This is a genomic window from Pseudomonas sp. NFR02, from assembly GCF_900119375.1.
In the GTDB taxonomy this organism is placed as follows: Bacteria; Pseudomonadota; Gammaproteobacteria; order Pseudomonadales; family Pseudomonadaceae; genus Aquipseudomonas; species Aquipseudomonas paracarnis.
Map to the genome: position 1 here is coordinate 224,842 of NZ_FPJJ01000008.1, position 57,671 is coordinate 282,512.

Consider the following 57,671-nt stretch of genomic DNA (forward strand, 5'->3'; position numbering starts at 1 on the left):
AAATTCTTTCGCCCAGTAACCGATTGCCGGGGATTCGCGAAATCTTCGATGTGTGCTCGCTGCCGCTGATATTCGATGCCGATACCGGCGGCAAGGCCGAACATTTCGCGATTCATATCAAGATGCTGGAGCGCGCGGGCGTCTCGGCGGTGGTGATCGAAGACAAGTGCGGCCTGAAGAAGAATTCACTCTTGGGCATTGAGGTCGACCAGGCGCAGGAGTCCATCGAGGCCTTTTGCGCCAAACTCCAGGCCGGCTGTGCGAGTCGCACCGGCTCAGGGCTGATGATGATTGCCCGGTGTGAAAGCTTGATTCTGAATCGCGGCATGGAAGAGGCGATGGCGCGGTGCCTGGCGTATGTCGAGGCGGGGGCGGATGGCATCATGATCCACAGCCGCAAGCAGGATGGCCTGGAAATTCTGGAATTCGCCCGGCAGTTTCGCCTGCAGCGGCCCAGGGTACCGCTGATTTGTGTGCCGACCAGCTATGTTCACCTGAAGTTCGAGGTGCTGGAGCGAGCAGGTTTCAACGCGGTGATTTATGCCAATCACATGTTGCGCAGTGCCTACCTGGCCATGCGCGATACTGCCGTCGGCATACTCGCCAATGGCAGGACGCTGGAACTGGAGCCACGTTGCCTGGGCATCGACGAGATACTCGACCTGGTGCCCGGTACGCGCTAGAGACATGCGCGGGTCTGTGGGCAAATGCTGTGCGGGCTTGCTCGCGAAAGCGGTGGGTCAGTCGCTGCATCTGTAACTGCACCGCCGCTATCGCAGGCAAGCCAGCTCCCACATGACCGGTGTACTCGATCCAATGTGGGAGCTGGCTTGCCTGCGATAACGGCCTACCTGTTGGTGCAAAACTCAGAGTGAAATCCCCATTTAAGGGCAAAAAAAGGCAGTTATTTATACTTATTGCACCATTTAATTTCACAAAGGCGACATTTTGCCCTGTCGCGGTGCGAAACGAATTGATAAAGTCCGGCTCAATCTCCGTTTAACAACAATCAATTTGCCGAGACTGTTCATGACCGAATCCGTCGATTCCTTCCTTGCCCGCCTCAAGAAACGCGACCCGGACCAACCGGAATTCCACCAGGCTGTAGAAGAAGTCCTGCGCAGCCTGTGGTCCTTTCTTGAAGCCAACCCGCACTATCTGACCTCGGGCATCCTAGAGCGCATCTGCGAGCCGGAGCGCGCGATCACGTTCCGGGTGTCGTGGGTGGATGACCACGGCAAGGTCCAGGTCAATCGCGGTTTCCGTATCCAGATGAACAGCGCCATTGGGCCCTACAAAGGTGGCTTGCGCTTCCACCCTTCGGTCAACCTGGGTGTGCTGAAATTCCTCGCCTTCGAACAGACCTTCAAGAACTCCCTGACCTCGCTGCCCATGGGCGGCGGCAAAGGCGGCTCGGACTTCGACCCCAAGGGCAAGAGCGACGCCGAAGTGATGCGCTTCTGCCAGGCGTTCATGAGCGAGCTGTACCGCCATATCGGTGCGGACGTGGACGTACCGGCCGGTGATATCGGTGTGGGCGCACGGGAAATCGGCTTCCTGTTCGGCCAGTACAAACGCCTGAGTAACCAATTCACCTCAGTGCTGACCGGCAAGGGCATGACCTACGGCGGCAGCTTGATCCGTCCGGAAGCCACCGGTTTCGGCTGTGTGTATTTCGCCGAGGAAATGCTCAAGCGCCAAGGCCAGCGCGTCGAAGGCAAGCGTGTGGCCGTGTCCGGCTCCGGTAACGTGGCGCAGTACGCGGCGCGCAAGGTCATGGACCTGGGCGGCAAGGTGATTTCCCTGTCGGACTCCGAAGGCACACTGTACGCCGAAAGCGGGTTGACCGAAGAACAATGGTCGGCCCTGCTGGAACTGAAAAACGTACAGCGCGGGCGTATCAGTGAGCTGGCCACACGTTTCGGCCTGGAGTTCCGCAAAGGCCAGGCGCCTTGGGAACTAGCGTGCGATATCGCGCTGCCTTGCGCCACCCAGAACGAACTCGATGCCGACGCTGCGCGTACCTTGCTGCGCAACGGCTGCCTCTGCGTGGCCGAAGGCGCGAACATGCCGACCACGTTGGAGGCTGTGGATATCTTCATCGACGCGGGCATCCTGTTTGCGCCGGGCAAGGCGTCCAACGCAGGGGGCGTGGCGGTGAGCGGCCTGGAAATGTCGCAGAACGCCATGCGCCTGCTGTGGACCGCCGGGGAGGTGGACAGCAAGCTGCACAACATCATGCAGTCGATCCACCATGCCTGCGTGCATTACGGTGAAGAAAACGGCCGTATCAACTACGTCAAGGGCGCCAACATCGCAGGCTTCGTGAAAGTGGCTGACGCGATGCTGGCCCAAGGCATCGTTTAAATCTCGGGTTCGACGCGTAACACTTCGATCAACTGATCGCCGACGGGGCGCTGCCACAGCACCTCGTCGCCCACCTGGGCGCCCAACAAAGCACGGCCCAGGGGCGAGCCCCAGTTGATCAAGCCTGCGTTGGCATCGGCCTGGTCTTCACCGACCAACTGGATGCGCTGCTGTTCGTCCTGCTCGTTGGCGAACGTGACCCAACTGCCGATCTGCACCTTGTCGGTGGACGTGGCCGGCGCGACTACCTGGGCACTCTGCACTCGTTGGTTGAAGTAGCGCAGGTCCCGCTCAAGATCCGCCTGGCGCTGTTTATCGGCCTGCTCACCCTTGGCGGCTTCGTCGCTGTGCTCCCCTTGCAACTGTGCCACCCTGGCCTGCAATTGCGCCAACCCTTGCGCGGTCAGGCGGTTAGGTTGCGCGCTGACCTGGCGCTCCACCGGCTGATCAGCCTGGTCCGCCGCGTTATCTTCATTTACAAAAGCTCGGCTCATGGCGTTCTCCTTCCTATGGAAGTTGGGCCACGTTCGCTGCCTGATCGTTCCCACCGGCGCTGATCGTTCCCACGCTCCGCGTGGGAATGCATCCTGTGACGCTCCGCGTCACGACCTCGCGAGCGGACGCGGAGCGTCCAGGGCGGCATTCCCACGCGGAGCGTGGGAACGATCAGCGTGAGCGATAGGCTTTGGCGGCGTCACGATCTTTTTCCTGCTGCCAATCGCGCTCGCGGTCGTCCCTGCGGTTTTCCTCGTAATCGCGCAGTTCCTGGCTCTCGCGCATGGCCTTGCACTGACGAAACCCATCTTCCCAACCTTCGGCGTATGGCCGGTCTTTCAGATAGCGCGGCACATTCTTGCGAAACGCCCCGGTAATCACCCCAGCGGCCTGGCGACCGCTGCTGCAACCGTCGTCGAAGCCATCGGCGAAGGCGGGTGGGTAACCTTTGGCCAGCAATTCCTGATGGGTTGACTGGCAACCCGACAACCCCACCACCGCGCACAGCATGACCGCATACCGCCACATGGCGTACTCCCTGGCCGTTTTACGGCTGATAAGGGAAGTCTAGAAGGGGATTTGTTGGGGCGGTGTGAAAGGCAGGTCAGAAAGTTGTGGGCCGAGTATAAAACCTGTGGGAGCTGGCTTGCCTGCGATGGCGGTGCGTCAGTCACTTAAACCTTGGCTGATATACCGTATATCGCGAGCAAACCCGCACTCATTAATCAGTAGTGGTACCACTTCAGCTCAAGCATCACTTCATTCACTGGCGTGGACAGGTGGCTGTACTCACGCTGGGCACTCAGGCGCAGGCCCAGGTTGCGCGACAGTTCCCATTGCTGGTTGAGGCTGATGCTGCGCCGCACTTCGCCATTGGTGAAGAAATCCCCCTTGGCTTCCAGGCTCAGATTGCCCAACGGGTTTTTCCACAGCACGCCGGTGTTGAACCCTGCCGCCGGGGAGATGGCTTCGCTGAAGTCGTTGTTGTGCTCCACGCGCACGGTGCCGAGGGCGAAGCCGAGCATGTCGTCGGAGAGTTGCCAGGTGCCACCGGCGCCGCCGTTGACGTGGGCGACCAGGGTTTCGTCGTCGTGTTTGCCCGGCACCCGCTCCAGGCCGCCGGTGACTTGCCACGACCAAGGTTGCAGCAGCGCATTGCGTGGCGTCAGCGAGCGGATGGTGGCCAGGTCCAGTTGCTGGAGCTGCCAGTGATTGCCCTCGTACTGGCGCAATTTCATTTGCAGGATTTCGATCTGCGCGCCCAAGGGGAAGCCTTCGGCATTGTCGTTGAGGTCGTGGTAGGCCATGCGCAGGCCGTATTCACCGAAGGCTTTGTCGCCACGGGTGCCGATGCCGGCTTGCCAGGTGCGCGATTCGTGGCCGTTTTCCGGCAGGCCAGGCGGGGTGATTTTCAGGTCTGGTGCCGGGTTCTGGTTGATCGCGCGCAGCAGTTCGAAGCTGCGCTGGGAGCGTGTCGCGTCGCGCTCCAGGCCATTGGCGCGGTAGCGGCCCAGGCGGTAAGCAGCATCCACGATCAGTGCCTGGCGCTCGCGGGGCAGTGCTTTGAATGCCGGTTCCTGCAGTTGCTTTTGGTCGTCGCTGATTTTCAGCACCCACTGTTGCTCATCGCTATCGAGTGGCTTGGCGCGTTCCAGCAGTTCACGTTCACGGGAGGGGCGATAGTCGATCTTCTCCACCAGCCCTGCATCTTTTACCGCTTTGACCGTGTCGGTAGGGATCGCGGTGAGTGGGAATTGCTCAGTCAAACGCAGGCCAGGGCGGGCCACTTGCAGCAGTTCGAGCAGACGATAGGAGCAGTTTTCGTCGAAGAAGAAGTAATCGAACTGGATCTGCTTGAGCTCCCACACGTGCTCGACCATACGCTTGGTCTCGACCTCGGTGAGGTTCAGGCGGTATTCCCACAAATCGCGGTTTTCGAGGCTGCGGTATTCGGAGAGTTTCTCCTGATAGGGCACCAGGGCGAACAGGCCCGGATAACCGCCCATCAAGCCCTTCCAGGCATAGAGGATGCTGTTGTCGGAGCCTTCGATATAGGCACCGAAGTTGATCGCATAGCTGAGCAGCGCGGTGTTGTTGCTTTGCACGTCGGCCTGGTCGATGCGCAGCAGGGTGTGGCCGAACATCGACGATGGGCTGTTGAGGTAGGCCGCCGGGAAGATCATCACCGCACTATGGGGCGCGACGTCCTTGAACCACTGAGTGAACTCTTTGCACTCTAGGGCGGGCAGGTCGTTCAGTTGCAACTGCGCCTTGAGCCAGCGGGTGCGTGCGGGGTAGACGCATTGGGCGTGCTTTTCACCCAGGCTGGCCGGTGCATACAGCGCATCAACGGTGGCCTTGAGTTCGGCGTCCGGATGGTGTGCGCCATCGGGAGCGATGAAGAATTTCTTGTCGCTGACATAGCTGCGCCAGCCACTGATCTTGCCGGCTTCGTAGTGCCCCAGCGACAGCCAGAACGGATCATTGGCCAGTTGCTGCAAACGTTGATCGTCGAGGTGCGGTGCCGCATGCAGCGGGGCGCAGGCGAAGAAAGCCAGGCAAGCGAGGCGTTTGAGCATGGGGGCTACTTAAGTCGGACGGAAAAAAAGACCCAAGGTGGGCGGGTCGAAAAAATAAAACCCGCGCCTCGAAAGGCGCGGGCAGGTCGAGCTTAAGCCTGGGTTGCGTATTTCGCCAGACGGGCATCGCTTTTCAGTACAGCAATGGTGTTGTTGTGCACGTCGTCAGCGGTCACGTCAGCCTTGCTGAAGATCTGCTGGAAGTGCTCGTGGGTCACGGCCGCGAAGTGATCGCGATCTTCCGGCGCAACACCCAGTACCACCGCGTAGGTGGTCAGCGCTTCGCCGTTGCCTTTGGCCATGTCTTCGGACAGCTCGTTCATCATGCCATTCATGGCAATCCAGGACTTGCCGCCGTAGGTCAGGGCGCTGTTGGTGCTGCAACCGTTGGTGCCCGAGGTCATGCCGAAGGTGGCGTTACCCGAAGTACCGTTGGTGGTGGAGGCGAGGAAGTGGGCCGGAGTACCGCGCTGGCCTTCGAACAACATGTTGCCCCAACCGCAGTTCGGGCCACCTGGTGCTTCTGCCATTGCATTGAGGGAGACGACGGTGAAGAGAGTACCAAGAAGGATCCGTTTCATAGCTTTGTTCTCTTTGTGTGCAAACCAATGGACAAGGGTTCAGGTGCTCAACGCACCCTAGGGGCCAGTTATTAGTCCAACCCGCGCAGTTTGGAGTTTAGGCACGTTCCCAGGGTTCCGTGTTTTTTTATAAACATTCAGTGACGGGTGATTTTTTTGCAGGACGCGTGCGGTGGCTATGCTTTCCCGAAAGCGCGCCTTGCCAGAGCGCTCAACCGGGAGCCAGAATGCCCCATCTGCCCCGCCTGATGTAAGGAAGCCCGATGCCTGATCCTGTTGCTGCCAGCTTGCGTCTAGCGCCCGAAGCGCTGACTCGCCCTTTCTCCGCTGAACAGTTCAGCTTCTCGACCACCAATGATTTGGAGCCCTTTCGCGGTGTGCTTGGCCAGGAACGTGCGGTTGAAGCCTTGCAGTTCGGCGTGGCCATGCCACGCCCCGGTTACAACGTGTTTGTCATGGGCGAGCCGGGCACCGGCCGCTTTTCGTTCGTCAAACGCTACCTGAAAGCCGAAGGCAAGCGCCTGCAAACCCCGGCGGACTGGGTTTATGTGAATAATTTCGATGAGCCCCGCGAGCCCCGCGCCCTGGAATTGCCAGGTGGCGCCGCCGCGGCGTTTATTGCCGATATCAACGGCCTGGTCGATAACCTGGTCGCCACCTTCCCGGCGGTGTTCGAGCACCCAACTTATCAACAGCGTAAAAGCGCCATCGACCGGGCGTTCAACCAGCGCTACGACAAAGCGCTGGACGTGATCGAGCGCCTGGCCCTGGAAAAAGACGTGGCGCTGTACCGCGACAGCTCCAATATCGCCTTTACGCCGATGCTCGACGGCAAGGCGCTGGACGAAGCCGAGTTTTCGCAACTGCCGGAAGCCGATCGCGAGCGCTTCCACACCGATATCTCCGAGCTGGAAGAGCGCCTCAACGAAGAGCTGGCCAGCCTGCCGCAGTGGAAGCGTGAGTCCAACAACCAGCTGCGCCAGTTCAACGAAGAAACCATCACCCTGGCGCTGCAGCCTTTGCTGGCGCCGTTGTCGGAAAAATACGCAGAAAACGCCGGCGTCTGTGGCTACCTGCAGGCCATGCAGGTTTACCTGCTCAAAACCGTGGTGGAGCAATTGGTGGACGACGCCAAGACCGACGCCCAGGCGCGCAAGCTACTTGAGGAACAATACTGCCCGAGCCTGGTGGTGGGCCACTCGGTCAACGGTGGCGCGCCGGTGGTGTTTGAACCGCACCCGACCTACGACAACCTGTTCGGCCGTATCGAATACAGCACCGACCAGGGTGCGCTCTACACCACCTATCGCCAGTTGCGTCCAGGTGCGTTGCACCGCGCCAACGGCGGTTTCCTGATCCTGGAAGCCGAAAAAATGCTCAGCGAGCCCTTTGTGTGGGATGCGCTCAAGCGCTCCCTGCAATCGCGCAAACTGAAGATGGAATCGCCCCTGGGCGAACTCGGCCGCCTGGCCACCGTGACCCTCAACCCGCAGATGATTCCCTTGCAGGTCAAGGTGATCATCATCGGCTCGCGCCAGTTGTATTACGCCTTGCAGGACGCCGACCCGGACTTCCAGGAGATGTTCCGCGTACTGGTGGACTTCGACGAAGACATCCCCATGGTCGACGAGAGCCTGGAGCAGTTCGCCCAGTTGCTCAAAACCCGTACTTCGGAAGAGGGTATGGCGCCGCTGACCTCGGATGCGGTCGCGCGCCTGGCGACTTACAGCGCACGCCTGGCCGAACATCAGGGCCGTTTGTCGGCGCGTATTGGCGACCTGTTCCAGCTGGTGAGCGAGGCGGACTTTATTCGCCACCTGGCCGGCGACGAAATGACCGATGCCGGGCATATCGAGCGCGCCCTCAAGGCCAAGGCCACGCGCACCGGCCGCGTGTCGGCGCGGATTCTCGACGACATGCTCGCCGGCGTCATCCTCATCGACACCGCCGGCGCCGCTGTGGGCAAGTGCAACGGCTTGACGGTGCTGGAGGTCGGCGACTCGGCATTCGGAGTGCCGGCGCGGATTTCCGCCACGGTGTACCCAGGTGGTAGCGGTATTGTCGACATCGAGCGCGAAGTTAACCTCGGCCAGCCGATTCATTCCAAGGGCGTGATGATCCTCACCGGTTACCTGGGCAGCCGCTATGCCCAGGAATTCCCGTTGGCCATCTCCGCCAGTATTGCCCTGGAGCAGTCCTACGGGTATGTGGACGGCGACAGTGCGTCCTTGGGCGAGGCATGCACCTTGATCTCGGCTCTGTCGAAGACGCCGCTCAAGCAATGTTTTGCCATCACCGGCTCGATCAACCAGTTTGGTGAAGTGCAGGCGGTGGGCGGGGTCAACGAGAAGATCGAAGGCTTCTTCCGCCTCTGCGAAGCCCGTGGGTTGACTGGTGAGCAGGGGGCGATCATCCCTCAAGCCAACGTGGCCACGCTGATGCTCGACGAGAAGGTGTTGCAGGCCGTGCGTGCCGGGCAATTTCACATCTATGCGGTGCGCCAGGCGGATGAGGCCTTGAGCCTGCTGGTGGGCGAGGATGCCGGTGAGCCGGACGCCGAGGGGCAGTTCCCGGAAGGCACCGTGAATGCGCGGGTGGTGGAACGCTTGAGGGCGATTGCCGAGATGATCAGTGAGGAAGATTTGAAGGAGGCGGAAAAGGAGCTGGCGCAGCAGGCGTTGGCGGAAGCCAAGCCGACCTGATTGCTGTCATCACTCGGTCAAGGTGGGAGCTGGCTTGCCTGCGATAGCGGTGTATCAGCCAACTGGGGGGTTGGCTGTGAGTCTGTCATCGCAGGCAAGCCAGCTCCCACACTGGTCCGTGGTGTTTTGGGGCGCGTTTAGCGTGCCACAAAATTGACTCCATTCTCGGGGACCAACGCCCGTTGGTCCCTACAACCTTGGTTTGTGGTGTTTTTCTTCTATTCTCAGACTCAGGGATATCCACAGGAGTCGCAGGATAGAAACAGCCTCGCCGTGCGCTGGGGCTGAACACCGATCTACCGAGGGGCGCCGCCATGTCGCGCAACCTTTGCCTTACTCGCCAGTGCCTGGGCCTGGTCACCCGTATCGAATGCTCCATTCGCCCTCTCGCCGGGGATAACGGGATGTGGACGCTGTTGTTTGCCGCCGGCATGTCGGGCGAGCAGCCTTCCACTGTCAAATCCCAGGGCCCGTTCCATGGGCCCTTCGTGGCAGAACGCATGCTGGGCACCATCGTTGATAGCCTGACCTTGCACGGCTACGAGCAAATGGACGAGCCGCAGATCTGGTGCCTGCACCTGCAGGCTCATCTGCGCCAACTCAATGGCGGCCAGGAGCGGCTAGCCCTCTGAGGATCGTTCCCACGCTCCGCGTGGTAACGCCGCCCCGGACGCTCCGCGTCCACCCAGGGCTATTTGCTCTCAGGCTTGTCCAGCTTGACCTCAAAGCCGTACTGCACGGTGCTGAGGTCGGTGCGCTGGTAACTTTCCAGCGTGGTCGGCTGGCCGTAGAAGTAATGCACGTCAAACATCGCCGTGCCGTATTCCTCGGCGCGGTGGCTGACGCCGAGGATCTCCTTGAGGTAATTGCCGCTGGCATCCTTGGCGTAGAAGCGCCAGCTGTCGGTGGGGAAGTCCTTCTGGTCGACGATCAGCGCGTTGTCCTTGAGCGACAGGCCCTTGGGCAGCTTGGCGGCGTCAATCGTGGCCTTCTCGATGGTGGCCAGAAACAACGGTACCGAGCCCACCACAAACGCCGGTGTTTCCGGGAACAGGTTGAGGTCGTAGGTGAGCGTGCCGCTGACGGCGTTCAGCTCGAAAGCCTCGGTCGGCAGCTCGATAGGCTCGCCGCGCTCGCCCTTGGCGTCGGCGGTGAAGAAGGTGATAGGCGCGTCACTGTTGTTGCGCTCGGCACCGACCAGGTCGTCATTGAAGGTGAACGGGTGGTCGAACACGATTTTTGCGGCACTGGCGTCTTCGGTCGATTGGCTGATGGTGACGCTGTTTTTCAGTTGGTCCTCGGTCATCGAGGCATCCTTGAGCCAACTGGCGGCGCCGTCGTCATACACCGTGACCGGCATTGGCAGGGGCTGTACGGTGTTTTGCAGGCTGTTCCTGTCAAAGCGCATCACCGGCAGGTCCAGGTCTTTACGGGTGACCGTGGCCTTGGAGAAATCCAGCACATTCACCTGCAGGTTATCGACCAGCCCGTTGAAATACACCTTGGCGTAATGGCTGGTCTGCTGGCGCTCGAAGGCTTTTTGCGCGTCGGTGAGCTGTTTATCGAAGGCATCGGACCACGCGGTCTGTTTTTGCATCTCGGCCAGTTGTTTTTCATAGAACGCCACTTGCGCGGCACTCTCGTTGATCGAGCCTGAGCGGGTCAGAAACTGCCCGGTGCTGTCCCGTGCCTGCACCAGCAGTGGGTTGGGTGACGCATCGCCCACTTCGGCGGCCAGGGGCTGGCTGTTGGTCAGTTCGATCTCGGCGTAGTTTTTTTCCAGCGTCAGCAGGTTGAGGGTGATATTGCCGTCGGTGCGTTTATGGCCCACGTCTTGTTTGGTCAGGTCAAACGTCAGCACCTTGCCCGGGGTGATCACCTCCACCGCGCCCTTGAGGCTGATGGGTTGTGGCTGGCTCTTGTTTTCCGTCTCGATCCCTTCAATAAACGGGTAGGTCACCGTCAGGTCGTCGGGGTTGGTCAGGTTGGAACTGCTGGGGCTCAGTTGGATGCCGGGGTCGGTTTCTGACCATTCCGGCTGGAAGGGAATGACTTTATTGTTGCTCAGGGTGACCGACTGCCATTCCAGGCCATGGGGGAACGGGAATTGGTCCGGGGCGTTGAAGTTGAACGGGAAGACCGGCTGCAAATCCGTCAGGTAGTCGGAGTGTGAGGTTTTGCGCAGCACGAACAGGCCATTGATGTAGGTGTCCACCAGCGCTTGGGGCGTAGGGTAATGCTTGAGCAGGGCCAGGCTGTCTTCGCCGTATTCGGCTTCGATGGGCTTGCTGGCGAGCTTGGCGCGTGCACGTTCCAGCAACAGCAGCGAGCCGCCCAGGTCCGCAATGGCATCGCGCAGCTGGGGGTCCTGGATGGTGTCCAGGGACTGTTCGAACTTCGTGGTTTTCTCTTCGAGGGTCGCCTGCTTCTGCTCTTCTTTGGGGGAGCAGCCGCTGGCCATCAGCAACGCCGCGCACAGGCCGAAAGTGGCCAAAGGGGATCGCACATCCATCATCTGAGTTTTCCTGTCCGACATCATCGAGCCGAGTGAATGGCCTCGACACTAGCAGAAAAATTCTCTTACAGATGCCACTTGGGTCAGTTTTCTCGCGGTGACAGGGGCCGGGTGGCGGCTGGTATACTCGGCGCCATTTTTAGCCAAGCTGTGTGAGATTCAATGGAACGCTTTATCGAAAATACAATGTACGCCTCGCGTTGGCTGCTGGCGCCGATCTACCTGGGGCTGTCCCTGGGCTTGCTGGTCCTGGCGCTGAAATTCTTCCAGGAAATCATTCACGTGATTCCCAACATCTTCACCATGTTGGAAGCCGAAGTGATCCTGCTGCTGCTGTCGTTGATCGACATGGCCCTGGTGGGCGGCTTGCTGGTAATGGTGATGATTTCCGGCTACGAGAACTTCGTCTCGCAGCTGGATATCGACGAGAACAAAGAAAAGCTCAACTGGCTGGGCACCATGGACTCTTCGTCGCTGAAGATGAAAGTGGCGGCCTCCATCGTGGCGATTTCCTCCATCCACCTGCTGCGGATCTTCATGGACGCCAAGAACGTCGATCCACAGCACCTGATGTGGTACGTGATCATCCACATGACGTTCGTGGTCTCAGCGTTCGCCATGGGCTACCTGGACAAACTCACCAAGCACTGATGCTCCGCGCCGGCCTTATTGCTCCACGAAGTAATAAGGCTGGCGGTTGACCGCCATTTGCTTGATCACCGTAACCGGCTTTTTCAGCCGGTCGGTGTGGTCCGTCAACGCAACGTTGCCGGGCTTGGCGCTGAGGAAGGTACGCAGTTCGGCTTCGGTGTTCAGGATCGGCAAGTAGGCCTGCAGGTAGAACACGCTGGCGCCGTCGATGCGCTCGTTGGGTTGATACATCGCTACCGTCCTGCCTTCGTCTTGCAGGGCCTGGATCTGACTCATCACTGGTACGAATGAATGGCGCACATCGGCTTTGGGTGCAAACCAGAACGCTGCGCTCAGGTAGCAGGCGATGGCCAGGGCGAAAACCCCACCGATAATGCGCCGATGAAAACGGTACAGCCCCGGCTTATGGTCCTTGGCCCACTCCAGCAACACCCGCGCATATTCGGCGGCCAGCACCGCAGCGGCTGGCGTCAGCGCCATCAAGTACACCGTGCGTTTGCTGGAAGCCAAGGTCAGCAGAGTGAACTGCGCCACCAGCCACACACTGAAAAACAACCGATAGCGGTTACGCACCAGGCTTTTGCGGAAGTGCCACAGGCCCAGGTACACCAGGATGTTCCAGGGCAGGAAGGCCTCGGGCAGTTTCGCGAGGTAATAGTAGAAAGGTTCGTAATGCCCGGCCTCGACGAACGAACCACTGAAGCGCCCGACGCTATTGGTCCATAACACCTCACCCACCGCCTGCATCCCACCGCGCTGAAACAGAAACCCCAGCCAGATCAGCAACGGCACCAACGCCAACAAGGTGAACAGCGCCGGCTTGAGCCAATCGCCCAGCCGCAGGCGTTTATCCATCAGGCTGGTGCTGAACAAGTACACAAAAATCACAATGCCCGGCATCGCCAGGCCCAACACGCCCTTGCTCAACGTGGCGATGACCATCCCGGCGGTAAACAACGCCCAGGCCCAGGTACTCGAACCTTCGCGCTCGGGCCGTACCGCCTGGTAAAACCCCAGCAGGGCCGCGGTGACACCGAGGCTGAGCAACGAATCCTCACCCACACCCCGCACATTGCCCCAGTAACTGGCCATGGTCGCCAGGATCAACGCGGCACTGAACGCCAGCGCCTGCGGCCGCCCGAACCGACGCAACATCCCGTACAACAGCATCACACTGAACAACCCGGCAAACGCCGACGCCAGGCGCACCGCCCCGGTGCTGGCGCCAAACAAACGAATCGCCCCGGCATCCAGCCATAGGCTCAGGGGCGGTTTTTCCAAGAAGGGTTCACGAAACAGGCGCGGCACCACCCAGTCATTGTCCAGGTGCATCGCCATGGCGATCCCGGACACCCTGGCTTCGGTAGAGCCTTGCAGCTCGTGGTTGCCGAGGGCAAAGAAGAACAACAGAGCAGCAAGCAAGAGCAGCAGGGGAGCGGGGCGCGTCATGGAGTCTGGCTACCGAGGCATGAGACCGATCGGGCGACCGGTCATGGGTAGTCAGGGAGTATACGAGCGCGATTCTTAACCTTTGGTGAACGGCCTTGTGGTTTTTCTCCGGCGCGTCAAGGCAGTTTCAAGCTGGGCACTGCCGCTTTGCCTTGTTCGGTCAGCACCGGCTCCAACTGCTCCCAGGTGAAGGCCAAGTCGTTGTCGCAACCGTCACCATTGGCCGGTGTCGAGAGTTGCAGGCCCTGAGTGTTGAAGCTCAGGTGAAAGTTGGAGTAATCGGTAATCGCCGGGCAGCCCTCGTCGGTAGTGGTTTGCTTGGCCAGCCAAGCGCTGAAGGCGGCCGGCAGCTTCAAATGGCCGGAATAGGCGTCATGCCATTGCTGATGGCCGCCGAGCCAAGTCCATGGGTCCACACTCTCGCCGGTTTGCAGGTTCCAGGAGTGCAGGCCCCAACTGATGCCCATGGCGCCTTGGCCTGCGGCCCAGCGGTAGAACCGCACGGTGAGAAATTGCGATGACCAATAGGCGGGCTCAACCTCGATCTCACTGGTATAGACCGAACCGTTTCGACCCAGGTATTCACGCCGCTCATAAAAATAGTCGGTTAGATCTTCGTCATTGACGGCCAGGGCGGCGAGTTGCTGATTGATCTTCTGCACCGCCGGGCCATCGCCCTCCAGCTTGAGCGTGACGCGTGGGCCTTGGGTCTTGAGCTGGTAGGTGTGGTTGTGGAAAGTCTTCTTCTCGGTCTTGATCGGCAACGGCGCGGCTTCCATGGGCGCGTTATAGGCATCGCTGCCGCAGCCGTCCGTACCAATGCGGCGCAGGGCCAGTGGCAGCGGCGCACCGCCATCGGTTTTGCTCCAAGCACCAGAAAGAGTATCGCCCTGAGGTTTTTGCAGGGCCCAGAAACCGGTGTTTCCTTCTTCCACCCACGACGCGTTGTCGTTGGCCTGAGTCAACTGAATAGGGGTACGGATGCGCTGGTAGTAATAACTGCCATGCTCACCATCGGCGCCGTTGAAACAGACGGTGATAGCGGATTTGCCCAAGGTGCCTTGCCAAACCCCGGCCAACTCGGCGGCGGTGGTGAGTAAGGGCATGACGGTGAGGGCGATGACGGCGAAGGGCTTGAGCACGGGTATCTGACTTCCGGTTGTCTGATAAAGGCCGTCAGGGTAATGGGAAGTGTGAGGGGATGCCAGCGGGCGAGATGCGCTGAGGCAGCTCGCCCGTTTGCGTGTTTTAGGGTTGTGGCGTCTGGCTGGTGAATGGTTGGGTGTTCAAGACTCGTTCAACGAGTAACTCGCCTAGAACGATCAATTGCTGAGCGGCCAGCAACTTGAGGCGGTGCGCGCCTTCAAGTTCGAAAGCCAGGTCGGTGGTCATGGCGTTGAGGGAAGCGAGGGTTTCGCTAGCTTGGATTAGCAGGGTTTCGGGGTGGATGTTTTCGGCGAGGGTGAAGAGGGTGGTTGGGGGATTGGGGGTGATTTTTTTCATGGCTGAAACTCCTTGATTGATGGAGTCGCCAGACATCGCTGCTAAACGAAAAGGGTGGCGACCGTACGCGGGTTAGCAGACCAGGAATCAAGGAACCCGGCGCACCCGAAAGTGCCCCACGCACAGCCGCCATGACACGAACCAGCGAATGCTGAAAGCATCGCTCGAACGGATGGTGGCTTTGCAAGCCTTGATATTAACCGAGCTGCTAAACCCGGTCGCTGATTTTGCAGCGACAGGGGGAGGCTAGGCTTGTTGGGCTGAGTGCGCTAGTTCACCGACAGCTCGGCATCTTGCGGGAAAATTCCGAAGCTCGGCCCTGTTGACCTCCCCCTCGTCAGGCTCTGTTAAAAGCTCCAGTCCTCAGCCTGAACCAACTGGCAGAACGGCCCGTTGAGCGTGGCATTGTGATGAGCCACGATGGCCTCGGCTTTCATCAAGGGCGTATCAGAACAGGTATGACCGTCGGCGATAAGCACCGCATCAAAGCCAAGATCACGCGCGGCGCGGCAGGTGCTGTCGACGCAGTATTGCGTTTTCATCCCGGTAACTACCACGCCGGTGGCGCCGCTGGAGCGCAGATGGTCAGCTAGGTCAGTCATTGCAAAAGCGTTAGGTCGACGCTTTTCGAACACCACTTCCCCACCCAGTAACTTCAGTTCCTCTGCAATCAACGTAAGCGGGCTGCCCGACTCGATTGGCGAGCCAGCGGGGCCGATGTGACGCGCGAGAAAAATTGGCGCGCCTGCGCTGCGGGCCTTGTCCATCAGGGTATTGAGGGTTTCTAACAGCTCGTCGCAGCGCCAGGGTTTTTCCGGGCCGTGGATGAGTCCGACTTGGATATCCAGTATCAACAGGGCGTACATGGGTGCATCTCCTTGCGTGTGAACCAGCGACACAAGGCATAAAAAAGGCCCTGTCCATCGCTGGCGGGCCTTTGAAGTTCGTTGGTTATTGGCTCACGACACCTCGCACGCTCCGCTTGATGTGGTCGTGGTGGTGGTTGTCGATGTGAGGCAATAGGTAGTCATGGGGCGACACTAGCATTGTGGTTGATGGAATGCCAGGTACAAAAAAGACGTCTTTGGACGTCTTTTTTGTTGATTCCGGGGTAAGCTGAAAAGCTTTCTCACCTTATTAATTTATATAAAGAATAAGAATCTTAAAAAGTTGAGCTGGAATATTTTGTAAGAAGTTTCCTCATTTTTGGTAGGCTTTTGCCATCAGTCGAGAGGAAATGGAATGCCCGCAGTCATCGTTGAAAACGACACATCGCAATGGCAAGACGAGACCGGTGCTGTCTATCACTTCCCCAAGCGGTACCAAGCCTGGCTTGCTGAAGGAACCGAAGTGATCTATTACAAAGGACGCATCCAGGACAAAACCTTTGCTTCTGCCCGCCTCAGCGCCGATCCGCATTATTTTGGTATGGCACGCATCGGCAAGGTCTACGCAGACCGGAAGAGTGATAAGGGTGACCTTTTTGCTTTGATCGAAAACTTCACTCCGTTTGAAGGCGCTATCCCCTCGAAAGTTAACGGAGCGTACCTGGAGACGATCCCCGCTACTCGCGTGAACAACTATTGGCGTGACGGGGTTCGGTCCATTTCCCAACTGGATTACGATGCAATCCTCAGTCATGCGAAGCTCCTGTCTTCCCAGGCTGACCAGGTCGCGCCAAATTCAGAAGGCGATCCATTGATCTTTGAATCGGCCAATGAAGGCAGCAAATCAAGTTACTTTGGAACCCGTTACGAACGCCGGAAAGATTTGAGGGTGAAGGCCATTGCTATCCACGGACTTGACTGCAAGGCATGTGGCTTTGATTTTGAAAAGGCGTACGGCGAGCACGCGAAGGGCTTCATTCACGTTCACCATATAGTGCCGATTTCGGACTTTGGTGGTGAGAAAGCCGTGAATCCCGAGACTGACCTCGTTACGTTGTGCGCCAACTGTCATGCGGTGGTCCATCGCAAGCGGGATATGACGCTGAGCGTTGATGAGCTGAAAGGCATGTTGCGCGGGCGATGGGTGATCGAGTCTTAGTTTTGTACTGTGTTCAGCCTACGGTTTTTTTGTGAGGCTGAACCCTGGGTAGTGACATCCTACCGGCGGGCCCATTAGCCGTTACTGTACCCGGCAAGTCGGCCCTCAAAGTATTGCGCGGTCTCCTGATTGGTATGTGCCGGCATGTGTGAGTCTCTGTGTGTAAGCCGACAAAGATTTAATACCCCCAGACAGAACGCAGTGGCGCGTTTTCAAACCGGAAAAGCGACGGAAAACGTGTTGTCGGCGAGAGTCATAACCTGATCCACCCGCTTCGGATGGGCACACTCAGGTGTTAGACTTGCGTTTTTTGCCTGTACTCCAAGGAGTTACCGCGTGAACACGGAAAATCATTCCCAGACGGCCGCGTTTCTATGGTCCATTGCCGATCTGCTGCGTGGTGACTTTAAACAATCGCAATACGGCCGCATTATCCTGCCATTCACTCTGCTACGGCGCATGGAGTGTGTTCTGGCGCCAAACAAAGACGCTGTGGTTCGCGAGTTCTACGCTCAAGAAGGCCGCCCGGACACCGTCCGTGATATGTTTATGCAGCGGGCAGCAGGTGGACAGCAGTTCTTCAACGCTTCCCCGCTGACCCTCGCCACGCTGTCCGACACTCAGACAGCCGATGACCTGATGCGCTACGTGCAGGCGTTCAGCAAGGACGCCCGCGAAATATTCGAGCACTTCCACTTCGAAGATTTCGTTCAGCAGTTGGAAACCGCCAATCTTCTATATCAGGTGGTACAGCGCTTCGCCGCTACGGATCTGAGCCCCGAGTACATTAGCAACTTTGGAATGGGCATCATTTTCGAAGAGCTAATCCGCAAGTTCGCGGAAAGCTCCAATGAAACCGCCGGGGAGCACTTCACTCCGCGCGATATCGTGCACCTCACCACCTCGCTGGTCATCACCGATCAGGACCACAAGCTCACGCCCAGCAACATCGTCACCATCTACGACCCAACCGCAGGTACCGGCGGCTTTCTGTCCGAGGGTGATGAGTACATCCAGTCCATCAGCGACAAGGTCAGCGTTTCGCTGCACGGCCAGGAGCTCAATCCCGAGTCATACGCCATCTGTAAGGCGGACATGCTGATTAAAGGGCAGAAGGTTGAGAACATAAAGCTTGGCAATACCCTGTCCAACGACCAACTGGCCGGCCCTGAACATCACTTCGACTTTATGCTCAGCAACCCGCCGTTCGGCGTGGAGTGGAAGAAGGTGCAGAAGCAGATCACCGACGAGCACAACCACAAGGGCTTCGACGGTCGCTTCGGCCCAGGCCTGCCGCGCGTGTCCGACGGTTCGCTGCTGTTCCTCCTGCACCTGGTCAGCAAAATGCGAGACCCGCGCGACGGTGGCTCGCGCATTGGCATCATCCTCAACGGCTCGCCGCTGTTTACCGGCGGCGCGGGTTCGGGTGAGTCGGAGATTCGCCGCTACCTGCTGCGGAACGATCTAGTCGAAGCCATCGTTGCGCTGCCAACCGACATGTTCTACAACACCGGCATCGCCACCTATGTGTGGATACTCAGCAACCACAAGGCTGCCGCGCGCCAGGGCAAGGTGCAGTTGATCGATGGCAGCCAGCACTACGCCAAAATGCGCAAGTCGCTAGGCAGCAAGCGCCAGTACATCACCGAGGATCAGATCAAAGAGTTGGTGCGCCTGTATGGCAGCTTCGAGCAAACCGCACAGAGCAAAATCTTCCCCATCGACGCTTTCGGCTACCGCCGTATCACCGTCGAACGCCCGCTGCGCCTGAACTTCCAAACCAGCGCTGAGCGCATCGCCAAGGTGCTGGAAGAAAAAGCTCTGCAAAAACTCGACAGGGCTGCCCAGCAGCAACTGATGACCACCCTGCGAGCGATGGATGCTAGCGTGTTGCACCGCAACCGCGAACAATTCAGCAAGCTGCTGAAAAAAGCCCTGACCGCCCACAGCGTCAGCCTCAGCACACCGGAGCTAAAAGCCCTGATGAGCGCCCTGAGCGAGCACGACCCCGAGGCCGATATGTGCATGACCAAGGGCCAGCCGGAAGCCGACGCTGGCTTGCGCGACAACGAGAACGTACCGCTGGGCGAATCGGTGTACGACTACTTCCAGCGCGAAGTCATCCCCCATGTGCCGGATGCCTGGATCGACGAAAGTAAAACCGATGCGCTGGACGGCGAGGTCGGCATTGTAGGCTTCGAGATTCCGTTTAACCGCCACTTCTATGTGTTCAAGCCACCGCGCCCACTGGCCGAGATCGATAGGGACCTGAAAGCCTGCACTGGCCGCATCAAGCAGATGATCGAGGGACTATCGACATGAGTTTTCCGGCGTATCCAGCGTATAAAGAATCTGATGTGGAATGGCTGGGCGAGGTGCCGGAGCATTGGATATTGACTCCGTTAAAACATCTCGCATTACTTAACCCGAGAAAGTCAGGCTACGAAGGCGCAATTGAACAGCTATGCAGCTTCGTTCCCATGGAGAAGCTAAAAACCGGTGCAGTGCAACTGGATGAAGAGCGCCCCATCGAAGAGGTGATTGGTGGTTATACCTACTTCGAAGATGGAGATGTACTGCAAGCCAAGGTCACTCCGTGCTTCGAGAATAAGAATATTGCGATTGCTAAAGGCCTAACCAATGGCATTGGGTTCGGCTCCAGCGAAATCAATGTTCTTAGACCCTATCAGGGTGTTAATACTGAGTACCTTTATTATCGCGTGCAGGAAAACAGTTACATGGACTTCTGTACGTCTAGCATGATGGGTGCTGGCGGGTTGAAGCGGGTTCCCACTGATGTGATCAATAACTTCAAAGTCGCGACACCTGAGATATTTGAGCAAACCCATATCGCCCGCTTCCTGGACCACGAAACTGCCCGAATCGACGTCCTTTTCGAAGAGCAGCAGCGCCTGATCGAACTGCTCAAAGAAAAACGCCGGGCCGTGATCTCCCACGCCGTCACCAAAGGCCTCGATCCGATGGTGCCAATGAAAGACTCCGGCATCGAGTGGCTAGGCGAGGTGCCAGCGCATTGGGTTGTTTGTGCCACTCGGCGTGTAATCCGATTTATTGAGCAAGGTTGGAGTCCTGAATGTGAGTCATACCCTGCCGAAGAAGACGGCTGGGGCGTACTGAAAGCAGGCTGCGTTAACAGAGGCATTTTTGATTCGTCCGAGAACAAGACACTACCTTCTACGCTGAAACCAATTCCCGAGTATGAGGTTCGTGCTGGGGACATATTGATGTCACGAGCAAGTGGGTCGCCTGAGCTGGTCGGTTCGACTGCATTGTTGGGGCCGGTGCGTGAGCGGCTGATGCTCTCTGACAAAATCTTCCGTGTCCATTTGGAAGAAAAGATCAGTAGCCAATTTTTTGTTTGGGTAATGAACGCGCAATTCATGCGATCTCAAATAGAACAGGCGCTGAGTGGAGGGAATGGCCTGGCTAATAATTTGCCACAGTCCTCCTTGCTCGCCTTCTGGCTGGCTATACCTCCTGAGCAAGAACAAGGCGCCATTGCCGAACTGATCAATGAACAAATTGGGCGAATTGACGAACTGATTGCCGAGGGCGAGTTAGCTGTAGAACTTCTCCAAGAACGCCGCTCCGCCCTTGTCTCCGCCGCAGTCACCGGCAAAATCGACGTGCGCGGCTGGCAGCCACCGACCAGCGTGCCAACTCCCAAATTAGTACAAGAGGTCGTGTAATGGCGGACAGCAAGGAAGCTCAGTTTCAGCAGGACATCATCGACGCCCTGGCCGCACAAGGCTGGTTGGTCGGCACCGCCAGCGGCTACGACCGGCGCAGGGCGTTGTATACCGAGGACGTGCTGGCCTACTTCAAGGAAGCTTGGCCGGAGCGTTGGGACAAGTTCGCCAAGGCCAACCCTAACAACCCGAATGATGTACTGGTGCAGAAGCTCGTGCGCGAGCTGGAGCAGAGTGGCACCCTCGATGTGCTGCGCCATGGCTTTAAACTGCCGGCGGTGAAGGTGGAGTTGTGCAGCTTCCAGCCCGACCACGGCATGAACCCGGATACCTTAAAGCGCTACCAGTGCAACCGCCTGCGCGTGGTGCCTGAGGTGTCCTATTCGCCGCATACGCGTGAGGCTGGCAGCGGTGGACAGAGCTACAACCCACGGTTGGACTTGGTGCTGTTCGTCAACGGCATCCCTACCGCCACACTAGAACTGAAAAGCGAGTTCAAGCAGTCGGTGGAAAACGCCAAGCGCCAATACCGCAATGACCGCCCGGTTAAAGACCCGCTAACACGCAAGCCCGAGCCACTGCTGACATTCAAACGCGGGGCATTGGTGCATTTTGCTGTCGGCCAGAACGAGGTGGCGATGACCACCAAACTGGCGGGTAAAGATACCTTCTTCCTGCCATTCAACCTCGGCAGCGCAGAGGGCGGTTCAGGCAACCCGATGCCTGATGACGATAGCCAATACGCCACTAGCTACCTCTGGCAACGCTTGCTGCAACCAGATGCGTGGCTCAAGGTGTTGGGGCGCTTTCTGCACTTGGACAAGAAGACCAGTGAAGGCTTCGACGGCACGCTGGTTACTAAAGAGACAATGATCTTCCCGCGTTACCATCAATGGGAAGTGGTCAATAAGCTGATCGGTACCACTCGCATCGAAGGGCCAGGCAAGCGTTATTTGATTCAGCACAGCGCGGGATCAGGCAAATCCAACTCCATCGCTTGGACCGCACATCAACTGGCCTCGCTGTACGATGATGCCGGCCAGCGTCTGTTCAACTCGGTGATCGTGGTCACTGACAGGACGGTGCTGGATAGCCAACTACAGAACACCATCTACCAGTTCGAGCACGCCCAGGGCGTGGTCAAACCGATCAGCCGGGATGTCGGCAACCAAAGCAAGTCTGAGCAACTAGCCGAGGCGCTGGCTGAGCAGACGCGCATCATCATCGTCACCATCCAGACCTTCCCGGCGTTGTTCGATGCGCTGGACAAGTATCCCAAGCTGGCCAGCGGGCGCTATGCGGTGATCGCCGATGAGGCGCACTCCTCGCAAACTGGCTCTTCGGCCAGCAAGTTGAAACAAATTCTAGGCAGCGATGCTCTGGAGGCGGAAGAAATCAGCGCTGAAGAGCTACTGGATGCTGCCGTACAAGCTCGCCAACCTAATGAGCGCATCAGCTACTACGCCTTTACTGCGACCCCAAAAGCTAAAACCTTGGAACTGTTCGGTCGCCCGCCCGATCCTACGCTGCCAGCGAGCACCAGCAACAAGCCTGAGCCGTTTCACCTGTATTCCATGCGTCAGGCCATCGAGGAAGGTTTTATCCTTGACGTGCTGCGCAACTACACCACCTACAGCACCGCCTGGAAGATCGCCCACCCGGATGGCGACGACGAGGTGGACAGCAAAAAAGCCCGCATCAAGTTAGCGCGCTGGGTGCGTTTACACCCGTACAACATCAGTCAGAAGGTCGAGGTAATCGTCGAGCATTTCCGCGCTAACATCTGCGGTCTGCTCAATGGTCAAGCCAAGGCCATGGTAGTGACAAGCAGCCGTCAAGAAGCTGTCCGTTATCAGTTGGCATTGAAAGCTTATGTGCTGCATATGGGTTACAACGATGTGCACCCGCTGGTGGCGTTCTCCGGCAGCGTATTGCCGGATGAGGTTATCCCTGAAGAGGTCACGGAAAACAGCAGCTTGCTCAACGCCGGCCTAAATGGCCGCGATCTGGCGGATGCTTTCGACACACAAGACTTCAACGTGATGATCGCGGCCAATAAGTACCAGACTGGCTTCGATCAGCCCAAGTTGTGCGCCATGTACGTGGACAAAAAACTACAAGGCGTGGACTGCGTGCAAACTCTGTCACGGTTGAATCGCACCTTCGGTGACTACAAGCAAACCTTTATCCTCGACTTCTTTAACGAGCCGCAGGATATTCTCGACGCCTTTTTGCCGTACTACACCAAGGCCGAGCTGACTGATGTGACCGACCCGCAGATCATCTATGACCTGCAGAAGAAGCTGGATGCAGAGGGCATCTATCACTGGCAAGAGGTCGAAGCGTTTGCCTTAGCCTTCTTCGACCCCAAGGCGCAAGCTAGCAAACTCAGTTATTACTGCGCACCGGCCAAAGAGCGTTTTGCCAAGCGCTATGCCTTCTCGCTGGAGTCTCGTCAGCAGGCGCTTGATTACAAGCGAACTGCCGAATCCAATGGGGATAGCGCCGGCTTGAAAAAAGCCGAGCACGCATTGAAAGAAGCTGGCGAGCAGGTTGATCAGCTCGACCTGTTCCGCAAGAATCTGCAAAGCTTTGTGCGCCTATACGAGTTTCTATCACAGATCGTGCCTTACGAGGATCATGAACTAGAGCAGCTGTGCGTGTACGCGAAGCATCTGCACCCGCTGCTGCGCGTAGATCGCCTGCTAGAAGACGACGTGGATGTGGGTGAGCTGCAACTGAGCCACTACCGCCTAAGCAAGCGCGCCGAACAAGTGCTGCGTCTGAACGAGGAAAGGGGCAAATACACCGTCAAACCCGGCGGTGACGTGGGGAGCGGTAAGCCGCATGATCCGGAGAAGAAGCGCTTATCCGAAATCATTGAGGCGCTGAACGATATCTTTGGCGCCGAAGTGAGCGACGATGACCAACTGCAGTTCCTAACCGGTATCGCTCAGCGCATCAGCCGTCAGGAAGATGTGATGGCCCAGGTAAACAATCATTCGGTTGATCAAGTGATGCACGGCCTGTTTCCCAAGCGAGTTCTCGACACCGTACTGGATGCGATGACTGACCACGAAAAGCTGTCACTGGAAGTGCTGGATAACGAAACGAAGAGCCGCGCGTTTGCGCTGGTGATTTTGAAGATGCTCAAGACTGCGGCTTCCTTCGATGAGACTCGCGTCGGCGGCGCCTAAAGCAGCCGGTAAGATTAAGGAGTAATAGTGGCAATTCCGGACTTTCAAAGTGTGATGCGCCCGGTGCTGAGCACCGTGCAGAACGGTGCGCCGCTGCCGCTAAATGAGTTGCGCGAGCGGGTGACCGATCAGTTTCAACTGACCGAGGATGAACGCAAAGAGCGCCTACCTTCTGGTCATCAGACGGTAATCAACAATCGAGTAGGCTGGGCTCGCACCTATTTGAATAAGGCTGGCCTGCTGTGCATTCCAACCAAGGGCATGGTGCAAATTACCCCGCGTGGTCTCGATGCTTTGAGCAATGGTCCGCAGCGCATCACGGTGAGCTGGTTGAAGCAGTTCCCCGAGTTTGCAGACTTCCACACGGCCAAACCGCAACCAGTTGACGCTCCCTCCCTACTGAACGTTGGTATTGCTGAAACCACACCAGACGAGCAGTTGGCCGATGCCCATCAAGCCCTGATGCAGTCCCTGGCAGATGAGCTGCTGACGCAAGTCCGGCTAGGTACTCCCAGCTTCTTTGAGCAGTTGGTAGTCGATCTCATGATCGCTATGGGTTACGGCGGCTCGCGTAAAGAGGCTGGTAAGGCGACCCAAGCGACTAATGATGACGGTATCGACGGCATCATCAAAGAAGACAAGCTCGGCCTCGACGTGATCTATCTACAGGCCAAGCGCTGGGCCAATACGGTACATCGTCCAGAGATCGACAAGTTCATCGGCGCACTGACTCGCCAGCGTGCACGTAAGGGAGTGTTCATCACCACCTCAGAGTTCTCCGAGGGTGCCCGTACTGCAGCGTTGGGGTTGGATATCAAAGTGGTATTAATCGACGGTGTTGAGCTGGCGCGATTGATGGTAGAGCACAACCTTGGCGTGAGCGTTAAGCAGGTTTATGAGGTGAAGCAAATCGATAGTGATTATTTCGCAGGCGAGTGATTTGCTCCGTGGCAAACAGGTTTGGTCAAGTTTAGATCGGTGAAGCATGGGCGATCTTTGAAAAAAATGTCGTCGAAGGGGGCTGAAAGACTCTGAGCCGAGTTTGGTAAATGAGGGTGATTTGCGGCACGCGCGGGCTTTCTATCCGAGACTTCTTTCAGCGAGAAAGTATTGGTTGATATTAAACGGCCAGCTTGCAATTCTAAGCTCAGAGATATCGTGAAGTGTCGACATCGACACCCCGTGCCCAGCCTGCGAATACATGGAGCTAGACGTGCAGCTTAATCAATGGATTAGCCGTTTTCTTTCTGAAAAAGGCCTTGATGCTCCGGATGGCCGGCCGTTATTCGCTTACAAAACCACAGAGGCTCAGTACAACGAGCTAAAGCAATGTCTTCGTGCGATTCCAAGTTTTGCCGTTGGTAGTGCAGAGTACTGCCAGGTATGGCTTCTGTTTGCTGCGGAATGGTGGAAGCGTGAATACGCCGGCGGAGCTTGGCGCTGGGCTCCGCTCTGCCTCGCGGCCGGACAACCTGGCATGACCCATGAGCAAACGAGTCGCCACGTATTGGCAGGCCACCGCCAATGGCAATTGACCACCGAAATCAGGGGGGAGGGCAAACGCTACATTGGACATGTCGCTATTAACGGTGGCCTACCCATGCGTCTGCTCGAGACCGCTCAAGGCGGCTTGTCTCGTCTTCTACGAATGGTGCTTGAGCAAACGCTTCGATGCAGCCTACACCAGGATGACTTGCTGGATGCCATCAAGACGCAGGCGGCATTACTTCCTGTAAGCTATCGCCAGGACCTTATTTACCAATTACTCCGCGATCTGGTGTGGGGCGTATTGCAGCTTCGCGAGCAATACAAGCTTCAAAATGAGTCTGACCCACTCTTGAAGCTTCAGCAGCAATGCCCTGACTGGGAAATGCGATTCCCACTAGCTTTGGATAGTGCCGTCGCTACCACGCTAATCAAGGGGCTTGTCGCCAGCGTTGCTACTATCAGCGTGCAGAACAGTCGCGTACCGTTTCAGATTGTCCGTGGTTTGCGATTTTCGTCCGATGATGGAATGCCAGTGTTTGAAATGGCATTTGAGATGCTGGCTCAGACATCGACACAAGAACTGGCTGACGCCGTAGGGATTGCTCCCGATAAGCTGCCTCACCAGTTCCGGTTGCTGCTGTTGGTCGCGGGCAAGGAGCATCTGGTAGGTGAAGCCCTGCGTCGCGGAAGCGGCTATCAACTCGTTGCACGCAAGGGGCTTTCGCTGCAAAACCTCCATGCGGGAGCGCAGCTGATCCTCAGTCGCAACGGTCAGGCGATACATACAGCGCATCTGCCAGGGGGGGAGCCAATTAGCTTCGACGAGCCCCTGCTGTTTGAAGACTACCGACCTTTCGCCAGTCTTATCGGGCAGGGCAGCGCTACGCTCAAAGGCGGCAGGGCGATAGCCCTCATCCCCGCCAACGCGTTTTTCTACTCGGAAGGCGACGACGCCATTGTTCTACACGAGGGCATGCCCGGCGATCAGGTCTTGCTGTTAATCTCTCAAGGTAAGACGCAGTTTACCTATCGTAAGCAGTCCTATTACGTCACTGTGAGTCCTAATGCTGCCCCCAGAGTTGATGCGTATTGGCAAGGGCAGACTGTGGATGCGGGCTCCGTGCCGGGGCTGCTCTTCCGTGGCAATCCTCGGCTGCGTGTCCAACAGGCGGGTGGCAGCTTTACCTATGCTCCCGTCAGCGAGCTCTATACTCGCTCCAATGGCATAGACACACCGTTCGCTCAGGCAAAAGCGCCGGGACTATGCTGGCTAAGCTGGGCCCGAGGGGGGCAGCGTCTACTACGTTCCCGTGCCGTTGTTTTACCTGCCAATGCATCGATTAGTTTTACTCCGAGCGCAGATCCCGGCAAGGGTTGCATCCTTCTCGAGAACTGGCCTGATATTCATGTCACCTGCGCTAGTCCGGATATCACGCTGTCTCGTACCTATGAAAACAATACGAATGTCCTGACGGTAGAAAGCAAGGCTGCGGCGCCGGCTACTTCGGTTCAGCTACTCATTCAATGGCCGGAGGGGGAGCAGAAGCTGACTCTGGCATTCCCCGGGCAAGGGGCCGTTCTTCTGGATGCCAGGCAAGAGTCTATCCGAGAAGGAGCAAATCTGTCGGTTGAGGAGCTAATGGGCTGTCGGGCAATCCTAATGTCCCCCACTGGCGCCGACGCCTGGCAAGTACGGTTGACTGCGCACAGCACAGACCAACCTAACGCGCTTACACGTGAAATTCGCTATACAGGCACTCGTGAAATACGTTTGTTTGAACTGATCAATCCGATCCAGCAAATACTGTCATGCCATACCGGGCTCGACATGAGCGTGACGATGCAGTTCGTCCATGCTCATCGAGTTCGAGGGACCTTTCACGTCGGTCGTTACTCCACCGTCGCTCGCCTACACAGTCATTCGCTGTTCGTTTCGCTCAATGATGGACGGCGCGATTTGTTGCTGGAGCGAGAGGATGCGGAGGGCTTGCTAATGGCGCTCCCCCTCGCGTTACCGAATCGTGACCCCGAGCCGTTATCGTTACATTTATCCGAGCAAGTATTCACCGGTAGTTGGGTGCTAAACCTTCCCGATAACGTCGCCAGCCCCTGGCTGATCTACGCCAGCGCTGAAAGTAACTACCGTTGCCGCCCGTGCGTGGCACCTCCGCAAGGTGACGCTCAGGCGGAAGGGTTTTCGCCACTACAAAAGGCTCTTTGTGAAGCGAATCATGACAATCGCATGGCGCTGCTGACCAGCCGACTGGAAGAGATGGCGTTGACCCCGATGGATAAGGATTGGGTGTTGCTTGAGGCGTTACTGGATAAGTTGCAGCACCTCCCATTACCTAGCCTTGATCTGTATCAAGCGCTGATCCGCACACCTTCTGCGCTTGTTATGGTCACGCTTTTGCTGGATGGCTTTGCCGCCAACATGGTAGAGCGCATGCCGCTTGAGCTGCCCTTTGAATGGCTGTTGATTTCTCCTTCGCAATGGCTTCAGGCATTTGAGGTATTGAAAGAGGCGCTGGTGACCGACACTGCACTGCTTCCAATCATCCGTAAGGACATCCAGCGTAAAAGCCAGTACCTGCCGCGCTGGCAGCCGGCTCTGAAATTCATCTTTGATCAGGGTATTCATCGTCACTTCGACGGCAATATTCAGGATGCTCGCCTTTTTCTCAATAACCCACAGATGTTGACGGAACTTTGGCTTGGTCGGCTGCTTGATGGGTCGGACTGTGAAATGCAGCAGTTTTTTCATCGCAATTATGCAGACGATCAACCGTGGCCGGCGCTGCCCGGAAATTTGATGAGGGAATTTCTACGCACCGACAACGGCAAGCTCCTCCTGAAGCGCGTAAGGCTCAGCGCGGATGACGTAAAAATCCCGGCGACGATGCTGCCGTTCATGGTGGGATTTGACGCGTCCACCGGAAAAAGTGAGTTCTGGCAAGGGAACTCCTCGCGCCTTTTTGCACTGCGCGCCGCTCGCCAATTCGATGCCGCATGGTTTGACTCCGCTTACGAGTTGAGCCTTGCTATGGCCCACACTGCCTCTCTGAATTTGAAGAACTAACCATGCTCTATAAAAAAAACTATTTCAGTTCATTGGTACGCAACTTGACACAGCGTAGCGAGCGTGCGGCTCTTGGTTTGCTGGGGATCGGTAATGCGCCTTTGCGTCAGTTTCTGCATGACCGTCTGACATCGGCGCCGGGTACCGAAGGAGTACTGCTAGCGGACCCGGTTTTCGAGCCGACTTTCGGCTGGCAGGAAAGCCAGGAAACCATGTCGTCACTGGCTGGTGGCCCATTTCTGAATCGTAAGTTGGCGCAGGTAATGGCTGCCCCGCCCAAGGAGTTGGCAGAGGAGTATGCCTTCCCTTCTGATCGACACCCGTTTGAACATCAGTTGAGTGCATGGGAGGTGCTGAACCATCCAAAACCGCAATCACTGGTGGTGACCAGCGGCACTGGCTCCGGCAAGACTGAGTGCTTTCTTGTGCCTGTGCTCAATCAGCTTGCTAATGAAGTTGACGCTACCGTCGACCCTGAAGGCATCCGTGCGCTGTTCATATATCCGCTCAATGCCCTGATCAACTCCCAGCAAAGCCGTCTGGATGCCTGGACGGATGGTTTCGACGGCAAGATACGCCACTGTCTCTACACGGGTGCTTTGGAAAACGAGCGCAAGGCGTCAGACCAGAAGTACAAAGGTCAAGTGATCGATCGCGCCAGATTGCGCGATAGTCCACCGCAGATCCTGGTCACTAACGCAACCATGCTGGAGTACATGCTGATTCGTAAAGAGGATGCGCCGCTGCTTCAGAAGTCGGAAGGCAAGTTGCGCTGGATTATTCTTGACGAGGCCCACAGTTACATCGGTTCCCAAGCGGCTGAAATGGCTCTCTTGTTGCGCCGGGTAATGCTAGCGTTCAAGGTCAAACCGGAAGACGTTCGATTCGTTGCAACATCCGCTACCTTTGGTTCGGATGAGCAGACCATTGAAAACTTGCGCAGTTTTCTAGCAGACATCGGTGGCATTTCGGTGGATCAGGTTCACGTTGTACAGGGGCGACGCGAGATTCCGGCGCTACCGGTACTGGCCGCGACTAAAGTAGATGACTTCCCGCAAGGCATTGCAGACATCGATCCCGACCACGAAGTTTCTGCACAACGCTATTTGCGTCTGGCAGCAAGCCCAATAGCCGTCAGTCTGCGTGGCGCCTTTGTGCCGGGCGGTGAAACACGGCCGAAAACCCTTACAGCCCTTCAGGAAATATCGGGGTTGCCCCTGAGCGTGCTGCTGGCTTGGCTCGATTTGATGACTGGCACCAAGAATGCTGAGGGACTTGCTTTCCTACCTCTTCGTGGTCACCTGTTCCATGGTGTGATCCCAATCATCCGCGCCTGCATCGACAAAAACTGCAAGCTCAAACCGGGAACTGCACTCGGCAATCAGGACTGGCCGTTTGGCATGGTCTACACCGATGACCGCACACATTGTGATTGCAAAGCTCCACTAATGCCTCTAGTGAAGTGCGAAGAGTGTACAGAGCTATTCTTGCAGGGGTATCAGAGCGAAAGAGATCGGTTGGTAGATCATTCCTTTAATCAGGACGACGAATTCTCCATGAATTCGGAACCGATGGATGCAGAGGGTGAGGACGACGTGGAAGCCGACGATGGCGGCGAAGCCATGCGTACCCCGGTGCTGATCACCAATCGCCCAGGTGAGGATTGCTATACCGAGCATTTGGATCGCGCCAGCCAGAAGTTCATCAATACACCAACCGAAGACTGCATTGAAGTAACCCTGTTTCGTAGCCTTGTAAATGAGTGCCCGTGCTGCACCCATCAGAGCAAAACGCGCAGCATCATGCGCGCTCACCGTATTGGTGCGCCGTTCACTCTGGGTACGGTTATTGGCACGTTGTTGGAGTACTGCCCGGAGGATAAAACTCCTCAAGGCAAGCCGTTCCAGGGTCGCAAGTTGATCTCATTCACTGACAGCCGACAGGGCACGGCCCGGATCGCGGTCAAGTTGCAGCAGGACTCGGAACGCAACCGTATCCGGGGATTGGTCTACCACCACCTAATCAGTTCGCAGTCCGTCAATACGCTGACAAGTGCCCAGCAGGTCAGTCTCGCCGTGCTGGAAGCAAAAGCTGATCGCGATCCGATGGAGAAAATGCTTTTCGACATGCTTGTTGCTCTGCGCGATAACGCAGGTCCGGCAGAAATCAGCTGGACTGCCATGGTGAGCCAGCTTTCGAGCATTCCTGAGGTGGAAATCGGTATCCTCGACTACTACCGTGGTCTGGCACCGCACGTTTTTGGCCCGCACGACAGTGTGGCGTTGGCCGGTATGCTGATGGCGCGTGAGTTCTATCGTCGCCCGAAACGCGCCAACAGCCTGGAGACCATGGGCCTGGTGCAAGTGACTTACTCGAAGCTAGCTCAGGTAACCAGTACACCTCTGGCATGGCCCAGCGGTAAAGGCGTGGATTCATGGCGCAGTTACCTGAAAGTGATTATGGATTTCTATGTTCGTGAAAACACCATTCTGAATATCGACAAGCGTTGGCAGTCGCTTATTGGTGCCAAAATTCAACCGAAGTGGCTATTGCCTTCAGGCACCAATGACAAGCCAGGTCGACGTTTTGTCCGCTGGCCTTCAGTTAATAAGGGCTCCAGCGTGCAGTCGCGCCTGATCCTTATGCTCTGCAAGGCATTCGGTTGGTCAGTGCAAACGCATGATCAGGAAATCGACTCCATTTTGCAGGACGCCTGGCAGGTGCTGACCCAGCAAGTCAGACTCCTCACCAATAAGGCTGATGGCTATCAACTGGATCTGGCTGACCTGAGTTTCCGTCTTCCGAAAACGGTCTATTTTTGCACGGTGAGTCGCCGATTTATCGATACCCCCTTCGAGGGGTTGAGTCCTTACACTCCACGAAATGATCGCAATCACGTCGCCATAGTGAAGCCTTACACGTTACCGGTGCCGGCGCAGTCTCTGATCGATATGCGTGGTGACGAGGGACTGCTGGCGATACGTGACTGGAGTGAAAATGAACCAGGGATCGTCCAGCTCCGCCAGCAAGGCTTGTGGTCTGACGTTGCTGACCTGGTAGTCGAGGGAGGGCACTATTTCCGTTCTGCCGAGCACTCGGCTCAACAGCCAAAGAAGAAGCTCGATCGCTACGAGACTGACTTCAAGTTAGGCAAACTGAACCTGTTGAGCTGTTCCACCACCATGGAGATGGGTGTGGATATCGGCGGTATCACGGTGGTTGCGATGAATAACGTACCGCCGCATCCGGCGAACTACTTGCAACGAGCTGGTCGCGCCGGTCGTCGACGTGAAGGTCGTGCACTGGCAGTTACCGTTTGCAAGAACACACCACATGATCAGGCTGTGTTCCGCAATCCGCTCTGGCCGTTCAATACTGGCATGCGGATGCCCAAGGTTTCTCTGCAAAGTCCCGCGTTGATTCAGCGTCACGTTAATTCGTGGCTACTTTCTCACTGGCTGAAAAACATCGCAGGTGCCCTAGAAATCAAATCCATGACCGTGGGAGCCTTCTTTCTGAATGGAGATCTTCCCGTTTCCCTGGCCGAGCGTTTTTGCGCCTGGGTTGAGGGTGAGTCTTATGGCGCTTGCGCTGCGGTCACCGAGGCGGTCGCCAGCATCACCCGGCGCAGCGTGTTGTCGTCAATGCCTGTGTCTGGATTGTTGAATGATGCATTGAGAACCTTGCGCGAAATTCAACAGAAATGGGTGGGCGAACACTCGATCAGTAAGTCTCAATTGGATGGGATTGGTAACAAGACGGCTGCTGCTTATCGGGCGATGTCCGCGCAACTGGCTCGAGTCGAGAAGGAGTATCTGCTTAGTGAACTGGCTGGCCGCCGGTTCCTGCCGGGATACGGATTCCCGACCGACATCGTGAGCTTCGACAACCAGTGCATGCAAAACTTCAGGTCAAACGAAGGAGGCGCAGGCCGCGAGGACAACAGGGGACGCTACCGTGACCTGGCATCCCGCGACCGGATTACTGGCCTTCGCGAGTATGGCCCTGGCGCAGAACTGGTGATGGATGGCCTGGTATACAAGTCAGGAGGGATTACCCTCAACTGGCATGCCCCGGCCTCCGAGGAAAACGTCAAAGAGCTGCAATTGATTAAGAAAGCCTGGAAGTGTGGTGCTTGTGGGGCCAGCGGAACTGGGCTCAACCCGGGACTCAACCTGAACTGTCCGGAATGTGGCGCTGACGTCGATAAGGGTAATATCCGTGAGTACCTTGTTCCGTCGGGGTTTGCAGTAGATTTCTTTGCAGAGCCACATACCGACATTGAGTCATTGGCGTATGTGCCGGTCAAAAAGCCGTTGCTGAACGTCCCAGCGAGTTGGATTGCCTTGTCGAACCCAGCATTGGGGCAGTTCCGAAGCAGCCATGAAGCACACCTGTTTCATTACACCTCTGGGGTTGGCGGCAACGGCTTTGCAATCTGCCTTGAATGCGGTCGAGCGGAGCCGATGCTGGAGGTTGATGACAGTTCGGACTCGACTGCGGCCAATGAGCAGCGCCTTGCTCATACCTTTCGTAGTGGGCAAACGCACCGACGCCTGCGCGGTGGCAAGAACGACTCGGGCGAAAACGTCTGTCCGGGCAGCTATAACTCATGGAAAATCAAACAAGCAATCCATCTGGGTAACGACAGCATTACCGACGCCCTGGAACTAATCTTGTTCAATCCTGATAGCGGTGAGCCGCTCAAGGATGTAGATACCGGCTATTCCATCGCCATTGCCCTGCGTGATGCAATTGCCGAGCAACTGTGCGTGCAGCCAGACGAGCTTGGCTGCGACTGCGAGAACATCCAGATCAACGGACACTGGGCCAGCGCAATTCGTGTATTCGATCAGCGCAGCGGAGGTTACGCGACCCAAGCGGTAGGTTTGCTGAATGAGCGAGGCCTGTGGAAACGAGTAATTGATCGACTCGACTGTGATTGCAGTCACGCATGCCAGTGCTGCCTATTGAGCTTCGATACTCGTTTTGAAGCAGACCGTCTGGATCGTCATGAAGCGCTGAAATGGATCAACAAGGACTGGTTGGTGAAGCTGGACCTGCCAGCCGAGCTGAAGGTGTTTGGCGTGGATACACGACCGGAGATCGTCACACTGTATGGGGCGATTGAGCGTGAGCTTGCGGCTGATAATTTGCCCAAGACACTCTCGATTTACCTGCCAGCGCCAGCTGCAGAGTGGGATCTGGCTACCGCTCGAAAACTGCGTCACGGACTTCTGGCTTGGGAGGGGGCTGGTCACCAAATAGCGTTGCGCCTGACAGAAAGCACCTTCAACGAGCTGCCCTCTGATCAGAAAGAGTGGCTGCATCGCCTAGCTGTTAACAACATTAAGATTGAAGTCGAACAGTCGTTGTTAGATGTCGGCCTGCTGACGTTAAATACAGTCCTTTCCAGCCAGAAACAGCATATCGCCTGGGCGAGTAATGACGAGGGACTACTGGTACCAAACAAAGATTGGAACCCCGTCGCTGCTGGATCGTGCATCGTGTACGGGTTGCTTCCAGTCTTGCCGCAAGCAAGACAGATTACGGCTCAGGATCTGAACCAAGCATCGGCGTCGGTACCGGGCATCGTGAAAGTCGAGCTGGGGAGCGAGCTGGATGGCTCCCTAAGCGGTTTTGCAAAACGGTTCTGGGATGCCGTTGAGCCTGAAGCCGGCCAACTTGACTTTGCATTGAGCGGCCAAGACCCAATTGAGACCGTGTCGTACTCCGATCGTTATGTATGCAACCCATTCACTGCCTGCGTCCTAGTTAACATTTTGTACGAACTAAAGCAGCGCAGCGGCGAGGAGTTTTCGGTCAAAATTCTGGGGCGTAAGTACCTTCGTGAGTCAAGCCGTACCTCCTGGAAGTGCTGGCATGACTGGTTGAGTAGCGAAGATCGTGACAGAGCTATTCTTCAGGCGATTGAGTATTGCGGCCTGACTGGTGAGGTGTTGAGCCAGCCTGTGCTCGCTCATTACCGTCAATTACGTATCGGGCTAGCATCCGGTCGAAGTTTGACCATTCAGTTTGACCAGGGGCTCTCTTTTTGGGAGGCAACGCGTAGCGAAAATGGTTACTCCACCCGTTTCAATTTCGAGATAGGAAATATGGGCGCAGAACTTATGGAGAAAATTCAAACCCCTATACGTGCCGCTGCAAGCGAAGGGACGCAGCTATTCCTCTCTTCGGACAAATAGTGATACTGCTGAATAGCTCCGGATTTTCGGAGCGGTTCAGCAGTGTCACTTGAGGGCTAGCGTTGTCTTTGGATCGCGTTATGGCGTAATGGTACGGGAAGCAATAGTGGCGAGGGGCTGAGGGTTGACTATAAGGGCAAGAGTGGAATACTTCCAAAAAAATCAAGTTGGCTGTCACGTATTGAAGCGTTTCAACACGGATATGATGTGCAACTTCAATTTCGGTGGACCCTTAGAACTCGAACCAACAGTTACTAGAAAGGGTACAGGTGCGGGTAGCAGCGTCAGCCGGGCGGATTGTGCAAAATTGTTCGGAAAATTGGTCCCGCAGGTGATTGTGCTGATGTTCGATAACCCAAGCATACTTTGGGGGAGGCCCTGCTACCCGTGTTCAGGATCTAGTTCTTTGGGGTTGAACATTTTTGTACATAGGCATATTCAGTGTCTATGCAGGGCTAATCGCCCGTAACTTGCTATCGCATCGAAACGACTTTCAGGCCTTGGGTTCCTTGAATGGCTGAAACTGAAAGGCTGCCAGTAGCAGCATGCTGAATGTGTTCGCTCCACCAGATCATCATCGGGCGTCTTCTTTCAATGTAATCCGCACGATTGTAGGCGCTGCGGACCTCATCTTTGTCCACGTGCGCAAGTGCGACCTCGATCAGCTCGGGGTCCCATCCTTGTTCGTTCAGGATGGTACTGGCCATGGAGCGCATGCCATGGCTCACCAAGCGACCTTCAAAGCCCATCCGTTTCAGGGCCATGTTTGCCGTCTGGCTATTGCAGTGAGTCCTTGGGTCTCTGTCGGCTGGAAATACGTACTCTCTGTGGCCGCTGTAAGGTTTGATCGTCTCTAGTAAAGCAAGTGCGTGCTCGGTCAGCGGTATGACGTGGGCGCGTCGCTTTTTCATACGCTCCGCTGGAATCGTCCAGATTTTTTTCTCGAGGTCGATGTCGGCCCAACAAGTCGTAGCGGCTTCCGCTGGGCGAGTCATGGTGTGAAGTTGCCATTCGATCAGGCAGCGCGTTGTTCTTTTTATGCTCGCATTGGCAATGGCGACCATCAGTTCTGGCAATTCTTCAGGGCGGAGGGCTGCCATGTTCTGCTTTTTCGGTTTCTTGAAAACGGCCCGAATGCCGGTGAGTGGATTAGCAAAGATCATTCCCGAGTTCACGCCGTAGGTCATGATCTCGTTGAGGCGTTGAGTCAGTCGCTTCACTGTCTCCAGGCTGCCTTTTGTTTCCAAAGGGCGCAGTAGCTCGATGACCCTAGGGCCATTGATTTGCGAGATAGGTGTTGTTGCCAGCGATGGAAAGACATGCAGCGTGAGCGAGCGCCAGATGTCCTCGGCATAAGCCTGAGTCACAGAATCCTTTTTTAGCTCAAACCAGGCAGACGCCACGTTCTCGAATGTGTGCTCGGTTGCCTGCCTTTTTGTCTGCTCCAGCTCGCTACGTTGTTCTTTCGGGTCGATGCCCTGAGCGAGAAGCTCTCTGGCTTCGACAGTTTTCTTCCTGGCTTGAGCGAGCGAGAGTTCTGGGTAGGTGCCTAGGCCCATATTGATTCGGTTTTTGGTAATCGGCTGCCGGTAGTTGAAGTTCCATAGCGTAGAGCCATTGACCCGCACACGCAGCTGTAAGCCGTCTCCATCGCTGAGTACGTAGTCCTTGTCTTTCGGCTCCACCGCTTTGAGCTGGCGGTCAGAGAGGCGGGTGGCTTGGGCGCACATGAGGTGTTCCATGACATCAATTGGTATTCCAAGAATTACCACTGAAGGGCTTGGAATACCATCTGGAATACCAGGTTATGTAGATTGTGTCGGACGTCCATGGACGCTAGTAGACGCTAATTCCTTGATTTTAATGGATTTCAGGCACAAAAAAAGACGTCCATGGACGTCTTTAGATGATGAAGTGGTGGAGCCGGGGGGATTTGAACCCCCGTCCGCCAGTACTCCGCTGTCGGTACTACATGCGTAGCCGTTTCTATTAAGTTAACCCTCAGCGACCCGAAGGGCAGGGTGCTTTGGGCGAGTTGTGTAAGTTTTAGCCGCTTCGTCCACAACGTACTGCACGGCGATTCTGTTCTATATGACAATCACTTTGGGTTTACAGACATCCCCTGGTGATTGCTGGACCCGAAGGTACCAGAAGCTCAGGGCTAAGGCTGCTTACGCAGCGAGAGCGAATTCCTGGCCGTAGTTTTCGTCATTGGCAACTATAAGAAGTTGCAACAGTGGATTTACGAGTTCTGTTACCAACTCGGCATGCACCTAAAGTTTCGCGACCGGCGTCGAATCCTAAACGGCCCCGTGCTTGTAACTCGTTGTTTCTTAGTGAGTGACAAGCCTGTGCAGTGTACGCCAAAACGTCAGCGAAGGCCAACCCGAAGGTTGGCCCTCTCGCTTACTGGCCACCTTTCTCGCTGTTCTGCAGGTCTTGCAGGGCCTTGGAGGTGATTTCGATGCACTTCTTCTCATCACCGGCGGCGTGGGCGGCCTTGGCCTGGGAGACGGCGGTGTCTATTTCGCCACTTTTACCGCTGGTGTCGGTGGCGAGCAGGGCTTTGCCGTTGTTGATTTTGTCCAGGTTGATCTGGCACAGGTCTTTGTCACTGGCTGCGAAAGCGGGGGAGGCGAGCATCGCAGCGGTCATGAACAAGCCAGCAAGAGCGGAACGCTTCATAGGGTGTCTCCTTGCGCAAAAGGGCTCGACGCTGCTGGCGTGCAACCGCTGCCAGCGACATCACTGATGGGCCTCGTTTGTCGAGGCCTATGCAGATGACTGCGCCGGTGCGCCAGGGTTCGGTTTTTTTGCCGGGTCAGTGGGCGCGGGCGCGGGTGACACGGTCTACCAGGTAGACCAGGCCGTGGTAGTCGATGCCGCCATGCTGGCTCAGGCCGATCTCGCAGGTGCGGCTGGTGGAGATGCCTTCGCTGCAAGATTGCACGGCGTCCTTGAGTGAGCGCAGGGAGTGGGCGTTGAGCTCTGGTGTGGTGAAGCCTTTGTCGCCGGCAAAGCCGCAGCAATGAATGCCTTCGGGGATCACCACGGTTTTTGCGCAGCGTCTCGCCAGTTCGATCAGTGCCTGGCTCTCGCCCAGATGCTGGGTGCTGCAGGTGACGTGCACGGCGATGGGCGCTTCCTGGGGTGTGAAGTCGAGGCGGTCCATCAGGTGAGTGCGGATAAAGCGCACCGGGTCGTAGAGGTCCAGACGCGTCTCACCCAGGTCTTGTACCAGGCGCAGGGTGCAGGGGCTGGTGTCGCAGTAGATCGGGTCGAGGCCGCCGCGGCTGGCGTGGAGCAGGGCGCCGATCAGTTCCTGGCGCTTGTGTTCGGCCTGCTCGGCGTAGCCTTTGGACGCGAAGGGTTGGCCGCAGCAGAGGCTGTCCTGGTTGTCGGGGAAGACCACTTGGTAACCGGCTTTTTCCAGCAGATGGCGGGTTTTGTCGTACAGCGACATCTGCTCTTTATCACCGGCTGCCGGGCCCATGGCGCGGGAGACACAGGCGGCCAGGTAGACCACCCGTGGGCGCTCGTCCGTCACCGGTGGGCTGAAGCGAATGGCTTTTTCGGGCTGTGGCATCGCGTTGGTCCACTGCGGGATTTGCCCTTTGGACAGTCTGTTCACGGTGGCCGACCACTTCGTCAGGCGCGGGGCGCCCAATAACATGCGTGCACCATTGGCGACGTGCAGGGTAAAGCGCGCACCTTGCAGTGCGGTGGCGAAATGGCTGGCGAGCCAGTCGACGGTTTTCGTACGGTTGGCCTCGCGGCTGCGCAGCTTTTTCACCAGGTCGCCGGTATTGATGCCTACAGGGCAGCGTTGCGCGCATAAGCCGGTGGCGGCGCAGGTGTCGATGCCCTGATAGTGGTAGGCCGCTTCCAGTTCGGTGGTGTCGACGCCTGCGCGTTTTTTCGCCTGGATATCGCGCCAGATCACGATGCGCTGGCGCGGGCTCAGGGTCAGGCCTTTTGAAGGGCACACCGGTTCGCAGAACCCGCATTCGATGCACTTATCCACAAGCTCATCGGCGGCGGGCAGGGGCTTGAGGTGTTTGAGGTGGATCTGTGGGTCTTCGCTGAGCACCACGTCCGGGTTGAGGATGCCGTTAGGGTCGAGCAGGCGCTTGAGTTGCCACATCAGTTGATAGGCGTCGCTGCCCCATTCCAGTTCGACGAAAGGGGCCATATTGCGGCCGGTGCCGTGTTCAGCCTTCAGCGAGCCACCGAACTCCACGGCCACCAGTTGCGCGACGTCGTCCATGAATGCTTGATAGCGTGCGACTTCTTCGCTGCTGTTGAAGCCTTGAGTGAACACAAAGTGCAGATTGCCTTCCAGGGCATGTCCGAAAAGGATGGCTTCGTCGTAGTGATGTTTGTCGAACAGTGCGATCAAGCGGTTCACGCCAATCGCCAGTTGTTCGACCGGGAAGGTCACGTCTTCGATGATCACGGTGGTGCCGGTTTTGCGTACGGCGCCTACGGCGGGGAAGGTGTCTTTGCGGATCGCCCACAGGCGGGCGTTTTCCAATGGGTCTTCGGTGAAGTCGACTTGTCTCTCCACGGGAAACGCCGCCAGGGACGCCATGATGCGCGTCAGTTGTTCGTGCAGCAGTGATGACGAAGCGGCGCGGGATTCGATCAGCAGTGCGCAGGCGTTTTCCGATAGGTGCTGTACGAAAGCAGGCATGCCCGGTTTGTCCTGCACCGAGCGCATGCTGCGTCGGTCCAGCAGTTCAACGGCGGAGACTGGCTGAGTTTTCAGCACGGTGACGGCGTTGCAGCAGGTTTCGACATCCGGGAAGACGATCAGCGCTGAGGCTTTGTTGGGGTGATCGATCACGGTGTCGTAGGTGACCGCACTGATAAATCCCAGGGTGCCCTCGGAGCCGACCAGCAGGTGGCTGAGGATATCCAGCGGGTCATCGAAATCCACCAAGGCATTGAGTGACAGGCCGGTGGTATTTTTCAGGCGGTATTTGTGGCGGATCTTTGCCGCCAGCTCAGTATTTGCCCGTGTTTCGCGACCCAACAGGGCCAGGCGTTCAAGCAGTGCGCTATGTGACTGGCGGAAGGCTTGCACGCTGGCGGCATCTTCGGTGTCCAGGCGGCTGCCATCGGCCAGCACCAGGCGGATGCCCGCCAGGGTGTGGTAGGTGTTTTGCGCCGTGCCGCAGCACATGCCACTGGCGTTGTTGGCGACGATACCGCCAATTTTGCAGGCGTTGATCGATGCGGGGTCCGGCCCGATCTTGCGTCCGAACGGTGCGAGCCAGGCGTTGGCCTGGGCGCCGATGACGCCGGGTTGCAGGCGTATTTGGGTGCCTTGCCCGCGAATTTCGCGGTGGTTCCAGCTATCACCCAGCACGATCAGCACCGAGTCGCTGATGGCCTGGCCCGAGAGGCTGGTGCCTGCGGCACGGAAGGTCACTGGCACGCGGTCGCGCTGGGCCAGTTGCAGCAGGGTTACCACTTCGTCTTCTGACTCCACACGGATCACCAGCTGTGGGATCAGTCGGTAGAAGCTGGCGTCGGTGCCGAAGGCGAGGGTGGAAAGTGGATCGTCGAAGCGACGATCTTGCGGGATCAGTTGTGCGACGTCGCTCAGGAAAGCAGCAGGCAGGCTCATCGGTCCTCCAGAAATAGCAGACGCCGGAAGGGTGCCCCGGCGTCGATTCTTACCCTATTACGTGCAGGTCTCAGTGCACCAGCATACCGGTGAACCAGTACGCCTGCGCCAAGGTGATCAGCCCGACGATGGTGGCAAAAAACAGGCTGTGCTTGAGGGTAAAGCGGAACAGGTCGGATTCCTTGCCCACCAGGCCGGTGGCGGCGCAGGCCACGGCGATCGATTGCGGCGAGATCATTTTGCCGGTCACGCCACCGCTGGTGTTCGCGGCTACCAGTAGGGTGTCGTTGACGCCGATCTGGTGCGCGGTAGTGGCTTGCAGTGAGCTGAACAGGGCGTTGGATGAGGTATCGGAGCCTGTCAGGAAAACTCCCAGCCAGCCAAGGAATGGCGAGAAGAACGGGAAGGCAGCACCGGTGCCGGCCAGAACCAGGGCCATGGTCGAGGACATGCCGGAGTAGTTGGTGACGAAGGCGAATGCCAGCACCATGCCGATGGACAGGATCGGCCAGCGCAACTCAAAGAAGGTCTCTTTTAAAGTGGTAAGACCAGTTTTGACGTCGATTTTCAACACCAGCATGGAGACCAGTGCCGAGAAGAAGATCGCAGTGCCGGTGGCAGATATCGGGTCCAGCTTGAAGACGGCCGGGATGGCGGTCGGGTTGGTCACGATGGGCGCGACTTTAACCACCAGTTGATCCAGGTGCGGGATCGCGAAATTGAACACCCAGCCGTACATCGAGCCGCCCGCGGCGAACAGGGCCTTGAAGGGTTTGAGAGTCCAGATGGTCACCAGTACGGTGAGGATCAGGAACGGCGACCACGCCTTGAAAATTTGCCCCAGGCTGTAGGGCGAAACCACGGTGTTGCGTGGCAAGCCGAAGCCGCCGGCGCTGGAAGTGGCCGCTACGCTGGAGGTGGCGCCGGCAATTTGTGCGCCTGCGGTGCGCTTGGGTTGCCAGACTTTCAGGAACAGCGTCAGGGCAATCAGGCTGGCGAGTGCCGAGGTAATGTCCGGCAGTTCCGGGCCAATGAAGTTCGAGGTGAAATATTGGGTGACGGCAAAGCTCAAGCCCGCCACCAAGGCTGCCGGCCAGGTTTCGCGAACGCCGCGCAGGCCGTCCATCATGAACACCAGCCAGAACGGCACGAACAGCGACAGCAGCGGCAGTTGGCGGCCGGTCATGGCGCCAATCTTGAACGCATCAATACCGGTGACCTGGCCGGCGACAATGATCGGAATGCCCAATGCGCCGAAAGCCACGGGCGCGGTATTGGCAATCAGGCACAGGCCGGCGGCGTACAGCGGGTTGAAACCCAGGCCTACCAGCAGCGCGGCGGTGATCGCCACGGGCGCGCCAAAACCGGCCGCACCTTCGAGGAAGGCGCCAAAGCAAAAACCGATCAACAACACCTGCAAGCGCTGGTCGTCGGTGATCGACAAAACGGAGCTGCGGATGATCTCGAACTGGCCGCTCTTGACCGTCAATTTGTACAGGAATACAGCCGCGACGATGATCCAGGCGATGGGCCACAGGCCGTAGGCAAAACCATAGCCGGCCGCGGCCAGCGCCATGTCTACGGGCATCTGGAAGGCGAAAATGGCGACCAGGATCGACAGGGCCAGGGTGATGCTGCCGGCTACATGGCCTTTGAGGCGGAACACGGCCAGCGCCAGGAAGAAGAATACGATAGGAATGACGGCGGCCAGTGCGGACAGGCCGAGGCTGCCGAGTGGGCTGTAAAGCTGTTGCCAGGTTTGCATATGGGGTGGCCCCTGATTGTTGTTGTTTGGTGAGCTTGGTTAATTGGTAATACCAATTTACAGTCGCTGTGGGCTAGATTAAGAGCCTGGGCAGGGGTGTGTCAATTTGCCGCCTGCGAAACTTTGGTCGTAGGTCGGTAGGCGGGGCGTTCTGATCGGCGAAATTGAAGGCGTTCTGATAGGTGCTGCCGGCACGTCGATAGGCCAGAATAGGGGCCCCGGCGAGTGGTCGGGATGGCGGAGAGTGAGTTATGGGGTTTGATCAGGTGCGTCAGCGCCGTTTGTCTGACGATATTGTCGAGCAGCTTGAGGGGATGATTCTCGAGGGCACGCTGAAGTCGGGCGAACGCTTGCCGGCCGAGCGCGCGTTAGCCGAGCGCTTTGGTGTGTCGCGCCCGTCGTTGCGTGAGGCGATTCAGAAACTGGCGGCCAAGGGGTTGCTGGTCAGCCGCCAGGGAGGTGGCAACTATGTGGTGGACTCCCTGGGTTCGACCTTCAGCGATCCGCTGTTGCACTTGTTGGAAAGCAATCCCGAAGCGCAGCGCGATCTGCTGGAGTTTCGCCAGACCCTTGAGGCTTCGTGTGCTTATTACGCGGCGTTACGCGCCACGGAGGTTGACCGTGAACGGCTGACCGCAGCGTTTGAGGCGTTGCAGGATTGCTATGCGCGCGCCGACGAAGTGAGCCGAGTGGAGGAGGGTGCTGCGGATGCAAGGTTTCACTTGGCGATTGCCGAAGCCAGTCATAACGCCGTGTTGCTGCACACCATTCGCGGGCTGTTCGACCTGCTCAAGCGTAACGTGGTGACGAATATTGGTGGCATGTACCAGCAGCGTACTGAGACCCGCGACATGCTGATCAATCAGCATCGGGACTTGTACCTGGCCATCATCGAGGGGCGGGCCGAGCAGGCGCGCGAAGTCTCGACACGGCATCTGCTGTATGTGCAGGAGGTGTTGGAGGAGGTGCGTCAGGAGGTTCAACGCGTGGCTCGGGCGGAGCGGCGCAAAGGGATGTAGCCCGCCTGGGCTACACCGTCACAAGGATTACTCTTCCTTGCCTTTGTTGCGCACGGCGCGATGCAGCTCGCGATTGGAATCGCGCTCGCGTTCGGTGTCGCGCTTGTCGTATTCCTTTTTGCCCTTGCCCAATGCGATCTCGCATTTGACCAGGTGCTTGCTCCAGTACCAGGACAAGCAGACACACGCGTAGCCTTTTTGCTGCACGGCTGCGGCGAGTTTTTCGAGCTCGCGGGCATTGAGCAACAACTTGCGCGTACGCACCGGGTCGGCAATCACGTGGGTGCTCGCGGTGGTCAGCGGAGTGATATGACTGCCAAGCAGCCATGCCTCGCCATCCTTGAGCAGCACATAACTGTCGACCAGCTGCAGTTTGCTGGCACGCAGACTTTTTACTTCCCAGCCGGCCAGGACCAGACCAGCCTCGAACCGATGTTCGATGAAGTAATCGTGTCGCGCTTTTTTATTTTGCGCGATGGTCCCTGTGGGGTGTTTCTTTTGTTTAGCCATAGGGGCGGCATTATAGGGAGTTGCGAGCGTGTCGGCTACGGTCAACCTGTGTGCTTGAGCGAGTTGGACGAATCCCGGACAATGCGGGCAGTTCTTTGGTTTTTTTCTCTCGCGGATTGGGCTGTTCTTTCGCGATGTTTGCCTTAAGCAGTGGAAGTAACGCTCACATGACGACGCATATTCAACGTTCGGCCCTTTTGCCCTATCCGGCGCAGGCGCTCTATGACCTGGTCAACGACGTGGCGCGTTACCCGGAGTTTCTGCCTTGGTGCTCGACAGCCGAGGTTCTGGAGAGCAGTGACGAGCACATGGTTGCCAGTGTGGGGGTGGCCAAGGGCGGCCTCAGCCAGCATTTTGTGACGCGCAATGTGCTGGTGCCGGGCCAATCCATCGAAATGAACCTGCAGGAAGGGCCGTTCACCCAACTGCACGGTGTGTGGGTGTTCAAGGCGCTGACGGACAAGGCCTGCAAGATCAGCCTGGATCTTTCGTTTGATTATGCCGGGCCGATTGTTCGTGCGACGTTGGGGCCTTTGTTCAATCAGGCAGCCAATACCCTGGTGGACGCGTTCTGTCAGCGCGCCAAGCAACTGCATGGTTGAGATTGAGGTGGTGTTCGCCGCTGAGGATCGCCAGGTGTTGCTGGGGGTAAAGGTGGCTGAAGGCACTAGTTTGCGCGAGGCGGTGCGGGCGTCGGGAATAGCGGCGCATTTTCCTGACGTTGATCTGGCTGATTGCCCGCTGGGTATATTTGGCAAGGTTGTCGTGGATGCCGGGGCGCGTTGCGTGCAAGCGGGCGACCGTATTGAGATCTACCGGCCTTTGCTGGCCGACCCTAAAGAGGTGCGCAGGTTGCGCGCGGCCAAGGCGGCATTGGCCAGGCAAACGAATTCTTGAGCTTGCCAAATGGCAGCCTAGCTATCTGGAGCGCCGCGATCCAACTGTGGGAGCTGGCTTGCCTGCGATGACGCCCTGATAGCCGGCGCATATCTACCTGATACCCACGATCCAAATGTGGAAGGGGCGGTCCCGATAACGGGTATGTACTCGATCTGATCCAGGATCCTGGTCGACTGTCAGATCGCTTTCGCAGGCAAGCCAGCTCCCACAGGTTCAGCGTCGCACCAAGGTTATGTAGATGCCTATGTAAATGGCAGGCAACAAAAAGCCCGGCATGCCGGGCTTTTTATCGAGCGCAAAATTATTGCGGGCTGGTGTCCAGAGGCTCAGGCGTCGGGACGGGCACGGTTTCCACGTTGTCGATGTCTTTCTGGATGGTGTCCAGCAACGAACCAGGCTTGGCCGGTACCTCGGATTTTGGTTTTTCAGCTTCCTGCGTAGGTGCGGTCACGTTGGTGCCGCTGTCCTTGCCCAGCAAGGCTTCATCGCGGCTTACGCCGGGCATGAAGTCGCCGGACAGGCTCACGAGCTGGTCATTGCCATTGAAGATGACACTGACGCGCTCCTGCTGGCGTTCACCGCCACCAGGCTGCAGGCTGTAGAGATAATCCCAGCGATCGGCATGGAAAGTGTCGGTCAGCAGGGGATTGCCCATGATAAACCGTACTTGCCGTCGGGTCATTCCCGGGCGTAACTGGTCTATCATGTCCTGCGTGACGACATTGCCCTGCTGGATGTCGATTTTGTAAACCCCGGGGAATGAACAACCGGCGAGTGCGAGCAGTCCCACAAAGGTGAAACTGGTTAGCAAGAGCTTGGTGTTTTGCATCGGTGGGCGACTTCCACTATCTTGGCTGGGACAACGTAAACGCCGATCATACCCGTATTAAGAGAAGCTGCGAAGCAGCATCCGCGAGAAAGCTAACCATGGTTGAAAATAGCGAACTACGCAAAGCCGGTCTCAAAGTGACTCTGCCACGAGTCAAGATTCTACAAATGCTCGATTCTGCTGAGCAGCGTCACATGAGTGCCGAAGATGTTTACAAGGCGCTGATGGAGTCTAACGAGGACGTCGGCCTGGCCACGGTCTACCGTGTACTGACCCAGTTTGAAGCCGCAGGGCTGGTGGTTCGTCATAATTTCGACGGCGGTCATGCGGTGTTTGAATTGGCTGACGGTGGTCACCATGACCACATGGTTGATCTGGATACCAATGAGGTTATCGAGTTCACCAGCCCTGAAATCGAAGCGCTGCAGCACAAGATTGCTGAAGAGCATGGGTTCGATTTGGTCGACCATAATCTCGTGTTGTACATCCGTAAGAAAAAGTAAAAATCGACGCAGTTTTGCTTTGCGAAACGATTGAAGGCGACCCTCGGGTCGCCTTCGTGCTTTCTATGGAGTGGAAAATATCGCTTCAGGCCTTCGCGGCCACCACCATTTTTTTCGCGTGAGCCAAGGACTCCTTGGTCAAGTCGATACCGCCGAGCATCCGCGCCACTTCCTCCACCCGTTCCGACTTGTTCAGCTTGGAGACGGCGGTGTGTGTCGCGTCACTGCCGCGCACCTTATGCACAAACAGGTGCTGATGCCCTTGGGCTGCCACTTGCGGCAAGTGGGTCACCGTAAGCACCTGGCCGCGATCCCCCAGGCGACGCAGCAATTGGCCAACAATTTCTGCGGTCGGCCCGCCAATGCCCACATCCACCTCATCGAATACCAGGGTGGGTACCCGTGAGGTCTGGGCGGTAATCACTTGGATCGCCAGGCTGATCCGCGAGAGTTCGCCGCCGGAGGCCACTTTGGCCAGGGCCTTGAGCGGTTGGCCGGGGTTGGCACTCACCAGCAGTTCGACGTGCTCCAGCCCATGGGGCTGCAATTCTTGACTGGCGTTGGGATGCAGCTCGATGGTGAAGCGCCCGCCTGGCATGCCCAGGCGTTGGATTTCCAGCTCAACGGCGCTTGCCAGGCTAGTAGCTGCCTGCTGGCGCAGAGCGCTCAGCTCCCGGGCCTTTTCCTGATAATGACGGGCAAACGAAGCGAGCTCCTCGCCCAGTCGTTCGATGGATTCGTCGTTCGCGTTGAGTGTTTCGATTTCATCCAGCAGTTTCTGCTGCATGGTTGCGACTTCTGTCGGCTGGATTCGATGCTTGCGAGCCAGGGTATAAATAGTGTCCAGGCGTTCTTCTATTTCCTGCAGGCGAGCTGGGTCGGCGTCGAAATGGTCCAGGAAACGATTGAGTTCGCCCACGGCCTCTTCAACCTGGATCTGCGCGCTGGTCAACAGGGTGGTCGCTTCGCTCAGTGAGCCGGAAGCATTGTTCACGCTGGACAGGCGGTTGAGGCTGGCGGTCAGTGCATTAAGGACATTGCCGGAGTCGCTCTCACTACATTGCTCGACGACCTGACGGCAGATACCCAGCAGGGTCTCGGCGTTGGTCAGGTTCTTGTGTTCCTGCTCAAGTTGCTCCAGCTCTGTCTCACCCAGGCCCAGACTCTCGAGCTCTTCCAGTTGATAGCTGAGCAACTGGTGGCGGGCGCGTTGTTCGTCGCCGGAGTTGGAGAGGCGTTCCAGTTCCTGGCGTGTCTGGCGCCAGCGTTGGGCGGCCAGTTGAACTTGCCGGGAAAGATCGGTGGCGCCGGCGTACTCATCGAGCAGGCGACGGTGGGTATCGGTTTTCAACAGGGATTGGTGTTCGTGCTGACTGTGGATATCGATCAGCAATTCGCCCAGGGCTTTCAAGTCGCCCAGTGGGCAAGGCGTGCCGTTGATATAGCCGCGCGAGCGCCCCTCGGCGGTGATCACCCGGCGCAGAATGCAGGGGCCTTCATTATTAAGGTCGCGCTCGGCCAGCCATGCCTCGGCTTCGGGGATGTCCGCCAGGTCGAAGGTGGCCAGGATGTCGGCCTTGTCGGAGCCAGGGCGTACCACGCCACTGTCGGCGCGGTCGCCAAGCGTCAGGCCCAGGGCGTCGAGCATGATCGACTTGCCGGCGCCGGTTTCGCCTGTGATTACGCTCATCCCGCGATCCAGTTCAAGATCCAGATGTTCAACGATGGCGTAGTTATGTACAGACAGGTGCACGAGCATGACGGCCGCTCCCAGGCTTTAGGTCTGGTTATTTATACAGTGTTTTGTTCAGGCCTGACAATCCTGGCACTTAGCTCGATTTGCTTGAGTCGTTAATTTTTTTAGCGCGATGTGGAATGAGCGTGAAGGAAATGATCCAGGTCAATCGAAAGACTTTTGGTAACGCCTGCGCCCTTGAACCTGAAAATTGTGGCCCCATATACCGGAGCAGAAGCGCGAGTTGAGTTCGCGCATGATTTTGAAAGGAGAAATCTATGGCTGACGAACAGACGCAGGATACGCAAACTCCAGACGCCAATTCGGCTGCCGGTGATGAACTGGCGACACGTGTGCAAGTGCTCGAAGAGCAATTGGCCGCTGCGCAGGATCAATCGTTGCGTGTTGCCGCCGATCTGCAGAACGTCCGCCGCCGTGCCGAGCAGGATGTAGAGAAGGCTCACAAGTTCGCGCTGGAAAAATTCGCCGGTGACCTGCTGCCGATCATCGACAGCCTGGAGCGTGGTCTTGAGTTGTCCAACCCGGACGATGAAAACATCCGCCCAATGCGCGAAGGCATCGAGCTGACCCTGAAAATGTTCCAGGACACCCTGAAGCGTTATCAGTTGGAAGCTATCGATCCGCAAGCCGGCGAGCCGTTCAATGCTGAACATCACCAAGCCATGGCCATGCAAGAAAGCCATGACCTGGAACCCAATAGCGTGATCAAGGTGTTCCAGAAGGGTTACCAGCTCAACGGTCGCCTGATGCGTCCGGCAATGGTGGTGGTGAGCAAGGCTCCTGCACCCGTTGCACCTTCTATTGATGAGCAGGCTTGAAATTCGCCGCAAGGCCCCCATTTATAAGTCAAGCGTTTAAGTGCTACCGCAGTTAGCCAAAACTGCTGCGGCAACCAAATTCAAGTTTCGGGAGAGTAAATCATGGGCAAAATTATCGGTATCGACCTGGGGACCACCAACTCCTGCGTCTCCGTGCTGGAAAACGGCGTTGCAAAAGTTATTGAAAACGCCGAAGGCGCACGTACCACTCCGTCGATCATCGCTTACGCCAACGACGGTGAAATCCTCGTCGGTCAATCGGCCAAGCGTCAGGCGGTGACCAACCCGCACAACACCCTGTACGCGGTAAAGCGTCTGATTGGTCGTAAGTTCGACGAAGAAGTCGTACAGAAAGACATCAAGATGGTGCCTTACAAAATCGCCAAGGCCGACAACGGTGACGCCTGGGTTGAAGTGAACGGCCAGAAAATGTCGCCGCCGCAAATCTCGGCTGAAATCTTGAAAAAGATGAAAAAGACCGCCGAAGACTACCTCGGTGAAGCAGTGACTGAAGCGGTGATCACCGTTCCTGCCTACTTCAACGACAGCCAGCGCCAGGCTACCAAAGACGCCGGCCGCATCGCGGGCCTGGATGTAAAACGTATCATCAACGAACCAACCGCAGCCGCGCTGGCTTACGGTATGGACAAGGCCAAGGGCGACCACACCGTGATCGTTTACGACCTGGGTGGCGGTACGTTCGACGTCTCCGTGATCGAGATCGCAGAAGTTGACGGCGAGCACCAGTTCGAAGTGTTGGCCACCAACGGTGACACCTTCCTGGGTGGTGAAGACTTTGACATTCGTCTGATCGACTACCTCGTTGACGAATTCAAGAAAGAAAGCGGCATGAACCTCAAGGGTGACCCGCTGGCCATGCAGCGCCTGAAGGAAGCCGCTGAAAAAGCCAAGATCGAGCTGTCTTCCGCTCAGTCGACTGACGTGAACCTGCCGTACATCACTGCAGACGCTACCGGTCCTAAGCACTTGAACGTGAAGATCTCGCGTTCCAAGCTCGAAGCATTGGTTGAAGACCTGGTTCAGCGCACCATCGAACCTTGCCGCATCGCGCTGAAAGACTCCGGTATCGACGTTGGCTCGATCAACGACGTGATCCTGGTGGGCGGTCAGACCCGTATGCCACTGGTTCAGAAGCTGGTCACCGAGTTCTTCGGCAAAGAAGCCCGTAAAGACGTGAACCCGGACGAAGCCGTTGCCATGGGTGCTGCCATCCAGGGTGCGGTACTGGCCGGTGATGTGAAAGACGTGCTGCTGCTGGACGTAAGCCCGCTGACCCTGGGTATCGAAACCATGGGTGGCGTGATGACTGCGCTGATCGAGAAAAACACCACGATTCCTACCAAGAAATCTCAGGTGTTCTCGACTGCCGATGACAACCAGGGCGCCGTGACTATCCACGTGCTGCAGGGCGAGCGTAAGCAAGCCGCACAGAACAAGTCCCTGGGCAAGTTCGACCTGGCTGAGATTCCACCAGCACCACGTGGCGTGCCACAAATCGAAGTGACCTTCGACATCGACGCCAACGGCATCCTGCACGTCGGCGCGAAAGACAAGGCCACCGGCAAAGAGCAGAAGATCACCATCAAGGCCAACTCCGGCCTGTCTGATGAAGAAATTCAACAGATGATCCGTGATGCTGAAACCAATGCTGAAGCTGACAAGAAGTTCGAAGAGTTGGCAGGCGCCCGTAACCAGGGTGACGCGCTGGTTCACTCGACGCGCAAAATGATCGCTGATGCTGGCGACAAAGTGACAGACGAAGAGAAAACCGCAATCGAAGCGGCAGTGGTTGCGCTGGAAGCCGCCATTAAAGGCGACGACAAGGCTGCCATCGAAGCCAAGGTTGAGGAGCTGTCGAAAGTCTCCGCGCCAGTTGCTCAGAAAATGTACGCCGAGCAAGGCCAGCCGGCTGACGGCGCTGCGCAACAAGCAGAGCCTGAAGCCAAGCACGACGATGTTGTCGATGCTGAGTTCGAAGAAGTTAAAGACAACAAGTAAGTTGTCGCCCGGTTGACCGCGCACAAGCGGTGACTGGTAGGATGTCGCCGCGCGGGAGCTTGCTCCCGCGTTGGCGTGTCTGGGGTATGCGAATTTTTACAGCATGCGACAACGCTCGGATGCTGGCGGTGTGAACGGGAATGCTCCTGCTTTCCGAATGACAGTCACCGCGTTTTTGGCCGGCTCCCTGGCTGAAAACAGTAATGACCAGGATCGTTGAATTGACGTGAGTTGGGTCCGGGCCTGTATTGGGGCTCAACGAGTTTGGCAGGGTTCAGGAGGGCCAGGTCGAACGTCCTTAAGAGTGCAAAGACTTATGGCAAAGCGTGACTATTACGAAGTATTGGGTGTGGAGCGTGGCGCCAGCGAGGCGGAGCTGAAAAAATCCTACCGTCGCCTGGCGATGAAGCACCACCCGGACCGTAATCCGGATAACAAAGAATCCGAAGAGATGTTCAAAGAGGCCAACGAGGCCTACGAATGCCTGTGTGATCCCAATAAGCGTGCGGCCTACGACCAGTATGGCCATGCTGGCGTCGACCCGAGCATGGGCGGCGGCGGTGCCGGTTTTGGTGGCCAGAACTTCTCCGATATTTTCGGCGACGTATTCAGCGACTTCTTCGGCGGTGGCCGTGGCGGTCAGCGTGGCGGCCCTCAGCGCGGCAGCGACCTGCGTTACACCCTGGAACTGAACCTGGAAGAAGCCGTGCGCGGCACCAGTGTCAATATCCGTGTGCCGACGCTGGTCAACTGCAAGCCGTGCGACGGCTCGGGTGCGAAGAAAGGCTCCTCGCCGATCACGTGCCCGACCTGCGGCGGTATCGGGCAGGTACGCATGCAGCAGGGCTTCTTCTCGGTGCAGCAAACCTGCCCGCGTTGCCATGGCCAGGGCAAGATCATTTCCGATCCGTGCGACTCCTGCCACGGCGAAGGCCGCGTCGAAGAGTACAAGACGCTGTCGGTGAAAGTGCCGGCGGGTGTGGATACCGGTGATCGTATTCGACTGTCGGGCGAAGGCGAGGCGGGTGCCCAGGGTGGCCCTACAGGCGACCTGTACGTGGTGATCAATGTGCGCGAGCACTCGATCTTCCAGCGTGACGGCAAGCACTTGTTCTGCGAAGTGCCGATCAGCTTTGTTGATGCGGCCCTGGGTGGCGAGCTGGAGATTCCGACGCTGGATGGTCGGGTCAAGCTCAAGATTCCCGAGGGGACTCAAACCGGCAAGCAGTTCCGCATTCGTGGCAAAGGCGTTGCGCCCGTGCGCGGTGGCGGTGCTGGCGACCTGATGTGCCGTGTGGCGGTGGAAACCCCGGTGAACCTGAATCGTCGTCAGCGTGAACTGCTGGAAGAGTTCCGCAGCTCGCTGGAAGGCGATGACTCGCACTCGCCGAAGACTACGGGCTTCTTCGACGGTGTAAAACGCTTCTTCGGCGACCTGTAAGGATCTGAATATGCGACGTATAGCCGTAATGGGCGCTGCCGGGCGCATGGGCAAGACGCTGGTCGAGGCGGTGCAGCAGCGCTCGCCGGCCTCCGGGCTGACGGCGGCGATTGTTCGCCCAGGCAGTACGTTGATCGGCGCGGACGCAGGTGAGTTGGCCTCATTGGGCCGCATCGGTGTTTCGTTGTCTGGCAACCTTGAGCAGGTGGCTGACGAGCTCGACGTGCTGATCGACTTCACCCTGCCGGAAGTGATGCTGAAAAATCTGGCCTTCTGCCGTAAGGCGGGCAAGGCTATGGTGATCGGTACCACCGGTTTGAGCGCCGAGCAGAAACAGTTGCTGGTGGAGGCGGGCAAGGATATTCCGATCGTCTTCGCTGCCAATTTCAGCGTGGGCGTAAACCTGTCGCTGAAATTGCTGGACCTGGCGGCGCGCGTGCTGGGTGATGAGGCTGATATCGAGATTATCGAGACTCATCACCGTCACAAGATCGACGCCCCGTCGGGCACTGCGTTGCGCATGGGTGAAGCTATTGCCGATGCGCTGGGCCGCGATTTGTCGAAAGTGGCGGTATACGGGCGTGAAGGCCACACAGGGGAGCGCGCACGCGACACCATCGGTTTTGCAACCGTGCGCGGTGGTGATGTGGTTGGCGATCACACCGTGCTGTTCGCCACCGAAGGCGAGCGCCTGGAGATCACGCACAAAGCCTCCAGCCGCATGACTTTCGCCAAGGGCGCGGTGCGTGCTGCGCTTTGGTTGGACGGCCGCGAGCCGGGCCTGTACGACATGCGTGACGTGCTGGATTTGCACTAACCAGTAGCTAAAACGGGGGCTCAGGATTATCCTGTGGCCCCGTTTTTACCCGCTAGGCGACGTCCTGTCGCATTCCCCTGCCTTTAAGGCTCATTAGCGGTGGACCAAAAAAGCCTTTTTCTGTAAGCTACAGCTTTAGTGTGTCCACTAAAAGCGCGCAGAATAATTCAGTGAAGAAGCGGGGTGACGTGTCCATACGTCACTCCGCTTTTTTACAACCTGCGATCGCCCTTTCAGGCTTTATTTACGGGAGGTCTTCTTGACTAAGCCAGCCATACTCGCCCTTGCTGATGGCAGCATTTTTCGCGGCGAAGCCATTGGAGCCGACGGTCAGACCGTTGGAGAGGTGGTGTTTAACACCGCCATGACCGGCTATCAGGAAATCCTTACCGATCCTTCCTACGCCCAACAGATCGTTACCCTGACCTATCCGCACATCGGCAACACCGGCACTACGCCGGAAGATGTCGAGTCTGATCGTGTCTGGTCGGCGGGCCTGGTGATTCGTGACCTGCCACTGGTTGCGAGCAACTGGCGTAACACGATGTCGCTGTCCGATTACCTGAAAGCCAACAACGTTGTGGCGATCGCCGGTATCGATACGCGCCGCCTCACGCGCATCCTGCGTGAAAAAGGCTCGCAGAACGGCTGCATCATGGTCGGTGACAATATTTCCGAAGAGGCGGCGATTGCCGCAGCGCAAGGTTTTCCCGGCCTGAAGGGCATGGACCTGGCGAAAGTCGTCAGCGTCAAAGAGAAGTACGAGTGGCGTTCCACTGTGTGGGATCTGAAGACCGACAGCCACGCGACTATCGAGGCTGCCGATCTGCCTTACCACGTGGTCGCCTATGACTACGGCGTCAAGTACAACATCCTGCGCATGCTGGTCGAGCGCGGTTGCCGTGTGACCGTGGTGCCCGCGCAAACCCCTGCCAGCGATGTGCTCGCGATGCAGCCGGACGGTGTGTTCCTGTCCAACGGCCCGGGTGACCCTGAGCCATGCGACTACGCTATCCAGGCCATCAAGGACGTGCTGGAGACCGAGATTCCGGTGTTCGGCATCTGCCTTGGCCACCAGTTGCTGGCTTTGGCCTCCGGCGCCAAGACCCTGAAAATGGGCCACGGCCACCACGGTGCCAACCACCCGGTACAAGACCTGGACACCGGCGTTGTGATGATCACCAGCCAGAACCACGGTTTTGCGGTGGATGAAGCCTCCCTGCCGAGCAATGTGCGCGCCATTCACAAGTCGCTGTTCGACGGCTCCCTGCAAGGCATCGAGCGCACCGACAAGAGCGCGTTCAGCTTCCAGGGCCACCCTGAAGCCAGCCCGGGCCCGAACGACGTAGCGCCGCTGTTCGACCGTTTCATCAATGAGATGGCCAAGCGACGCTGACTGAGTGGCCTGCGGGCGGCCCCGGATTGCGGTGGCCCCCGCAGGCTCTTCAAAGATTGTTCAAGACGGCTTGCCGACTGACCTGCGGATTTGAGTGACAAACCCATGCCAAAACGTACAGACATAAAAAGCATCCTGATTCTCGGCGCTGGCCCGATCGTGATCGGCCAGGCCTGCGAATTCGACTACTCCGGCGCGCAGGCCTGTAAAGCCCTGCGCGAGGAGGGCTACCGCGTCATCCTGGTGAACTCCAACCCGGCCACCATCATGACCGACCCGGCCATGGCCGACGCCACCTACATCGAGCCGATCAAGTGGCAGACCGTTGCCAAGATCATCGAAAAAGAGCGTCCGGACGCGCTGCTGCCAACCATGGGTGGCCAGACCGCTCTGAACTGCGCCTTGGACCTGGAGCGCGAAGGCGTCCTGGAAAAGTTCGGCGTAGAGATGATCGGTGCCAATGCCGACACCATCGACAAGGCTGAAGACCGTTCGCGTTTCGACAAGGCCATGAAGTCCATCGGCCTGGCGTGCCCACGTTCCGGTATCGCCCACAGCATGGAAGAGGCCAATGCGGTCCTCGAGACCCTGGGCTTCCCGTGCATCATCCGTCCGTCCTTCACCATGGGCGGCACCGGCGGCGGTATCGCTTACAACCGTGAAGAGTTCGAAGAAATCTGCGCGCGTGGCCTGGACCTGTCGCCGACCAAAGAGCTGCTGATCGACGAATCGCTGATCGGCTGGAAAGAATATGAGATGGAGGTTGTCCGCGATAAGAAGGACAACTGCATCATCGTCTGCTCCATCGAAAACTTCGACCCGATGGGCGTGCACACCGGTGACTCGATCACCGTGGCGCCAGCACAGACCCTGACCGACAAGGAATACCAGATCCTGCGTAACGCCTCCTTGGCGGTATTGCGCGAGATCGGCGTTGAAACCGGCGGTTCCAACGTCCAGTTCGGCATCTGCCCGGACACCGGCCGCATGGTCGTGATCGAGATGAACCCACGTGTATCGCGTTCTTCGGCGCTGGCCTCGAAAGCGACCGGTTTCCCGATTGCGCGTATCGCTGCCAAGCTGGCTATCGGCTACACCTTGGACGAGCTGCAAAACGAAATCACCGGCGGCGCTATGCCGGCGTCTTTCGAACCGTCTATCGACTACGTCGTGACCAAGCTGCCGCGCTTTGCCTTCGAGAAATTCGCCAAGGCGGATGCGCGCCTGACCACCCAGATGAAGTCGGTCGGTGAAGTCATGGCCATCGGCCGCACGTTCCAGGAATCCCTGCAGAAAGCGCTGCGCGGCCTGGAAGTCGGTGTTTGCGGCCTGGACGAGAAGCTCGACCTGAGCAACCCGGAAAGCATGAGCATCCTCAAGCGCGAGCTGACCGTGCCGGGCGCCGAGCGTATCTGGTACGTGGCTGACGCCTTCCGTGCCGGCCTGAGCGTCGAAGATATCTTCGGCATGAACATGATCGACCCGTGGTTCCTGGTGCAGATCGAAGATCTGATCAAGGAAGAAGAGAAGGTCAAGACGCTGGGTCTGTCGTCTATCGACCGCGACCTGATGTTCCGCCTCAAGCGCAAAGGCTTCTCCGACCAGCGTCTGGCCAAGCTGCTGGGTGTGACCGAGAAGAACCTGCGTACTCATCGCCACAAGCTGGATATCTTCCCGGTCTACAAGCGCGTTGACACCTGCGCCGCAGAATTCGCCACCGACACGGCCTACATGTACTCCACCTATGAGGAAGAGTGCGAAGCCGCGCCGACGGGCCGCGACAAGATCATCATCCTGGGTGGCGGTCCGAACCGTATCGGCCAGGGCATCGAGTTCGACTACTGCTGCGTACACGCCGCCCTCGCCCTGCGCGAAGACGGGTACGAGACCATCATGGTCAACTGCAACCCGGAAACGGTTTCCACTGACTACGACACGTCCGACCGTCTGTACTTCGAGCCGGTAACGCTGGAAGACGTATTGGAAATCTGTCGGGTCGAGAAGCCTAAAGGCGTGATCGTCCAGTACGGCGGCCAGACCCCGCTGAAACTGGCGCGTGCCCTCGAAGCCGCTGGCGTGCCGATCATCGGTACCAGCCCGGATGCAATCGACCGTGCCGAAGACCGTGAGCGTTTCCAGCAGATGGTTGAGCGCCTGAACCTGCGTCAGCCGCCGAACGCCACCGTGCGCAGCGAAGACGAAGCCATTCGCGCGGCCAGCAAGATCGGCTATCCGCTGGTGGTGCGTCCGTCCTACGTACTGGGCGGCCGGGCGATGGAAATCGTCTACGAAGAAGAAGAACTCAAGCGCTACCTGCGTGATGCGGTGAAAGTCTCCAACGACAGCCCGGTGCTGCTGGACCACTTCCTCAACTGCGCCATCGAAATGGACGTGGACGCGGTCTGCGACGGTACTGACGTCGTGATCGGCGCGATCATGCAGCACATCGAGCAGGCCGGCGTTCACTCCGGTGACTCCGCGTGCTCCCTGCCGCCGTACTCGCTGCCGGCGCATATCCAGGACGAGATGCGCGAACAGGTCAAGAAGATGGCCCTGGAACTGGGTGTGGTCGGCCTGATGAACGTACAGTTGGCGCTGCAAGGCGAAGACATCTACGTCATCGAAGTCAACCCGCGTGCCTCGCGTACCGTACCGTTCGTGTCCAAGTGCATCGGTGTGTCCCTGGCCATGATCGCTGCGCGAGTGATGGCTGGTAAGACCCTGAAGGAAATCGGCTTTACCAAGGAAATCATTCCGAACTTCTACAGTGTGAAAGAGGCGGTGTTCCCGTTCGCCAAATTCCCTGGCGTGGACCCGATCCTGGGCCCAGAAATGAAGTCCACCGGTGAAGTGATGGGTGTGGGCGATACCTTCGGTGAAGCCTTCGCCAAGGCCCAGATGGGTGCCAGTGAAGTGCTGCCGACCGGCGGTACTGCGTTTATCAGCGTACGTGATGATGACAAACCACTGGTTGCAGGGGTCGCCCGCGATCTGATCAACTTGGGCTTTGAAGTCGTGGCTACCGCCGGGACCGCCAAGCTGATCGAAGCTGCCGGCCTGAAAGTACGTCGCGTGAACAAGGTGACGGAAGGCCGTCCGCATGTGGTCGACATGATCAAGAATGACGAAGTCACCCTGATCATCAACACCACCGAAGGTCGCCAGTCGATCGCGGACTCCTATTCCATTCGTCGTAATGCCTTGCAGCACAAGATTTACTGCACCACTACCATTGCTGCTGGCGAAGCTATCTGTGAAGCGCTGAAGTTCGGTCCGGAAAAGACCGTGCGTCGCTTGCAGGATCTACACGCAGGATTGAAGGCATGAGCATAACCAAATACCCGATGACCGTTCAGGGCGCGCGCGCCCTGGAAGAGGAGCACGCCCATCTGACCAAGGTCGTACGTCCAAAGCTGAGCCAGGACATCGGTACGGCCCGCGAGCTGGGTGACTTGAAGGAAAACGCCGAATACCACGCTGCTCGCGAGCAGCAGGGTATGGTCGAGGCGCGGATTCGTGACATCGAAGGCCGTATGCAGAATGCGGTGATCATCGATGTCACCACCATCCCGCATACCGGCAAGGTAATTTTCGGCACGACCGTGGAAATCGCCAACGTCGAGACCGACGAAAGCGTGACTTACCAAATCGTGGGTGAGGATGAGGCTGACTTCAAGCAAGGCAAGATCTCTGTCGGC

General features: G+C 57.6%; 39 protein-coding genes and 1 other RNA gene (2 of these 40 only partly in view). 23 read left to right on the forward strand and 17 right to left on the reverse strand.

Going from position 1 to position 57,671, the window contains the following annotated elements:
* On the forward strand, positions 1 to 683 hold the 3' portion of the coding sequence (gene aepX, locus BT199_RS22855) for a phosphoenolpyruvate mutase (RefSeq protein ID WP_072435512.1). It extends 208 nt beyond the left edge of the window; 683 of the gene's 891 nt are visible here — the last part of the coding sequence; the start codon falls outside the window, past its left edge; its stop codon occupies positions 681 to 683.
* A gap of 346 nt (positions 684 to 1,029) precedes the next feature.
* The gene (gene gdhA, locus BT199_RS22860; protein WP_072435513.1) at positions 1,030 to 2,367 is read left to right on the forward strand and encodes an NADP-specific glutamate dehydrogenase; all 1,338 of its coding nucleotides are present in this window, start codon (positions 1,030 to 1,032) and stop codon (positions 2,365 to 2,367) included.
* Here the strand turns inward: gdhA and BT199_RS22865 are convergent.
* From BT199_RS22865 to BT199_RS22880, 4 genes are all read right to left on the reverse strand, one after another.
* Positions 2,364 to 2,861 (reverse strand): GreA/GreB family elongation factor, encoded by a 498-nt coding sequence (locus tag BT199_RS22865; RefSeq protein WP_038451556.1) that lies wholly within the window; start codon positions 2,859 to 2,861, stop codon positions 2,364 to 2,366. The genes gdhA and BT199_RS22865 overlap by 4 nt on opposite strands.
* Positions 2,862 to 3,033: 172 nt before the next feature.
* Positions 3,034 to 3,390, reverse strand: coding sequence for a hypothetical protein (locus tag BT199_RS22870; protein ID WP_019818009.1), 357 nt, complete (start codon positions 3,388 to 3,390; stop codon positions 3,034 to 3,036).
* 197 nt (positions 3,391 to 3,587) lie between these two features.
* Positions 3,588 to 5,441 carry an Lnb N-terminal periplasmic domain-containing protein gene (locus tag BT199_RS22875; protein ID WP_072435514.1) on the reverse strand — a complete coding sequence of 618 codons (1,854 nt, stop codon included), beginning with the start codon at positions 5,439 to 5,441 and terminating at the stop codon, positions 3,588 to 3,590.
* Between the two features lie 92 nt (positions 5,442 to 5,533).
* Positions 5,534 to 6,022, reverse strand: a complete 489-nt coding sequence (locus BT199_RS22880) for a DUF3015 domain-containing protein (protein WP_003194274.1) — start codon at positions 6,020 to 6,022, stop codon at positions 5,534 to 5,536.
* Between the two features lie 263 nt (positions 6,023 to 6,285).
* Between BT199_RS22880 and BT199_RS22885 the strand changes: the two genes are divergently transcribed.
* Positions 6,286 to 8,724: a Lon protease family protein gene (locus BT199_RS22885; protein WP_014719999.1), complete on the forward strand. Its 2,439-nt coding sequence runs from the start codon at positions 6,286 to 6,288 to the stop codon at positions 8,722 to 8,724.
* Between the two features lie 314 nt (positions 8,725 to 9,038).
* Positions 9,039 to 9,356 (forward strand): PA4575 family protein, encoded by a 318-nt coding sequence (locus BT199_RS22890; protein ID WP_003194269.1) that lies wholly within the window; start codon positions 9,039 to 9,041, stop codon positions 9,354 to 9,356.
* Positions 9,357 to 9,415: 59 nt separating this feature from the next.
* Here BT199_RS22890 and BT199_RS22895 read toward each other — a convergent pair whose 3' ends face one another.
* Entirely contained in the window at positions 9,416 to 11,239 is a 1,824-nt protein-coding gene (locus BT199_RS22895; protein WP_083535089.1) for a hypothetical protein, read from the reverse strand.
* 162 nt (positions 11,240 to 11,401) lie between these two features.
* Between BT199_RS22895 and BT199_RS22900 the strand changes: the two genes are divergently transcribed.
* On the forward strand, positions 11,402 to 11,890 hold the full coding sequence (locus BT199_RS22900) for a TIGR00645 family protein (RefSeq protein WP_014719996.1): 489 nt from the start codon (positions 11,402 to 11,404) through the stop codon (positions 11,888 to 11,890).
* Between the two features lie 15 nt (positions 11,891 to 11,905).
* On the opposite strand, the gene BT199_RS22905 is transcribed toward BT199_RS22900, so the two are convergent.
* From BT199_RS22905 to BT199_RS22920, 4 genes are all read right to left on the reverse strand, one after another.
* Positions 11,906 to 13,339: an ArnT family glycosyltransferase gene (locus BT199_RS22905; protein WP_072435515.1), complete on the reverse strand. Its 1,434-nt coding sequence runs from the start codon at positions 13,337 to 13,339 to the stop codon at positions 11,906 to 11,908.
* A gap of 116 nt (positions 13,340 to 13,455) precedes the next feature.
* Positions 13,456 to 14,481: a hypothetical protein gene (locus BT199_RS22910; protein WP_072435516.1), complete on the reverse strand. Its 1,026-nt coding sequence runs from the start codon at positions 14,479 to 14,481 to the stop codon at positions 13,456 to 13,458.
* Positions 14,482 to 14,587: 106 nt separating this feature from the next.
* Complete coding sequence (locus BT199_RS22915; RefSeq protein ID WP_072435517.1) at positions 14,588 to 14,842, reverse strand: DUF6124 family protein; 255 nt, start codon at positions 14,840 to 14,842, stop codon at positions 14,588 to 14,590.
* A gap of 347 nt (positions 14,843 to 15,189) precedes the next feature.
* Positions 15,190 to 15,708: a cysteine hydrolase family protein gene (locus BT199_RS22920; protein WP_072435518.1), complete on the reverse strand. Its 519-nt coding sequence runs from the start codon at positions 15,706 to 15,708 to the stop codon at positions 15,190 to 15,192.
* 376 nt (positions 15,709 to 16,084) lie between these two features.
* Between BT199_RS22920 and BT199_RS22925 the strand changes: the two genes are divergently transcribed.
* The 7 genes from BT199_RS22925 to BT199_RS22955 all read left to right on the forward strand — a co-directional run bounded on the left by BT199_RS22925 (position 16,085) and on the right by BT199_RS22955 (position 34,568).
* Positions 16,085 to 16,888 carry an HNH endonuclease gene (locus BT199_RS22925; RefSeq protein ID WP_072435519.1) on the forward strand — a complete coding sequence of 268 codons (804 nt, stop codon included), beginning with the start codon at positions 16,085 to 16,087 and terminating at the stop codon, positions 16,886 to 16,888.
* Between the two features lie 336 nt (positions 16,889 to 17,224).
* The gene (locus tag BT199_RS22930) at positions 17,225 to 19,210 is read left to right on the forward strand and encodes a type I restriction-modification system subunit M (RefSeq protein ID WP_072435520.1); all 1,986 of its coding nucleotides are present in this window, start codon (positions 17,225 to 17,227) and stop codon (positions 19,208 to 19,210) included.
* Positions 19,207 to 20,598, forward strand: a complete 1,392-nt coding sequence (locus tag BT199_RS22935) for a restriction endonuclease subunit S (RefSeq protein ID WP_060768017.1) — start codon at positions 19,207 to 19,209, stop codon at positions 20,596 to 20,598. Before BT199_RS22930 ends, BT199_RS22935 begins: the two co-directional genes overlap by 4 nt.
* A complete protein-coding gene (locus BT199_RS22940) occupies positions 20,598 to 23,795 on the forward strand; it encodes a type I restriction endonuclease subunit R (RefSeq protein ID WP_072435521.1) in 3,198 nt (1,065 codons plus the stop codon). Before BT199_RS22935 ends, BT199_RS22940 begins: the two co-directional genes overlap by 1 nt.
* 27 nt (positions 23,796 to 23,822) lie before the next feature.
* The gene (locus BT199_RS22945) at positions 23,823 to 24,734 is read left to right on the forward strand and encodes a restriction endonuclease (RefSeq protein ID WP_083535090.1); all 912 of its coding nucleotides are present in this window, start codon (positions 23,823 to 23,825) and stop codon (positions 24,732 to 24,734) included.
* Positions 24,735 to 25,008: 274 nt separating this feature from the next.
* On the forward strand, positions 25,009 to 28,362 hold the full coding sequence (locus BT199_RS22950) for an STY4851/ECs_5259 family protein (RefSeq protein ID WP_256576027.1): 3,354 nt from the start codon (positions 25,009 to 25,011) through the stop codon (positions 28,360 to 28,362).
* A gap of 2 nt (positions 28,363 to 28,364) precedes the next feature.
* Positions 28,365 to 34,568: a DEAD/DEAH box helicase gene (locus BT199_RS22955; RefSeq protein ID WP_072435523.1), complete on the forward strand. Its 6,204-nt coding sequence runs from the start codon at positions 28,365 to 28,367 to the stop codon at positions 34,566 to 34,568.
* A 473-nt stretch (positions 34,569 to 35,041) separates the two neighbouring features.
* Here the strand turns inward: BT199_RS22955 and BT199_RS22960 are convergent, their stop codons facing one another.
* The 5 genes from BT199_RS22960 to BT199_RS22980 form a co-directional block, all read right to left on the reverse strand.
* Positions 35,042 to 36,298: an integrase domain-containing protein gene (locus BT199_RS22960; protein ID WP_072435524.1), complete on the reverse strand. Its 1,257-nt coding sequence runs from the start codon at positions 36,296 to 36,298 to the stop codon at positions 35,042 to 35,044.
* A gap of 185 nt (positions 36,299 to 36,483) precedes the next feature.
* Positions 36,484 to 36,880: a transfer-messenger RNA gene (gene ssrA, locus BT199_RS22965) on the reverse strand.
* A 94-nt stretch (positions 36,881 to 36,974) separates the two neighbouring features.
* On the reverse strand, positions 36,975 to 37,253 hold the full coding sequence (locus tag BT199_RS22970) for a hypothetical protein (protein ID WP_003194233.1): 279 nt from the start codon (positions 37,251 to 37,253) through the stop codon (positions 36,975 to 36,977).
* Between the two features lie 136 nt (positions 37,254 to 37,389).
* Entirely contained in the window at positions 37,390 to 40,200 is a 2,811-nt protein-coding gene (locus tag BT199_RS22975; protein WP_072435525.1) for an FAD-binding and (Fe-S)-binding domain-containing protein, read from the reverse strand.
* A 70-nt stretch (positions 40,201 to 40,270) separates the two neighbouring features.
* The gene (locus BT199_RS22980) at positions 40,271 to 41,965 is read right to left on the reverse strand and encodes a lactate permease LctP family transporter (RefSeq protein ID WP_072435526.1); all 1,695 of its coding nucleotides are present in this window, start codon (positions 41,963 to 41,965) and stop codon (positions 40,271 to 40,273) included.
* Positions 41,966 to 42,216: 251 nt separating this feature from the next.
* On the opposite strand from BT199_RS22980, the gene BT199_RS22985 reads away from it, so the two are divergent.
* Positions 42,217 to 42,984, forward strand: coding sequence for an FCD domain-containing protein (locus BT199_RS22985; protein ID WP_014719963.1), 768 nt, complete (start codon positions 42,217 to 42,219; stop codon positions 42,982 to 42,984).
* A 27-nt stretch (positions 42,985 to 43,011) separates the two neighbouring features.
* Here the strand turns inward: BT199_RS22985 and smpB are convergent, their stop codons facing one another.
* Positions 43,012 to 43,494 (reverse strand): SsrA-binding protein SmpB, encoded by a 483-nt coding sequence (smpB, locus tag BT199_RS22990; protein WP_014719962.1) that lies wholly within the window; start codon positions 43,492 to 43,494, stop codon positions 43,012 to 43,014.
* Between the two features lie 167 nt (positions 43,495 to 43,661).
* On the opposite strand from smpB, the gene BT199_RS22995 reads away from it, so the two are divergent.
* Together BT199_RS22995 and BT199_RS23000 are read left to right on the forward strand one after the other, a co-directional pair.
* Positions 43,662 to 44,096, forward strand: coding sequence for a type II toxin-antitoxin system RatA family toxin (locus tag BT199_RS22995; protein ID WP_003194226.1), 435 nt, complete (start codon positions 43,662 to 43,664; stop codon positions 44,094 to 44,096).
* Positions 44,089 to 44,391 carry an RnfH family protein gene (locus BT199_RS23000; RefSeq protein WP_014719961.1) on the forward strand — a complete coding sequence of 101 codons (303 nt, stop codon included), beginning with the start codon at positions 44,089 to 44,091 and terminating at the stop codon, positions 44,389 to 44,391. The genes BT199_RS22995 and BT199_RS23000 overlap by 8 nt, the downstream gene beginning before the upstream one ends.
* A 304-nt stretch (positions 44,392 to 44,695) precedes the next feature.
* Here BT199_RS23000 and BT199_RS23005 read toward each other — a convergent pair whose 3' ends face one another.
* Positions 44,696 to 45,223 (reverse strand): outer membrane protein assembly factor BamE, encoded by a 528-nt coding sequence (locus BT199_RS23005; RefSeq protein WP_014719960.1) that lies wholly within the window; start codon positions 45,221 to 45,223, stop codon positions 44,696 to 44,698.
* Positions 45,224 to 45,321: 98 nt separating this feature from the next.
* Between BT199_RS23005 and fur the strand changes: the two genes are divergently transcribed.
* Complete coding sequence (gene fur, locus BT199_RS23010; RefSeq protein WP_003194220.1) at positions 45,322 to 45,726, forward strand: ferric iron uptake transcriptional regulator; 405 nt, start codon at positions 45,322 to 45,324, stop codon at positions 45,724 to 45,726.
* An 85-nt stretch (positions 45,727 to 45,811) separates the two neighbouring features.
* Here fur and recN read toward each other — a convergent pair whose 3' ends face one another.
* Positions 45,812 to 47,485, reverse strand: a complete 1,674-nt coding sequence (recN, locus tag BT199_RS23015; protein WP_003194217.1) for a DNA repair protein RecN — start codon at positions 47,483 to 47,485, stop codon at positions 45,812 to 45,814.
* A gap of 254 nt (positions 47,486 to 47,739) precedes the next feature.
* On the opposite strand from recN, the gene grpE reads away from it, so the two are divergent.
* The 7 genes from grpE to greA all read left to right on the forward strand — a co-directional run.
* Positions 47,740 to 48,300, forward strand: coding sequence for a nucleotide exchange factor GrpE (gene grpE / locus BT199_RS23020; RefSeq protein ID WP_003194215.1), 561 nt, complete (start codon positions 47,740 to 47,742; stop codon positions 48,298 to 48,300).
* Positions 48,301 to 48,402: 102 nt separating this feature from the next.
* Entirely contained in the window at positions 48,403 to 50,319 is a 1,917-nt protein-coding gene (dnaK, locus tag BT199_RS23025; RefSeq protein ID WP_014719959.1) for a molecular chaperone DnaK, read from the forward strand.
* Positions 50,320 to 50,635: 316 nt separating this feature from the next.
* Positions 50,636 to 51,760: a molecular chaperone DnaJ gene (dnaJ, locus tag BT199_RS23030; protein WP_072435527.1), complete on the forward strand. Its 1,125-nt coding sequence runs from the start codon at positions 50,636 to 50,638 to the stop codon at positions 51,758 to 51,760.
* A 10-nt stretch (positions 51,761 to 51,770) separates the two neighbouring features.
* A complete protein-coding gene (dapB, locus tag BT199_RS23035) occupies positions 51,771 to 52,577 on the forward strand; it encodes a 4-hydroxy-tetrahydrodipicolinate reductase (RefSeq protein ID WP_072435528.1) in 807 nt (268 codons plus the stop codon).
* A gap of 259 nt (positions 52,578 to 52,836) precedes the next feature.
* Positions 52,837 to 53,973 (forward strand): glutamine-hydrolyzing carbamoyl-phosphate synthase small subunit, encoded by a 1,137-nt coding sequence (gene carA / locus BT199_RS23040; protein WP_003194208.1) that lies wholly within the window; start codon positions 52,837 to 52,839, stop codon positions 53,971 to 53,973.
* A 105-nt stretch (positions 53,974 to 54,078) separates the two neighbouring features.
* Positions 54,079 to 57,300 (forward strand): carbamoyl-phosphate synthase large subunit, encoded by a 3,222-nt coding sequence (gene carB, locus BT199_RS23045; RefSeq protein ID WP_003194205.1) that lies wholly within the window; start codon positions 54,079 to 54,081, stop codon positions 57,298 to 57,300.
* A 2-nt stretch (positions 57,301 to 57,302) separates the two neighbouring features.
* Positions 57,303 to 57,671 carry the 5' portion of a transcription elongation factor GreA gene (greA, locus tag BT199_RS23050; RefSeq protein ID WP_032873232.1) on the forward strand. It continues 108 nt past the right edge of the window, so 369 of the gene's 477 nt are visible here — the first part of the coding sequence; the start codon lies at positions 57,303 to 57,305; its stop codon lies off the right edge, out of view.

Coding starts and splice junctions, on each gene's coding strand:
- gdhA (WP_072435513.1), top strand. CDS start 1,030: ATGACCGAATCCGTCGATTCCTTCCTTGCCCGCCTCAAGAAACGCGAC.
- BT199_RS22865 (WP_038451556.1), bottom strand. CDS start 2,861: ATGAGCCGAGCTTTTGTAAATGAAGATAACGCGGCGGACCAGGCTGAT.
- BT199_RS22870 (WP_019818009.1), bottom strand. CDS start 3,390: ATGTGGCGGTATGCGGTCATGCTGTGCGCGGTGGTGGGGTTGTCGGGT.
- BT199_RS22875 (WP_072435514.1), bottom strand. CDS start 5,441: ATGCTCAAACGCCTCGCTTGCCTGGCTTTCTTCGCCTGCGCCCCGCTG.
- BT199_RS22880 (WP_003194274.1), bottom strand. CDS start 6,022: ATGAAACGGATCCTTCTTGGTACTCTCTTCACCGTCGTCTCCCTCAAT.
- BT199_RS22885 (WP_014719999.1), top strand. CDS start 6,286: ATGCCTGATCCTGTTGCTGCCAGCTTGCGTCTAGCGCCCGAAGCGCTG.
- BT199_RS22890 (WP_003194269.1), top strand. CDS start 9,039: ATGTCGCGCAACCTTTGCCTTACTCGCCAGTGCCTGGGCCTGGTCACC.
- BT199_RS22895 (WP_083535089.1), bottom strand. CDS start 11,239: ATGATGGATGTGCGATCCCCTTTGGCCACTTTCGGCCTGTGCGCGGCG.
- BT199_RS22900 (WP_014719996.1), top strand. CDS start 11,402: ATGGAACGCTTTATCGAAAATACAATGTACGCCTCGCGTTGGCTGCTG.
- BT199_RS22905 (WP_072435515.1), bottom strand. CDS start 13,339: ATGACGCGCCCCGCTCCCCTGCTGCTCTTGCTTGCTGCTCTGTTGTTC.
- BT199_RS22915 (WP_072435517.1), bottom strand. CDS start 14,842: ATGAAAAAAATCACCCCCAATCCCCCAACCACCCTCTTCACCCTCGCC.
- BT199_RS22920 (WP_072435518.1), bottom strand. CDS start 15,708: ATGTACGCCCTGTTGATACTGGATATCCAAGTCGGACTCATCCACGGC.
- BT199_RS22925 (WP_072435519.1), top strand. CDS start 16,085: ATGCCCGCAGTCATCGTTGAAAACGACACATCGCAATGGCAAGACGAG.
- BT199_RS22935 (WP_060768017.1), top strand. CDS start 19,207: ATGAGTTTTCCGGCGTATCCAGCGTATAAAGAATCTGATGTGGAATGG.
- BT199_RS22940 (WP_072435521.1), top strand. CDS start 20,598: ATGGCGGACAGCAAGGAAGCTCAGTTTCAGCAGGACATCATCGACGCC.
- BT199_RS22955 (WP_072435523.1), top strand. CDS start 28,365: ATGCTCTATAAAAAAAACTATTTCAGTTCATTGGTACGCAACTTGACA.
- BT199_RS22960 (WP_072435524.1), bottom strand. CDS start 36,298: ATGTGCGCCCAAGCCACCCGCCTCTCTGACCGCCAGCTCAAAGCGGTG.
- BT199_RS22970 (WP_003194233.1), bottom strand. CDS start 37,253: ATGAAGCGTTCCGCTCTTGCTGGCTTGTTCATGACCGCTGCGATGCTC.
- BT199_RS22975 (WP_072435525.1), bottom strand. CDS start 40,200: ATGAGCCTGCCTGCTGCTTTCCTGAGCGACGTCGCACAACTGATCCCG.
- BT199_RS22980 (WP_072435526.1), bottom strand. CDS start 41,965: ATGCAAACCTGGCAACAGCTTTACAGCCCACTCGGCAGCCTCGGCCTG.
- BT199_RS22985 (WP_014719963.1), top strand. CDS start 42,217: ATGGGGTTTGATCAGGTGCGTCAGCGCCGTTTGTCTGACGATATTGTC.
- smpB (WP_014719962.1), bottom strand. CDS start 43,494: ATGGCTAAACAAAAGAAACACCCCACAGGGACCATCGCGCAAAATAAA.
- BT199_RS22995 (WP_003194226.1), top strand. CDS start 43,662: ATGACGACGCATATTCAACGTTCGGCCCTTTTGCCCTATCCGGCGCAG.
- BT199_RS23000 (WP_014719961.1), top strand. CDS start 44,089: ATGGTTGAGATTGAGGTGGTGTTCGCCGCTGAGGATCGCCAGGTGTTG.
- BT199_RS23005 (WP_014719960.1), bottom strand. CDS start 45,223: ATGCAAAACACCAAGCTCTTGCTAACCAGTTTCACCTTTGTGGGACTG.
- fur (WP_003194220.1), top strand. CDS start 45,322: ATGGTTGAAAATAGCGAACTACGCAAAGCCGGTCTCAAAGTGACTCTG.
- recN (WP_003194217.1), bottom strand. CDS start 47,485: ATGCTCGTGCACCTGTCTGTACATAACTACGCCATCGTTGAACATCTG.
- grpE (WP_003194215.1), top strand. CDS start 47,740: ATGGCTGACGAACAGACGCAGGATACGCAAACTCCAGACGCCAATTCG.
- dnaK (WP_014719959.1), top strand. CDS start 48,403: ATGGGCAAAATTATCGGTATCGACCTGGGGACCACCAACTCCTGCGTC.
- dnaJ (WP_072435527.1), top strand. CDS start 50,636: ATGGCAAAGCGTGACTATTACGAAGTATTGGGTGTGGAGCGTGGCGCC.
- dapB (WP_072435528.1), top strand. CDS start 51,771: ATGCGACGTATAGCCGTAATGGGCGCTGCCGGGCGCATGGGCAAGACG.
- carB (WP_003194205.1), top strand. CDS start 54,079: ATGCCAAAACGTACAGACATAAAAAGCATCCTGATTCTCGGCGCTGGC.